Source organism: Chryseobacterium mulctrae, from assembly GCF_006175945.1.
Classification (GTDB): domain Bacteria; phylum Bacteroidota; class Bacteroidia; order Flavobacteriales; family Weeksellaceae; genus Chryseobacterium; species Chryseobacterium mulctrae.
The window spans coordinates 2,740,172-2,797,842 of record NZ_VAJL01000001.1 but is presented as its reverse complement, the minus strand read 5'-3'; the positions used below and the strand labels follow the sequence as shown (position 1 = coordinate 2,797,842).

General features: G+C 32.9%; 54 protein-coding genes and 1 tRNA gene (2 of these 55 running past the window's edge). 28 read left to right on the top strand and 27 right to left on the bottom strand.

What is annotated here, in order from left to right; all coding sequences use genetic code 11:
- The 12 genes from FDY99_RS12815 to FDY99_RS12755 form a co-directional block, all read right to left on the bottom strand.
- Positions 1–4,976, bottom strand: the 5' portion of a protein-coding gene (locus FDY99_RS12815; protein ID WP_139421992.1) for a DUF4132 domain-containing protein. Its footprint begins 61 nt before the window's first position; the window shows 4,976 of its 5,037 coding nt (coding positions 1–4,976); it begins with the start codon at positions 4,974–4,976; its stop codon lies beyond the left edge, outside the window.
- A gap of 23 nt (positions 4,977–4,999) precedes the next feature.
- Positions 5,000–5,434: a hypothetical protein gene (locus FDY99_RS12810; RefSeq protein ID WP_139421990.1), complete on the bottom strand. Its 435-nt coding sequence runs from the start codon at positions 5,432–5,434 to the stop codon at positions 5,000–5,002.
- A 245-nt stretch (positions 5,435–5,679) separates the two neighbouring features.
- Positions 5,680–5,755, bottom strand: a tRNA-His gene (locus FDY99_RS12805).
- A gap of 36 nt (positions 5,756–5,791) precedes the next feature.
- Positions 5,792–6,511, bottom strand: coding sequence for a bacillithiol biosynthesis deacetylase BshB1 (bshB1, locus tag FDY99_RS12800; protein ID WP_102979980.1), 720 nt, complete (start codon positions 6,509–6,511; stop codon positions 5,792–5,794).
- A 133-nt stretch (positions 6,512–6,644) separates the two neighbouring features.
- Positions 6,645–8,294, bottom strand: a complete 1,650-nt coding sequence (locus FDY99_RS12795) for a tetratricopeptide repeat protein (protein WP_139421988.1) — start codon at positions 8,292–8,294, stop codon at positions 6,645–6,647.
- A 102-nt stretch (positions 8,295–8,396) separates the two neighbouring features.
- On the bottom strand, positions 8,397–9,323 hold the full coding sequence (locus tag FDY99_RS12790) for a PstS family phosphate ABC transporter substrate-binding protein (RefSeq protein WP_394344541.1): 927 nt from the start codon (positions 9,321–9,323) through the stop codon (positions 8,397–8,399).
- 203 nt (positions 9,324–9,526) lie between these two features.
- Complete coding sequence (locus FDY99_RS12780) at positions 9,527–10,369, bottom strand: energy transducer TonB (protein ID WP_139421986.1); 843 nt, start codon at positions 10,367–10,369, stop codon at positions 9,527–9,529.
- A gap of 41 nt (positions 10,370–10,410) precedes the next feature.
- A complete protein-coding gene (locus tag FDY99_RS12775) occupies positions 10,411–10,953 on the bottom strand; it encodes an ExbD/TolR family protein (RefSeq protein ID WP_139421984.1) in 543 nt (180 codons plus the stop codon).
- 13 nt (positions 10,954–10,966) lie between these two features.
- Positions 10,967–11,575 carry an ExbD/TolR family protein gene (locus FDY99_RS12770; RefSeq protein ID WP_139421982.1) on the bottom strand — a complete coding sequence of 203 codons (609 nt, stop codon included), beginning with the start codon at positions 11,573–11,575 and terminating at the stop codon, positions 10,967–10,969.
- A 61-nt stretch (positions 11,576–11,636) separates the two neighbouring features.
- A complete protein-coding gene (locus tag FDY99_RS12765) occupies positions 11,637–12,500 on the bottom strand; it encodes a MotA/TolQ/ExbB proton channel family protein (protein ID WP_074232066.1) in 864 nt (287 codons plus the stop codon).
- A 238-nt stretch (positions 12,501–12,738) separates the two neighbouring features.
- Complete coding sequence (gene leuS / locus FDY99_RS12760) at positions 12,739–15,552, bottom strand: leucine--tRNA ligase (protein WP_139421980.1); 2,814 nt, start codon at positions 15,550–15,552, stop codon at positions 12,739–12,741.
- Between the two features lie 193 nt (positions 15,553–15,745).
- On the bottom strand, positions 15,746–16,216 hold the full coding sequence (locus tag FDY99_RS12755; protein WP_139421978.1) for a lipocalin family protein: 471 nt from the start codon (positions 16,214–16,216) through the stop codon (positions 15,746–15,748).
- A gap of 198 nt (positions 16,217–16,414) precedes the next feature.
- On the opposite strand from FDY99_RS12755, the gene FDY99_RS12750 reads away from it, so the two are divergent.
- Genes FDY99_RS12750 through FDY99_RS12740 form a run of 3 tightly spaced genes read left to right on the top strand, consistent with a single transcriptional unit; the run spans position 16,415 to position 18,801 of the window.
- A complete protein-coding gene (locus FDY99_RS12750) occupies positions 16,415–17,392 on the top strand; it encodes an acyltransferase family protein (RefSeq protein WP_139421976.1) in 978 nt (325 codons plus the stop codon).
- 24 nt (positions 17,393–17,416) lie between these two features.
- Positions 17,417–18,175: a glycosyltransferase family 2 protein gene (locus FDY99_RS12745; protein WP_139421975.1), complete on the top strand. Its 759-nt coding sequence runs from the start codon at positions 17,417–17,419 to the stop codon at positions 18,173–18,175.
- On the top strand, positions 18,175–18,801 hold the full coding sequence (locus tag FDY99_RS12740; RefSeq protein WP_139421973.1) for a deoxyuridine 5'-triphosphate nucleotidohydrolase: 627 nt from the start codon (positions 18,175–18,177) through the stop codon (positions 18,799–18,801). The genes FDY99_RS12745 and FDY99_RS12740 overlap by 1 nt, the downstream gene beginning before the upstream one ends.
- On the opposite strand, the gene FDY99_RS12735 is transcribed toward FDY99_RS12740, so the two are convergent.
- From FDY99_RS12735 to FDY99_RS12715, 5 genes are all read right to left on the bottom strand, one after another.
- Complete coding sequence (locus FDY99_RS12735) at positions 18,793–20,031, bottom strand: 3-deoxy-D-manno-octulosonic acid transferase (protein WP_139421971.1); 1,239 nt, start codon at positions 20,029–20,031, stop codon at positions 18,793–18,795. The genes FDY99_RS12740 and FDY99_RS12735 overlap by 9 nt on opposite strands.
- Before the next feature lie 3 nt (positions 20,032–20,034).
- Positions 20,035–20,502 carry a DUF1648 domain-containing protein gene (locus FDY99_RS12730; protein WP_139421969.1) on the bottom strand — a complete coding sequence of 156 codons (468 nt, stop codon included), beginning with the start codon at positions 20,500–20,502 and terminating at the stop codon, positions 20,035–20,037.
- Between the two features lie 6 nt (positions 20,503–20,508).
- On the bottom strand, positions 20,509–21,225 hold the full coding sequence (locus FDY99_RS12725) for a C40 family peptidase (RefSeq protein WP_139421967.1): 717 nt from the start codon (positions 21,223–21,225) through the stop codon (positions 20,509–20,511).
- 93 nt (positions 21,226–21,318) lie between these two features.
- Positions 21,319–21,966 (bottom strand): O-methyltransferase, encoded by a 648-nt coding sequence (locus FDY99_RS12720; protein ID WP_139421965.1) that lies wholly within the window; start codon positions 21,964–21,966, stop codon positions 21,319–21,321.
- 370 nt (positions 21,967–22,336) lie between these two features.
- Positions 22,337–23,170, bottom strand: a complete 834-nt coding sequence (locus FDY99_RS12715) for an OmpA family protein (RefSeq protein ID WP_139421963.1) — start codon at positions 23,168–23,170, stop codon at positions 22,337–22,339.
- 86 nt (positions 23,171–23,256) lie between these two features.
- On the opposite strand from FDY99_RS12715, the gene tilS reads away from it, so the two are divergent.
- The 6 genes from tilS (at position 23,257) to FDY99_RS12685 (ending at position 29,733) form a co-directional block, all read left to right on the top strand.
- Positions 23,257–24,582 (top strand): tRNA lysidine(34) synthetase TilS, encoded by a 1,326-nt coding sequence (tilS, locus tag FDY99_RS12710; RefSeq protein ID WP_139421961.1) that lies wholly within the window; start codon positions 23,257–23,259, stop codon positions 24,580–24,582.
- Position 24,583: 1 nt separating this feature from the next.
- Positions 24,584–26,653 carry a protein-disulfide reductase DsbD family protein gene (locus FDY99_RS12705; RefSeq protein ID WP_139421959.1) on the top strand — a complete coding sequence of 690 codons (2,070 nt, stop codon included), beginning with the start codon at positions 24,584–24,586 and terminating at the stop codon, positions 26,651–26,653.
- Between the two features lie 208 nt (positions 26,654–26,861).
- Positions 26,862–27,386 (top strand): ExbD/TolR family protein, encoded by a 525-nt coding sequence (locus FDY99_RS12700; RefSeq protein ID WP_139421957.1) that lies wholly within the window; start codon positions 26,862–26,864, stop codon positions 27,384–27,386.
- Between the two features lie 161 nt (positions 27,387–27,547).
- On the top strand, positions 27,548–28,078 hold the full coding sequence (locus FDY99_RS12695) for a hypothetical protein (protein ID WP_139421955.1): 531 nt from the start codon (positions 27,548–27,550) through the stop codon (positions 28,076–28,078).
- Positions 28,079–28,090: 12 nt separating this feature from the next.
- Positions 28,091–28,873 carry an alpha/beta fold hydrolase gene (locus FDY99_RS12690; protein WP_139421953.1) on the top strand — a complete coding sequence of 261 codons (783 nt, stop codon included), beginning with the start codon at positions 28,091–28,093 and terminating at the stop codon, positions 28,871–28,873.
- Between the two features lie 68 nt (positions 28,874–28,941).
- Complete coding sequence (locus FDY99_RS12685; RefSeq protein ID WP_074232083.1) at positions 28,942–29,733, top strand: patatin-like phospholipase family protein; 792 nt, start codon at positions 28,942–28,944, stop codon at positions 29,731–29,733.
- A gap of 143 nt (positions 29,734–29,876) precedes the next feature.
- On the opposite strand, the gene FDY99_RS12680 is transcribed toward FDY99_RS12685, so the two are convergent.
- Positions 29,877–30,881, bottom strand: a complete 1,005-nt coding sequence (locus FDY99_RS12680) for a DHH family phosphoesterase (protein ID WP_074232084.1) — start codon at positions 30,879–30,881, stop codon at positions 29,877–29,879.
- A 209-nt stretch (positions 30,882–31,090) separates the two neighbouring features.
- On the opposite strand from FDY99_RS12680, the gene rpmH reads away from it, so the two are divergent.
- Together rpmH and FDY99_RS12670 are read left to right on the top strand one after the other, a co-directional pair.
- A complete protein-coding gene (gene rpmH, locus FDY99_RS12675; protein WP_034679005.1) occupies positions 31,091–31,249 on the top strand; it encodes a 50S ribosomal protein L34 in 159 nt (52 codons plus the stop codon).
- Positions 31,250–31,406: 157 nt separating this feature from the next.
- Positions 31,407–32,117, top strand: a complete 711-nt coding sequence (locus tag FDY99_RS12670; protein WP_074232085.1) for a cell division ATP-binding protein FtsE — start codon at positions 31,407–31,409, stop codon at positions 32,115–32,117.
- Between the two features lie 50 nt (positions 32,118–32,167).
- Here FDY99_RS12670 and FDY99_RS12665 read toward each other — a convergent pair whose 3' ends face one another.
- Genes FDY99_RS12665 through FDY99_RS12655 form a run of 3 tightly spaced genes read right to left on the bottom strand, consistent with a single transcriptional unit; the run spans position 32,168 to position 34,912 of the window.
- A complete protein-coding gene (locus FDY99_RS12665) occupies positions 32,168–32,872 on the bottom strand; it encodes a tRNA1(Val) (adenine(37)-N6)-methyltransferase (RefSeq protein ID WP_139421950.1) in 705 nt (234 codons plus the stop codon).
- Positions 32,872–34,326 carry a sensor histidine kinase gene (locus FDY99_RS12660; RefSeq protein WP_139421948.1) on the bottom strand — a complete coding sequence of 485 codons (1,455 nt, stop codon included), beginning with the start codon at positions 34,324–34,326 and terminating at the stop codon, positions 32,872–32,874. Before FDY99_RS12660 ends, FDY99_RS12665 begins: the two co-directional genes overlap by 1 nt.
- Complete coding sequence (locus tag FDY99_RS12655; RefSeq protein WP_139421946.1) at positions 34,316–34,912, bottom strand: riboflavin synthase; 597 nt, start codon at positions 34,910–34,912, stop codon at positions 34,316–34,318. The genes FDY99_RS12660 and FDY99_RS12655 overlap by 11 nt, the downstream gene beginning before the upstream one ends.
- 49 nt (positions 34,913–34,961) lie before the next feature.
- Between FDY99_RS12655 and pdxA the strand changes: the two genes are divergently transcribed.
- From pdxA to FDY99_RS12610, 9 genes are all read left to right on the top strand, one after another.
- The gene (gene pdxA, locus FDY99_RS12650) at positions 34,962–36,053 is read left to right on the top strand and encodes a 4-hydroxythreonine-4-phosphate dehydrogenase PdxA (protein ID WP_074232088.1); all 1,092 of its coding nucleotides are present in this window, start codon (positions 34,962–34,964) and stop codon (positions 36,051–36,053) included.
- A gap of 83 nt (positions 36,054–36,136) precedes the next feature.
- Complete coding sequence (locus FDY99_RS12645) at positions 36,137–36,655, top strand: YceD family protein (RefSeq protein ID WP_139421944.1); 519 nt, start codon at positions 36,137–36,139, stop codon at positions 36,653–36,655.
- 59 nt (positions 36,656–36,714) lie between these two features.
- Entirely contained in the window at positions 36,715–36,918 is a 204-nt protein-coding gene (rpmF, locus tag FDY99_RS12640) for a 50S ribosomal protein L32 (RefSeq protein ID WP_066674711.1), read from the top strand.
- 127 nt (positions 36,919–37,045) lie between these two features.
- On the top strand, positions 37,046–37,528 hold the full coding sequence (accB, locus tag FDY99_RS12635; protein ID WP_102980004.1) for an acetyl-CoA carboxylase biotin carboxyl carrier protein: 483 nt from the start codon (positions 37,046–37,048) through the stop codon (positions 37,526–37,528).
- A 97-nt stretch (positions 37,529–37,625) separates the two neighbouring features.
- Positions 37,626–38,981: an acetyl-CoA carboxylase biotin carboxylase subunit gene (accC, locus tag FDY99_RS12630; RefSeq protein WP_139421942.1), complete on the top strand. Its 1,356-nt coding sequence runs from the start codon at positions 37,626–37,628 to the stop codon at positions 38,979–38,981.
- A 234-nt stretch (positions 38,982–39,215) separates the two neighbouring features.
- On the top strand, positions 39,216–40,466 hold the full coding sequence (rocD, locus tag FDY99_RS12625) for an ornithine--oxo-acid transaminase (protein ID WP_139421941.1): 1,251 nt from the start codon (positions 39,216–39,218) through the stop codon (positions 40,464–40,466).
- A 125-nt stretch (positions 40,467–40,591) separates the two neighbouring features.
- On the top strand, positions 40,592–41,350 hold the full coding sequence (locus tag FDY99_RS12620) for a glycosyltransferase family 2 protein (RefSeq protein ID WP_139421939.1): 759 nt from the start codon (positions 40,592–40,594) through the stop codon (positions 41,348–41,350).
- Between the two features lie 69 nt (positions 41,351–41,419).
- On the top strand, positions 41,420–42,175 hold the full coding sequence (locus FDY99_RS12615; protein WP_139421937.1) for a glycosyltransferase family 2 protein: 756 nt from the start codon (positions 41,420–41,422) through the stop codon (positions 42,173–42,175).
- Between the two features lie 3 nt (positions 42,176–42,178).
- On the top strand, positions 42,179–42,919 hold the full coding sequence (locus FDY99_RS12610; protein WP_139421935.1) for a polysaccharide deacetylase family protein: 741 nt from the start codon (positions 42,179–42,181) through the stop codon (positions 42,917–42,919).
- Here FDY99_RS12610 and FDY99_RS12605 read toward each other — a convergent pair.
- The gene (locus tag FDY99_RS12605; RefSeq protein WP_139421933.1) at positions 42,916–43,995 is read right to left on the bottom strand and encodes a glycosyltransferase family 4 protein; all 1,080 of its coding nucleotides are present in this window, start codon (positions 43,993–43,995) and stop codon (positions 42,916–42,918) included. The two genes, FDY99_RS12610 and FDY99_RS12605, sit on opposite strands and share 4 nt — an antisense overlap.
- Before the next feature lie 62 nt (positions 43,996–44,057).
- On the opposite strand from FDY99_RS12605, the gene FDY99_RS12600 reads away from it, so the two are divergent.
- From FDY99_RS12600 to FDY99_RS12585, 4 genes are read left to right on the top strand one after another with little or no spacing between them, the layout of a single operon-like run.
- Positions 44,058–45,032, top strand: a complete 975-nt coding sequence (locus FDY99_RS12600; protein ID WP_139421931.1) for a glycosyltransferase family protein — start codon at positions 44,058–44,060, stop codon at positions 45,030–45,032.
- Positions 45,033–45,971 (top strand): glycosyltransferase family 2 protein, encoded by a 939-nt coding sequence (locus FDY99_RS12595; RefSeq protein ID WP_139421930.1) that lies wholly within the window; start codon positions 45,033–45,035, stop codon positions 45,969–45,971.
- Positions 45,968–46,939 (top strand): hypothetical protein, encoded by a 972-nt coding sequence (locus FDY99_RS12590; RefSeq protein WP_139421928.1) that lies wholly within the window; start codon positions 45,968–45,970, stop codon positions 46,937–46,939. The genes FDY99_RS12595 and FDY99_RS12590 overlap by 4 nt, the downstream gene beginning before the upstream one ends.
- Positions 46,940–46,942: 3 nt before the next feature.
- Positions 46,943–47,779 carry a glycosyltransferase family 2 protein gene (locus FDY99_RS12585; protein ID WP_139421925.1) on the top strand — a complete coding sequence of 279 codons (837 nt, stop codon included), beginning with the start codon at positions 46,943–46,945 and terminating at the stop codon, positions 47,777–47,779.
- Here FDY99_RS12585 and FDY99_RS12580 read toward each other — a convergent pair.
- A complete protein-coding gene (locus tag FDY99_RS12580) occupies positions 47,776–49,812 on the bottom strand; it encodes a glycosyltransferase (protein WP_139421923.1) in 2,037 nt (678 codons plus the stop codon). The two genes, FDY99_RS12585 and FDY99_RS12580, sit on opposite strands and share 4 nt — an antisense overlap.
- Positions 49,813–49,909: 97 nt before the next feature.
- Between FDY99_RS12580 and FDY99_RS12575 the strand changes: the two genes are divergently transcribed.
- Positions 49,910–51,061 carry a glycosyltransferase gene (locus FDY99_RS12575; RefSeq protein ID WP_139421921.1) on the top strand — a complete coding sequence of 384 codons (1,152 nt, stop codon included), beginning with the start codon at positions 49,910–49,912 and terminating at the stop codon, positions 51,059–51,061.
- A gap of 21 nt (positions 51,062–51,082) precedes the next feature.
- Here the strand turns inward: FDY99_RS12575 and FDY99_RS12570 are convergent, their stop codons facing one another.
- Genes FDY99_RS12570 through FDY99_RS12560 form a run of 3 tightly spaced genes read right to left on the bottom strand, consistent with a single transcriptional unit; the run spans position 51,083 to position 53,492 of the window.
- Positions 51,083–52,297, bottom strand: coding sequence for a glycosyltransferase family 4 protein (locus FDY99_RS12570; protein WP_139421918.1), 1,215 nt, complete (start codon positions 52,295–52,297; stop codon positions 51,083–51,085).
- A 24-nt stretch (positions 52,298–52,321) separates the two neighbouring features.
- Positions 52,322–53,143 (bottom strand): DUF6492 family protein, encoded by an 822-nt coding sequence (locus FDY99_RS12565; protein WP_139421916.1) that lies wholly within the window; start codon positions 53,141–53,143, stop codon positions 52,322–52,324.
- Positions 53,144–53,147: 4 nt separating this feature from the next.
- Positions 53,148–53,492: a phosphomannose isomerase type II C-terminal cupin domain gene (locus tag FDY99_RS12560; RefSeq protein WP_074232105.1), complete on the bottom strand. Its 345-nt coding sequence runs from the start codon at positions 53,490–53,492 to the stop codon at positions 53,148–53,150.
- Positions 53,493–53,612: 120 nt separating this feature from the next.
- Between FDY99_RS12560 and gltX the strand changes: the two genes are divergently transcribed.
- Positions 53,613–55,340 carry a glutamate--tRNA ligase gene (gltX, locus tag FDY99_RS12555; protein WP_139421914.1) on the top strand — a complete coding sequence of 576 codons (1,728 nt, stop codon included), beginning with the start codon at positions 53,613–53,615 and terminating at the stop codon, positions 55,338–55,340.
- Positions 55,341–55,387: 47 nt separating this feature from the next.
- A complete protein-coding gene (locus FDY99_RS12550; protein ID WP_074232107.1) occupies positions 55,388–56,344 on the top strand; it encodes an acetyl-CoA carboxylase carboxyltransferase subunit alpha in 957 nt (318 codons plus the stop codon).
- A 58-nt stretch (positions 56,345–56,402) separates the two neighbouring features.
- Here the strand turns inward: FDY99_RS12550 and FDY99_RS12545 are convergent, their stop codons facing one another.
- On the bottom strand, positions 56,403–57,110 hold the full coding sequence (locus FDY99_RS12545) for a DUF6759 domain-containing protein (RefSeq protein ID WP_139421912.1): 708 nt from the start codon (positions 57,108–57,110) through the stop codon (positions 56,403–56,405).
- A gap of 143 nt (positions 57,111–57,253) precedes the next feature.
- Between FDY99_RS12545 and tsf the strand changes: the two genes are divergently transcribed.
- Positions 57,254–57,671, top strand: the 5' portion of a protein-coding gene (gene tsf, locus FDY99_RS12540; protein WP_139421910.1) for a translation elongation factor Ts. 407 nt of this gene lie beyond the right edge of the window; only the first 418 of its 825 coding nucleotides appear in the window; the start codon lies at positions 57,254–57,256; its stop codon lies off the right edge, out of view.

Sequence of the window (57,671 nt, the reverse complement as noted above, 5' to 3'; positions counted from 1 at the left end):
GCCAGTAATAAAACTTTAGACAAAACTTCAGCAGATTTTGGATCATCATCTGCAAAAGGTAAAAACAACCTCCCTCTGTGTTGTGAATGAACCGGAAGAATCGACAAATATTTCCCTGGAACCTGATGTACAACTGCACTTCCCAAATGCACACTGTATTCTGCCATTTGACCTTTTACCAAGACATGAGAACCTTCGATTCTTATATTTTCAAGTTTAAATAACTGTGCCGTTTCTTTCATTAATACCGCTCTCATCTCAATAGAAGAATGGCTTGCTTCAGGATCTACTCCACCAACGTGAGCAACGGAAACCACCAAATCAACATCACGCATTACCTCAGAAAACAATCTCGGATTGATGTCTTCAAAAGGAATATTTTTATAATCTTTTAATGAATGGAATTCTATTGTTTCAAGGGTCGGGCTTTCTATATCTGCAGGAGAAAACCAATCTGCAATCGCATATAATTTAACCTGAAAACCTTCTTTATGATAAACTTTCTGCAAACCTTCTTCATAGTCTACCTTCCATCCTCTTGTTTTTAATAGAGCTAAGGTTTGCTTCGGTTGAATCTGATGACCTGCATATCGTCGTGAAACAGATTTTTCCTGCAACTCATCCGGAGTCGGAGTATATAATTCTCTGAAAATTTGTTTGAACGGCTGAATCAGCTTTTCTTTAAAACAATAATGCTGGAAATCACTCCAAACCGAATGTTGGTGCAAATCTACGCAGTGAGCGATTCTTAATGTATTATTTTCGTTCAGTTCATGAATTTCACCTTGAGCGTCTACCAAATTTCCATCATGGAAAAATCCTATCTTATTATCATTAGAAATAAACACCAGTTTTTCTAAATGCTTCACAATAACCGGATGTTCAAAAAGATTTTTTATTTCAGAATATAAAAACTCATCGCCTCTTATCATCGCTTCTTCAAGTCCTTTTCTGGAGCGCATCCATTGTTCTCGCATGATTTTTCGATAAGTTCCTAATTCTACAATCGCTTTATCTTTTTTAATTTTTGGGGGAATTGATTTTAACTGTTTATCATCCCTGAAAACAACCAACTCGGATTTTCCGTCGTCTTCGATAATTAGACCAACCGTAACGCCATCAATGGTAACCTGAGTTTCTTTTGATAATAAGTTCTGAATCTGCTTGGTTTCCATAGCCCAAGTTAAACGGATCGGGTCAGGATAACCTGCATTTCTCGCCAAATTTTCCAACGCCACACGAATTGCCAATGCTTCACTCGCCTGTTTCATCGAGCCAAATTCTTTACTTTCTTTCTTAAACTGCTGAATATATTCGTATCGGTTTAAAACATCTTTTTCAGAATTTGTTTTACTTAAAGGAACCAAACCGTACACACGAAGATAATCCTGATCACGCTTGTCTTTTACTTTTGCAGTAACTTCTTTTATTTTTAAATCTCCTGTTAATGTATCGGAATATAACCTCGCTCTTCGATGCCCATTTCCATCAGAAATATATTTTGCAGATTCATACAACATTTCCCAGCGGGCTTTTCCTAGTTCTTTATACGCTTTAGTAAACCAATCTTTATCAACGGCTCCATCCTGAAATTCCTGAACATCTACGGAAGAATATTTTGCCACTTCGCTTTCAAGCCCTGAATTTTGAGCCTGATAAGATCCTGTTTTTGTATGTGCATGCATCCACCAGATTGCAGAATCTAAGCCTTTCCAACCTAAATAATTACTAATAAATTTCTGCCATTGCGGAGCATAAACTGCAGCCTGAATCAACCGAAGTTCAGCAATATTCTCCTTTTTCATCATTGTATTAAATGATTCCTGAGTATCACTTTCCAATGGATAACAATTAGACAAAAGATAAGAAAACAGCTTTTGTTTCGTCATACTTTCGTTTCCGTAGCTGTAAATATAATTTGCATACAAATTGGCTTTGCCTAAACCTTTTAAAATTTGCACAAACCGTTCAGCTCCATAAATCGTCTGAAATCCCTGAACAAAATGCGAAACCGAAGTATTCGCATCACCGCGAATAAGTTCTACATCTAAAAATTTATTTTGAATTCCGTCAATTACAGGCTTCAGGAAAGGAAATGTTTCCAGATATTTTTCGCTGTGATGATAAAATTTGGTTGTTGTAAGGTCTCTTATTGCAGATTCTGCTGTAAAAACTCCTTCGTAAAGCTCATCTTTGGTAATAAGTTTTAGTTCATAAGCTTTACAGAATAAATAGAAACCAGGAACGGTGTATTTTACATTACCCTGTAATCCGTTGAACTGCATCCATCGGTACAAGTTCCAGACTTTTGTAAATTGCTCATCTGTCAGTTTTTTTACCGGAATAGACTGTAAAAACACTTTGAAAAAAACTGTATTTTGCCAACCGTCTCCGTCGTATCTGTAATAATATTCGTTGGGTTTGGCTTTATAATCAATAATCTCTTTCGGAAGATTTGCAAATAAAGTAGCACAGGCATCAATCAGAAAATCTATTGATTCTTTAAATTCATACTTGTATTCTAATGATAAGAGAATATTTTTAAGAGGATTGTCCCAGTAATAATCATTTTTAAGGGGATTCGGAATGAAGCCTTGGTGATAAAACACATAATTTTCAAGGAAATCTCTAAACTTTTTGCGATCGCAGTTCTCTGCAAATGTCAATAAAAATAAATCAACCGGCTGCAGTTTAGAATCTTTATACCATTGTTCCCAAACTTCATGCAGCGGGTAATTTACCGCTAATTCTTCGCCAGTAAAACCTTCGGTATTTTTTTTAATCTGACGGAAATTATTTCCCAGCAATTCTTTTACCAGAGAACCGTTCCAGTCTTCATATTCATATTCGTGGTCTTTATGACTTAAAAATAAATCATTAAGTTTTTTTAATTCAGATTTAATATGATTTAAAGATTGTGTGAAGCCATATTTATCATTCTTTGTTGCTTTTGCATAGAAAGAATCTGATTCTACTTTTGGCAACTCATACTTTGAGATAACGGAAGGATTATAAAAACCAAATCCGTTTTTTTCTGAGAGGATTTCTTTATCTTCAGAAGGATTAAGCTGATCCAATAAGTTTTTTTCTCTATCAGAAATTTTTGTTTTTTCAGAATACTGTAAAGCCCATTGATTAATTTTATCAGACAATCTTCTGTTTTTCTGGAGCTGAAGCATAATATCCAATGAAGCTGTTCTTTGTTCGATGTCGCCTTTCGCAGTTAATTCTTCGACCAATGGAGTGACCACTGCATCTTCCTGCTTCATCATCAATTCTATTAACTTTTTACGAAGCGTTCCGCCTTTTCTTTTAAACAGATCAAAGAAAATCATGACTTCATCTTTATTTAAAGAATCTTGCTGCAAAACATTAATTCCTGAGGCAATCATAGATTCTCCCCTGTCTTTGATAATTTTAAAAGCAAATTCTTTCTGAAAAGGGGTAACTTCTTTCTTTTTCTTTTCAAAATTATAAGAATAAGAGTAGCAGTAGAAATCACCGAGAATATTTCTTGTGAGCTGCTCTCTTAAACTCAGATCAAACTGATCAAAATAAGAAAGCACCAAGTCTAGTTTTTCACGATCTTCTCCTACCAGATAAAACATTGAAGCATATAAATCACTCTTTTTGAAAGTAGCATTCTGCCAAGAGAAAACTTTTCCTTCAAACTTTTTTTCTTTAACTTCTATTTTTTGAGTTAGCTCGTGAAGTTTTTCAAAAAAGTTAGGATAATCGGTATTACTGACATAAAATTTAGAATTAGCATTTGCGCTTAAAAGTGAAACCATAGGAACTCCGGCAAATGCTAAAACCTGTAAATCACCTTCCAGGACGGCTTTATAATACAATGGCATCTGAATGTAAGGATCTTCAGTTTCTACAGCGAATTTTATCGCCAAACATTTCTTTTCTACACTACCTTTATCAAACAAATCATGCAGATAAGGAACCGTTTTTTCTACATCCAAAACTCCCTGAACCCAAAGTGCCATATACACTTCATTATTATTTTTACTCTTAACAGCTTCAGAAATCTGTTCCGGATTACTGAAATAAGTATGAGCCAGAGAAACAATATTTTTAACGACAGACTCTTTTTCAGCTTCCCAACCTAAACCCGTCCAAGTATCTATTGCACGCACAACCGATGAAAAACGTGTCAGTTTATGCTCCACAATTACATTCGTCATATATTGTAAAGCTCCAATGCTTGTTTCGTCTAAAGCTTCCAAAACAGTTTGCCTTAAACCTTCCTGTCGTTGTGCCGCAAGCAAAAGCTTCTCTACCAATTCCCAGCAATGTTTCTGCTCGCTGTTAAGCAAAGCTTTTATAATGTTTTGCGAAACTTTTCCTTCCGTATGTTTATTGAAAATAATATCCTCAATCAGCTGATAGATCTCTTTGTTTCCGTTATCAATCGCAGCCGACCAGATATAAAACTGGCTTGAATTATTGGATAAAGCATGATCGTAAATAATCTGTTCTTCCAAAGACAGGTTGTAATATTCAAAATTACTGCTGTAAGAACAGGTGCTTGGAAACTGCAGTAAATTTTTAATTAAATTGATTTGGTTGAGCAATACAAATTTTTCATTATTGGGGGCACGAAATGAGCGACGATCGTATCCTGATTGATACATTTTGTAAGGCATTTTATTCCATGCGTATTTTACCAATTCTGCGTTTTCTCCAAAAAAATAAACCAATAGCTTGTAGAATTCTTGGTCTTCCCAAATATCTGGTTTTAAATATTTTTTGATTTCTTCTGTTTTCTTCGAGCCTAAAGTCAGTTCTTGATAATGATTTTCTTTACCCAAAAACAACAAACCTAATGCAGCAACGTCTTTCTTTAATTTAGGTTTAGAAAACAGTTGAGACAATATGCTCTTCTCTGCCTGTTCTTGTAAATCTTGTCTTAGATTTTTGTAGTAGTTGACAATTTTTTTCGATTTTAATTTTTCTGTGATTTCCATTAATAGATTGTGTTTGTAATTTATTACCAATAGCTTCCCGCAAGAAAAGTAAGCCTAATAAAAGTGAGCGTATGCTGTAAACTTAGGTTGATATTCTGGGTAAGATTATCCAATTGTTCATCATTATAAAAGACAGCAAACATCCCATCTTCAAAAGCCTGAATTACATTTTCCTGCGCTTTTTCTAAATCTGCTTTTTTCTGATTGTAAATACTTCCGAAACCTACTTTTCCTGTGTCGGTAAGAACGTTCAGGTAATTTTCTGTGGGAATTTTTTCATAGTCTTCGTCTTCCCACTCAAAAGATTTTACATTAAATGCCTCTACTTGTTGCCGGACAACTAGTTTTAATAAATTTTCTAATGATATATCTCCACCCTCAAAAGCAATTTGAAGCGACTCTGCAGCAAGAATAGGATGTTTCCGTCCCAATTGCTTTACTGTAACATTTATTTTCATATTAAAATTTGATCTGAAATAAATATAACAAATTTTTCACTTTCCGTAAAATGATATTTCACATCTATTCGGAATATTTTCTTTAAAAGAATTTAAATTGAAATCGACAAAAATGTTATCGATTCGAGGATAATGATCAATTGAATATTATTCATATTGAGGAAAATGAATTGTTAAGATATAGAAATCTAAATGAGCAAAGTTGTAAAAACAAAAAAAGTACACTGTAAAAGTGTACTTTATTAGGGTGAATGAGGGGTCTCGAACCCCCGACCTCCGGAACCACAATCCGGCGCTCTAACCAACTGAGCTACAATCACCGTTTTTGGTGGTGCAAATATAGGAAAGAATTTTTAATTACCAAACAATTCCATCAAAATTTTTCAAAGCAATTAACTTCTCAGACGTAAATCCCTCAGCATAAGTAACTCCAGAAAGTCTTCCCAAATCCTGAGCACGGTACGTTAAGCTTTCATAAAAATCTTTTGATGTAATCGGAGTTTCTGGTTCTTTAGAAGTTGGATCATAAAACTGAGTTTTAAATGCCATACAAGCTTCCAGTTTTTTATCGAGATGTTCTGAGATATCAATCACAAATTCCGGCTGAATATGTTTCCACTGAATATAATGGAAAATTTGCTTAGGTCTCCACACTTCCTGAATTTCACCGTTTAAAACAGTTTCAATTTTTCTTAATCCGGCCAAAAAGCACGCATCCGACACTAATTTCGCTGCTTTTGCGTGATCTGGATGTCTATCATCAATTGCATTGGCTAAAACGATTTCTGGCCTATATTTACGAATCATTTTTACAATCTCCATTTGATATTCTTCAGAATTGACAAGAAAACCATCTTTTAATCCTAAATTTTCTCTTGCAGCTACTCCCAAAATTTTGGCAGCTTCAGTTGCTTCTTCTTTTCGTGTCTGATCGGTTCCTCTTGTTCCAAGCTCTCCTTTTGTTAAATCAACAATAACGCAGGTTTTTCCTTCCGAAATTAATTTAGCTATTGTTCCGCCACATCCTAATTCCACATCATCCGGATGAGCTCCAAAAGCAAGTATATCTGTTTTCATATTTTTGATAATAATTTAAATGATGCTATCGCTTTCAAAGTTTCGACTTCATCAATTCAAAGATAAGGTTTAAACAAAAACTTCCCAAACATTACGAATGGGAAGTTTTTATATGAATAATTTAAATTTTAAATTACTTATTGATTTCTGCATTTAGTTTTACAGCATCCTGATAAGTAGGATCTAGCTGTACAGATTTTGCAACATAATCTTTTGCTTTAGCAAGATCTTTATCTTTTTCAAGATATGCTACCGCAAAATATGCGTAAGCAAGAGTTTGCTTGTTAGCTTCTACTTCTGCAGGTTTTACAGTCGAAATAAACTTCTCGTAAGAAATTTTTGCTGCATCATTATTTCCTGCTTGCTGATAAGCATAACCCTGACTATAATATGCGGGTGCCCAATCTGGAAGCAATGTGCTCATTTTCTGCCATGTTACCACAGCTCCGTTCCAGTTTTTAGCATCCTGATAAGCATTTGCTAATTTGTATAATGCATCAGAGTCTTGTGGGTTTGCAGCAACTAATTTTTTGAAAGATTCAATTTCAGGAGAAGTTGGTCCAGCATTTACAGCAGCCTGAGAAGCTCCTCCACCATTGATTTTAGCCAATTCCATATCCCATTTCAACGTTTCATCTTTAGCAGCTTTAGCTAAACCGATTTTTTGCTGTGCTTCTGCCTGTAAAGCTGATTTTTTAGCAGCATCCGTTTCAGTTTTAGCCAAACCAGCAGCGATTAACCCCATCAAACCTTGATCTGCAGGCTGAACTCTTGATTTTTCAGCTTTAGATACGAAAGAATCCATATTTTGTTTTGCTTCAGCATATTGACCATCTGCATAGTTTACATAAGCTCTCAACTTGAATTTAATAGGATCGTCAATTTTATCAAAGATTTTATCTAAAATTGCTTTTGAATTCGCATAATCTTCATTAGTGAAATACAATTTTGCAATTTCTAATTGAGTATAAGGATCCTCATCTGCATATTTTGTATAATTAATCAAATCCTGAGTAGCTTTTGCATTCTCCTGATATTTGATGTTGTAAGCCGCTAAAGCTTTGTAAGCAGGCGCATATGTAGGATCTGTTGAAATTGCTTTCTCAATACTGGTTTTTGCTTGTTGCCACTGTTGAGCCGCCATCCATAAAGTTCCAATTCTTGTATACACTGAAGCTTTATTTTTTGCTAATGGCAACGCGTTGTCATAGGCAGTCATTGCATCTCCAGGAATTTTTTTCAGTCTGTATGCATCTCCTAAAGTATAGTAATAATACGCAGGAACTTCTTTTCTAGAAGCTCTTTCAATAGCTTTATTCAAAAATTGAACTGCTAAATCTGGAGAGTTATTTTTTTCAAATAAAGTCAATGCTTCTGCAGCTCTAAACAATACCGCAGCATCTTTTTCTCTAGAATCTGAAACTATTTTCTGGATATCAGCAATAGCTGATTTATCACCTTTACCAAGTTTAACCGTAGCTAAACCAATTTGATTTAAATAGCTTTTTTTATCTGCAGCTAAACCTTTATTAAAGTTCTCTGTAGCCTGAGCGAAATCTGGTTCACCCTGTCTTAAAAAAGTATTTCCTAGGTAGAAATAATTTTCTGCTGTAGGTTCTTTTGCAATCATAGACGTGAAATTGGTTTTCGCAGCAGCAAACTTATCGCTATCCATGCTGTTAATACCATCCTGCAATGTCTGTGCAAAGGCAAAATTGGTAAAAAATACCACTGATGCTCCTAAAGCAATCTTCTTTACATTCATAATCATTATATCTTTCATTATTATTTTTAAATTTGTATTCTTAAAAACCGAATTACAAATACACAATTTTCAGACCAATATAATAAAATCGGTTTGAAACGAGGTATTTTTTAATATTTTTTAACGCATCTGTACTTGTCTCGGATAAATATTATAGGGCTGTAAACCTTCCTTCTGAACGATTTTTTGCCCCAAATGAGTACAAGAATATCTTATAAACCCATTTGCAATATTAAACCCACCCTCATTCGTAAGAAAATATAATACTCTTGTGAAGGGATATTTCATCTCGCGAAGACCGCTAAAATCTGGAGAATAAGATTGACCTGCACTTACAACAGGAAGAATTTTTATCATTCCTCTTAATTTTTCAGCTTCTTTATCATAAGGTCTGCTGATTGTATTTAAGCCGATTACACCTATTTTATTCGGATATTTATTTAATTCTTCGATAACATTTACACTCCCTGGAATAATTGAAAATTTCAAATCTTTAGGAAGTTTCTTCAATTTTTGAGCTACAAAGTTTAGGTTACTTGAATTTGTTCCGTCAAATACAAAATTCTTATCATCCGACTGTAAACCAGAAGTAATTTCTTCCATTGTAATACTTGACTTTTCAGAATTTTTCGGTACAAAAAATACGACAGCATCTGCAGCAAAGTTTGCAGGCTCGATTTTCATATCAACTTTATCTTCGTAGGCTTTAATCTCTTCAGGAGATAATGCCTTAGACATCACCGCAATTCTTGCTTTATTATTCAGCAAATCAAGAAACCCCAGATCTTCTTTTTGTGTAACCACTTTTATTTTAGTATCTGGATAGCTAATCATATAGCCTTCTGCCAAAGCTTCTGTAACACTTTTAAAAGATTCATCCGTTAAAATTGTCATTTCGCCTTTGTTATACGAAACAGTGCTTTCTTCTTTTTTTGAACAGTTTATCAACAAACCTGTGAAGAAAATCATTGAAAAAATAGCACTAAACTTCATCTTCGTCTGTATTTCTGAATTTTGATACTGCTCTCCAAATCCTGAAGATTCCATAAAGTATTAATACCGCTCCCAGAGAGTATGCGTATATAGGCTCGAGAAATTTGTAAACCATCATTACGATACCTAAGACTACGTAACAAATTCCTGCGACCAAGGATAACCAATTGAACATCATACAACAAAAATATTAAAAAAAATAAAAAGAGAAGCATAAGCTTCTCTTTTTTAATTATTATTTAAAATAAACTAATAACTTATTCTGGCGGTTGCATTGCTAATGGAAGTCTGTATCTGTAACGTACAGTTTGACCATTAATTTTTGCAGGAGCCCATTTGTTTTTAATAGATTTTACGGTTCTTACTGCTTCAGAATTAAAATCTGAATTTTTACCATTTACTTTGATATCAGTAATACTTCCGTCTCTCTCAACTACAAATGTCACCTCTCCTTTTACCACTCCGTCTGCGCCTTCAATTGCTGAAGAGTCAAAGTTTTCAGAAACTTTTTTTCTGAAGGCATTAATTCCTCCAGGGAATTCTGCAGTTTGCTCAACCTCGCTATAAATCTGGCTTTCACTCACTTGAGGCTTAACTTCAGCTGTTGAAGATTTAGTACCTGTAGATGGTGGCGGTGGTGGTGGTGTATAAGCAGGAGCTTTTACCCCTTCTTGATTAACCAAACCAGTAGTAGTTTCTAATTGCTTAGAAATTGGTGGTGGTGGTGTCTCAATTTTAGGAGCTTTCACCGGTTCCGGAACTACGTTTTGGATAATTTCAATTTTCTCCTCTTCCACTTTTGGTGGTGGTGGTGGTGGTTCTTCTTCTTTAGGTTGCTCTATGATAGGATCTTCTTCGATAATTTCAACCAAATCAGATTTTACCTCTAAAGCATCCTTTTCATTCATACTTTTAATAGTCATATAAATGAAAGGAGATAAAGCAGTCACCAAGAATAATCCTGTACCGATGATGAAAGACTTTGTCAGTAATCTAGGATACTGATGTCTAAGATCGTAAGCACCATATTCTTTATTTCTATTTTCAAATACAATCTCGTCTAAAGTAAGATTTTGACCGTAAATATTTTCATCTGCCATTGTATTGCAAATTTAAGTGTTATATACTTTGTTGTAACAAATTAGTTACCAACCTTCTTATCGTAAACAGCTTTTTCGTAAGGCTTAAGATCGGTAACCCCATATCTTTCGCTTTTTGTAATCGCCATTTCGTCAAGAATATCTACAAAGTTCTTATATACTGCATCATCAGTTGGCTTAATAATCACTGTAAACAGATCTTTCTTTTTAGCCCTTGCTTTTGCTTGCTTAATAATCTCTCTAATCCCTTCTCTATCTAAGCTAGTTTCAGTCATAGTTTGGTCATTAAGACCTGCTTGGTCTTGCTGATGCCAAAATACTCTGTTGTCTTTTCCTAATAATAAAGTAATTGAATTTGAAAGGTCAATTTCCGTTGGAGGTGGCTTTGGTGCATTAGGATCCGGTTTTGCCGGAAGCCCCAAATCCATCACATTTGGTTTACTAAATGTTGATGTAAACATAAAGAACATCAATAGTAAGAAATTAAGGTCAACCATTGGCGTCATATCGACGGCAGGGTTGTTTTTCTTGGATCGAACTTTACCACCTTTGGCGCTCTTATCCTGTACTTGTACTTGTGCCATTTCTTCTTCTTAATTATTCGTTAGGTTTACCTTCTTGAGACGTAATCAACCAAAAGTTTAGAAATTTAATATCTCTTAACCCCTCAAATAAAGCTTTAACTTTAGGATACTTTGTTGTAACGTCACCTTTAATAGCAAGTTTGTATTCAGGATTTACGCTTAAACTTTGTTGTACCCAGTCTGTTAACTGCTTATTTGTACTATCCATAGGAACCCCAGTAGGGCTCTTATAACTTTTCTGCTCATCTTCAGGCAAATCCAAATAGCTTCTCAATTGGTTCATAGGAACACCAATAGACTGTACTTTTTGGAATGAAGCTTTTTGTTTATCATCAAAAGTAACATTGTACTTTTCACCCATTTTCTTTAAAAGCTGTAATCTTTCTGTTGCATTTTCTACAGGCTGGAAATAAAATTTTCCATCCGGAGTAGCATTAATAGTCATTAAACTTGCATCAGGAAGTAACTTCTCTGAGATTGAAGATGGCGGTTTGATCTGCTCCACATCAGGCTTTTTGAACTGAGTGGTCATAATAAAGAACGTAAGTAGTAGGAACGTAACGTCGCACATTGCGGTCATATCCGTAACTACACCATGTCTTTTTGGTTTTATTCTCGCCATTATTTATTATCTAATTATTAAAACTTCTTTTTTTGTGTAAAAACACAGGTTCACTTATTTCTTAGTGAAATTCTGCAAAAGACTGCTGAATGCTCATAGCGATCTCATCGATCTTATAAGTCAATCCGTCAATTTTAGAAGTAAAGAAGTTGTAAAGGATAATCGCTACTGCAGAAGTACCAATACCTAATGCCGTGTTGATCAATGCTTCAGAGATACCGATTGATAATGCAGCTGCATCCGGAGTACCACCTCCAGCTCCTAAAGCGAAGAATGCTCTAATCATCCCGATTACTGTTCCCAATAGTGCTACTAATGTTGCAACAGTACCTAAAGTAGAAAGAATCATCATGTTTTTCTCTAACATTGGCATCTCAAGAGTTGTAGCCTCTTCGATTGCTTTGTTAAGAGCAACCATTTTCTGCTCTTTATTAAGAGTAGTATCGTGAGCTAAAGCTTTGTAAGTAGTAAGACCTTCTTTCACAACGTTCCCTACAGAACCTTGCTGTCTGTCGCACTCTTCTAAAGCTTCGTCAACTTTATTGCTATTTAATAAACTTCTTACTTTTACTACGAAGTTATCTACATTACCTGCACCTGAAGCTTTGTTTAAAACAAAATATCTTTCAAATGAGAAAACAATTACAGTAATCATGAATGTTACCAACAATGGTACAATAATACCTCCCATGTAGATCATACCTAAAAATCCTTCAGGATGCATCTCTTTACCTTCAACATCAGAAAACGCTACTGATGCACCTGCCAATCTTGGATCAGCTTTAAAGTTACCCGGGCTACCCAATACGAATAACCAAATACAAATTCCTATAACCAATAGAATAGGAATAATTACAGCTGGATTAAGACCTCCTGCTTTTCTAGCAACTACTTGCTCATCATTTTTTGAAACATTCATTTCCATATTTAACTAAATTATATTGTTTTAAAATTTTAAAGTTGTAAAATAAAGGCAAAATTAATTAAAATCCAATAGTATCAAATAACATTTTGCCTTTTTTTCATAATGATAATTTGATAAGATTCCGATATCGTAATTATATTTAAATATTTTATTAATATTTATTAATTTTATAAAATACGTTAGAAAATCAAAAATTTAAAACCTCTAATTTTTTGATTTTAGCAATGTTAAATTTCTTTTAAATTACGATATTAACGATTTTTTTTGGTACAACGATGATTTTTTTAGGGGTTTTACCTTCCAAAAGTATTCCCATTTTCTCATTTTGAAGCACTAAATCTTCAACCTCTTTAGCAGATAATGTTGCAGGAAGAGCAATTTTAAATTTCATCTTACCATTTACACTTACAGGATACTCAATTTCGTCTTCAATCAAATAATTTTCATCCAAAATCGGAAACCTTTCAAACTCAATAGATTCTTTATTTCCTAATAAACTCCACAATTCTTCACAAATATGTGGTGCATACGGAGAGATGATAACGGCTAAAGGTTCTAAAATATTGCGTTTGTTACATTTTAATTTCTGCAATTCGTTGACAGCAATCATAAATGAAGATACAGACGTGTTGAAAGAGAAGTTTTCGATATCGTAAACCACCTTCTTTATTAAGGTATGCAAAACTTTATATTCTGCTTTCGTAGGCTCTTCGTCTGATACTTCAAAAACCTCACCATTAAAATATAAGTTCCAGAATTTTTTCAAAAAACCATAAACTCCGCTTAAACCTTGAGTGTTCCACGGCTTAGATTGTTCTAACGGTCCTAAGAACATTTCATACAATCTTAAACCATCTGCTCCGTATTCATTACAGATATCATCAGGATTTACAACATTATATTTTGACTTAGACATTTTTTCTACTTCACGACCTGTGATGTATTTTCCGTCTTCTAAAATAAATTCTGCATCTGCATAATCTGGTCTCCAGGCTTTGAAGGCTTCAGTTTCCAATTCATCAGTTGTTCCTTTTAATAAAGATACATCAACATGGATTTCCTGAGTTTTATAATCTTTTACTAAGTTTTTAGATACATATTGATTAGTACCATCAATTCTATACACAAAAGCACTCATCCCCAAAATCATCCCCTGATTGATCAACTTTTGGAAAGGCTCATCATTCTTAATATATCCTCTGTCTTTTAAGAACATATTCCAGAAACGAGAATACAATAAGTGACCGGTTGCGTGTTCGCTACCTCCAATATATAAATCTACCTGCCCCCAATAATCTGAAAGTTCTTTATTTGTGAAAACCTCATCATTTTTAGGATCCATATATCTCAAGAAATACCAAGAGCTTCCTGCCCAGCCCGGCATTGTGGATAACTCTAATGGGAAAACAGTTTGATCATCAATTGAATTAGTATCAACAATTTTCCGATTCGCTTCATCCCAGGCAAAAGTTTTAGAATTTCCTAGTGGCGGATCTCCATCTTCTGTTGGTAAATATTTTTCAACTTCAGGAAGCTCCAAAGGCAATACAGAAGTTGGCAACGTGTAAGGCATTCCATCCTTATAATATATAGGAACCGGTTCTCCCCAATATCTTTGTCTTGAGAAAATCGCATCACGCTGTCTGTAATTCGTCGTTCCGTGGCCAATTCCTTTCTTTTCAATCGCATCAATCATTAATGCTTTTGCTTCATCGTAATTTAATCCGTTTAAGAAATCAGAATTTACGCAAACGCTGGTTTTAGAATCAAAAGACTTTTCCTGAACGTCTCCTTCTGTTTCTACAACTTTTTTAATTTCAAGATTAAATTTCTTCGCAAATCTATGGTCGCGTTCGTCGTGCGCAGGAACAGCCATTACAGCTCCCGTTCCGTACCCCATCAATACATAATCTGAAATATAGATCGGCATTTTTTCTCCACTGAACGGATTGATTGCATAACTTCCCGTGAAAGCACCCGAAACGTTTTTCACGTCAGACATTCTGTCTCTCTCGGTTTTCTTAGAAGTTTCTTCAATATAAGTATCTATTTCAGCTTTTTGTTCGGCTGTAGTAATTGTTTCCACTAAAGGATTTTCTGGAGCCAATACCATAAAAGTCGCACCGAAAATAGTGTCGGGTCTTGTTGTGAAAACCTCAACGATTTCGTCGTGACCATCAACACTAAATTGAACCTGTGCTCCCTGAGATTTTCCAATCCAGTATTCTTGAGCATCTTTCAAAGGTTGTGGCCAGTCTAAAGTTTTTAGACCTTGTAATAATCTTTCAGAATAAGCAGAAATTCTCATGCTCCACTGCATCATTTTCTTTTGGAAAACAGGGAAGCCTCCTCTTTCAGATTTGCCGTCTTTTATTTCGTCATTTGCCAAAACAGTTCCTAAAGCGGGACACCAGTTTACCGTCGTTTCTGCTCTGTAAGCTAAACGATAGTTTAATAAAATATCTTCTTTATCAATTTCAGAAGCATTTTTCCATTCTTCTGAAGTGAAATTTAATTCGTCGTTTTGATTGGCATTTAAACCTTCCGTTCCTTTTTCTTCAAAATGCTTGATCAAAGTATCGATAGATTCTGCCTTGTCTGTATCTTTATTATACCAAGAATGGAACAATTCAATAAAAATCCATTGCGTCCATTTATAATAAGAAGCGTCGGAGGTTCTCACTTCCCTACTCCAGTCAAAAGAGAAACCAATTTTTCTTAATTGCTCTTCGTATCTTGTAATGTTTTGCTCAGTTGTAATTGCAGGATGCGTTCCCGTTTGTATTGCATACTGTTCAGCAGGAAGCCCAAAACTATCGTAACCAACCGGGTGGAGAACATTAAAACCCTGATGTCTTTTATATCTCGCATAAATATCCGACGCAATATATCCAAGCGGATGACCTACATGAAGCCCCGCTCCTGATGGATATGGAAACATATCAAGAACATAAAATTTCGGTTTGTCTGTATTATTGGAAGTCTTGTACGTTTGATTGTCTTCCCAGTATTTCTGCCACTTTTTTTCTATCTGCTGATGATCGTAAAACACTTTTTATTATAGATGTTAGATGTTAGACTTTAGATATTAGAATTAATTTCACTATCAATTCTCAATCTAGTTTCACAAAAATAATGATTATAAAATAAATGTAAATTTAATTTTGAATTAATTACAATGTAATCCTTACAAACAAAAAAAATCTCACCTAAAGATGAGATTATATAGTAATATGAAATACTGATTATTGCGGAATTCTTTTGAAAGTATACGTTGTAGACTTGTAAATTGTTGGGTCTGTAGTATCTTCAATTTTCAGATTTAAAGTTTCAGCATTAAGCAAAGTCACTTTACCTTTATCTGAAACTACAGTTCCCTGATATTTGATTTCGAAGTTTTTCTCAGAAGAATTGTACACATAAGTGAAGTTACGCTCAGAAATTGTGCTACAGGTCGGAGTTACCGTACCTGCCATATCTCTATTGGTTCTTTTACCAGAAGAATTTTCATTAAAAACCCATCTAGATTCTTTCTGACAGTCTGAATAAGCTATTTGGTCAGAAAACCCAACTCCATCAGCTGGAACCTGTGTTCTCACTTCTTGGGTAGGAGACCATGTTCCAACAAGAGGAAATATCTGTTCTGGCGCGTCGTCGTCGTTACATCCTGTAAAAGCTAATAATGATAATCCTGCAAATAATGCTAATTTCTTCATAGATCAAATTTTTCAAGCGTTAAAATTATGATTTATTTACATTATTAAACATATTTTTTGAAGAAATATTATAAAAAATTATTATCTCGTATATTTTTATATTCACAAATGCTTTAAATAACGTTGATTTAACAAATATTCAAGATGCACATAGATCGTATTCTGTAAAAAGAACTATTTTTGCACAAAACACGACAAATGCAAGACATCACGAAAAATAATTTTGACTTTCTCCGCGTTCTAATGGCTTTTATTGTTTTCTTAGGACATTTAGGAGCACTAAGTGCTTCTGCGGAACTTAAATTCCTTCAATACAGTCCTGTCGAAATTGCAGTTTTCGGTTTTTTTGTTGTAAGTGGGTTTTTGATTGCAAGAAGTTATGAAAGATCTTCAAGCCTGAAAAGTTATTTAAAGAAAAGAATAAAAAGGATTGTTCCTGCTTATTTATTGGTGATTTTCTTGTGTGCTATATTATTGAGTTTAGTAAGCACTTACCCTCTATCAGATTATTTTGCCAACACACAGGTCTATAAATACCTTTTCTGGAATTCCTTATTTTTAAATTTCAAAGCACCTTGGCTTCCTGGAGTTTTCGGAAATCAGGCGGTGAATGGCGCACTCTGGACACTTAAAATTGAGATGTGCTATTATTTTTGTGTCCCATTATTGTTTTTCTTTTTCGGAAAGAACAATAAATACAGAAATATCAGTTTAATTATTATCTATTTCTTGTCTTTGATTTACCTTAATTATTTTGAATCACTAGGTAAAATTTCAATGGCAAAGCAACTTCCTGGAACATTATCTTATTTTATTCCGGGAATGTTAATCTACTTTAATTTTGAAAAATTTATTAAACATAAAAATTCACTTTTCATTATTGCCATTTGTACTGTTTGGATTGATTTATTCATCAATATACAATTATTATCTCCAATGATGATTGGCATTATTGTACTTTATATAGCATATTCATTTAAATTTTTGAATAACTTTGGAAAATATGGCGATTTCACTTATGGAATATACATCTTCCACTTTCCAATCATTAGAACGTTTACGACATTAGGTTTTTTTGAAGCTTACAATCCTTTTCTGATGGCTGTAATATGTATGTTGATTGTAATCGCAGTCGGTATAAGTTCATGGCACTTTTATGAAAAAAGATTTTTATAATTTTAATACTAGTTTATAGCACAAATGAAAGACTTAGTTTCCATCATTACACCATGTTACAATTCCGCCGAATTCATCGAGGAAACCATACAATCCGTGCTTAGCCAAACCTATGAAAACTGGGAGTGGCTTATTTCTGATGACCAATCTAAAGACAATACTATTGAAATTATTAAAAAATATAATGACCCAAGGATCAAGCTACATATTCTAGAACAGAACGGAGGCGCAGGAAACGCACGGAACAAAAGTCTTGAGAGAGCTCAAGGAAGATATATTTCATTCTTAGACTCCGATGACCTTTGGTATCCTGAATATATTGAAGAAATGACAGACTTCATGCACAAAAACAATGCAGAATTGGCATACTGCAACTATTCAAGATGCGACGAACACACAATGAAGCCGATTTTGAAAGATTTTGAAGCCGATAAAATAGTAACGTTTTCTAATTTGCTTAAAACCTGTAGACTTGCTCCTGTTTCTACCATTTACGACAGCAAAAGAGTCGGGAAATTTTACTTCCCGGTGAAAAGCAAACGAGAAGATCATGTAATGTGGCTTAATTTATTGAAAGAAATCCCGAAAGGTTATCCTCTAAAAAAAACATTGGCAAAATACAGGATGCGTGAAAACAGCATCTCAAGAAAGAAACAGAATATCATCAAAGACCAGTATCTCGTTTATAAAGATTTTATGAAGTTTTCTACTTTAAAATCTCTTTATTACACCGCAAACTGGGCATTAAACGGATTTATGAAATATTCGAAAATATTTAATTAATGGAGTATTCTAAAGAATTTAAAGCAGCATTAAGTCAACTTTCATCTGTAGAAAAAGACCGACTTATTTTCAGACTACTGAGAAAGGATGAAATCTTATCTAAAAAATTATATTTTGAATTAATCGATGAAGAAACCGTTGATCAGAAACGCGATGCAATGGAAGAACTGATTAAGGAAAAAGTAGAATATGCTTCCAAATACATCAGCAATCAAAAATATTTCATTGTACTTATCCGAAAAATAAGTGCTCAAATTACCGAACACGTAAAAGTAACAACCGATAAATTCGGTGACATTAGTTTAAACCTTTTATTGATCAATGAAATACTTGAAAGCAACGAAAAACTGAGCCGACAGAGATTCAATGATGTCTACAAACTTTATCTATATATCATCAATAAAATTGTAAAATCACTAGCTTTAACTAAAAAAATAGATGAAGATTATTGGATGGAAATTAATGAGTATCTTTCAATTGCACACGAGAAAATCACCGCTAATATTTATCTTGAGAAACTGTTTATCAATAATGGAATAGATTTTAATTGGCTCAATATCGAAAGAATTCCGGATCATTTTGATTTGATCATTAAAGATATTAAGAACCAGGGATTTTTAAAGTGATAATATCTTTTGAAGAATAAGCTCTGAAGAATCTGGTTGTTTAGTCACAAATTGCTCGGCATTTTCAGACATCTCCAAACGCATTTTATCATTTTTAAATAAATCTAAAACAAACTGTGCCGCTGAATTTTCGTTCTCAAAAGATTTACCTCCTTTAGCTAAAATTAATTGATCAGCTTCAGGGTTTTTCTTGTAATGGTTTCCAAAAATTACAGGAACACCGAAAGTTGCCGCTTCCAGAATATTGTGAAGTCCAGCTTCGTGAAAACCTCCACCTACAATTGCAACATCTGCATAAGAATATAATTTGGAAAGCAATCCGATGCTATCGATGATGAGCGTTTGAGAGTTTGAAGGTTGGAGCGTTTGGGTATTTTGCAATTCGCTGTACAAAATTGCAGAGGGAAAAATTTCTTTTAAATTATCAACTCTTTTTAAATTGTGTGGAGCAATAATTATTTTTAAATTCTCATTTTTTTCAGAAATCATTTTTGCAATTTTCTCTTCTGCATGCCATGAACTTCCAAAAACAATTGTCTTTTTACCGTTGATAAATTCTTCAACGAAATCAACATGATTATTACGAAGCCTCAATTGCTTTACCCTGTCAAATCGGGTATCTCCAGTTACCGAAGAATTTAGTAGACCGATATGTTTAGCCAAAACATACGAATGCTGTGTCTGATGAAAAAACCAATTTATATTTTGCTTCAGCTGTTTTACAAACCACTTCCCATAAGTTGTGAAGAAAGACTGCCTTTCATAAAACAACGCCGAGATCACAAATGTTTTTACATTTTTATGTTTAAGTTCTGCCAAAAGATTATACCAATAATCATATTTTACCGTAAAAAAAAGTTCACAATCAAACTGAGAAATAAATTCTTTTACCGTACTTTTTCTATCGAAAGGAAGATAACAAATCGAATCTGCAATATGTTTTTTCTTAACTACATTTTCGTAACCCGATGGTGAAAAGAAAGTAATCAGAATTTTATGATCCGGAAAGTTTTTTTTGAGTTTTTCTAAAACAGGAAGTCCCTGTTCGTATTCTCCAAGACTTGCAGCATGCATCCACAAAACTTTATCTGATGAAGAAAATGCTGATTTTACAATATCTAAAGAGTGCTTTCTTCCTTCAACGCTTTTTTTAGTTTTATCATTAAACAACGACAAAACTTTCATTCCGAAAATGAGAAGATTTACAAATATGGAATACAAAATAGCCATAGATTATTGATAAATATAAGCCGAGATTATAGCGGCCATTACGCTGATAAAAATAAAAGGAATAAATAATAAAATGTAAACTCTTGCTTTCGAGTCTGAATTTAAACTGTATCGAACTGTATAATCCTGAATATTTAAAAACATCAATAAAATAAGAAACAAAAGCCATTTCAACAGAAAAATCATGATGAAAAACTGCATTTTCTGATTTACCTCTGTAATCTCAAACGGAAAATTTCCGGTTTCGGGATATTTTGTTATAAAAAAGAAAACCACATAAAATATGACCGATAAAACAGGGAGAAAAAAAGCAAATCTTTTCCCTCCAAAATGATCGGGTTTTCCTTCAAGATCAAAATGAGTCGGAATTTTCTCAGGAAGTTTTTTAAATATTCTTAAAATATAAATCCATAAAAGCAGAATCAATACTAAATTCAGAATATCAAAAACAGTAAGAATCACAGTTTCCATAAAAGTTTAAAGAATGCTTTTAATGACTCTCAGTTTGTGAGTATGTTTATTCATTTCTTTATTAAAAATCCCGCTAGAATCGAGCGTATCTATTCTTACTTTTCCGGAAGCATGGATAATTTTTTGATTGTCGAGCATAATCCCTACATGAATAATTTTGCCTTCAGAATTTTCGAAAAAAGCTAAATCTCCCGGCTGACTTTCTTCTACAAAACTCAAAGTCTCTCCTATTTCTGCTTGTTGATAAGTATCTCTAGGCATTTTCACATTATGAATTTTATAAACCAACTGTACAAAACCGGAACAGTCAACCGCAAAAAAACTTTTTCCACCCCACAAATAAGGAATGTTAAGAAATTCTTTTGCAGTCAAAGCAACACTTTCACGTACATCATGACTTCTTCTGGATGCAACAGCCGGAAACTCTACTTCAGAACCCATTGACAACAATGTTTTTCCCTCAAGAGTCATTACCGAAGAAAAATCTTCTGTAATGAGTGTTACTTTTCTGTTAGCAAGATATTCTTCGGTGACAGGTTTGATTTGTTTGGTATCCATCCAGCCTTCATAGCCGTCGTAGTGCATTTTTATTTTCGTCCAGTTTTTATTTACTTCCAAAATATCTGCACTTTCACCATACAAAATTTCGGTAACGATTTCTGCTCTATCCGAATTTTCGGAACGAACAGGCGCAACAGTCACGATACAAATTCCTTTATCCATCAATTTTTGATTTAAAGATTGAATGATTCAAATATTAAAAAATCAGATGATGTAAAATCTTTAAATTATTTTTAATTTTTAAATCTTTAAATTCTACTTTCTTCTTAGAAAGTTTACTCCATCACGCAAAGGTAGAATAAGATTTTCAAAATCATCATCTTTTGCCGCCAAATCATTAAGTTCTTTAATGATCTGGGTAGATTTCTGCTTCGGGTTTTCTTCTAAAACTTTCCCATACCAAAGTACATTATCAAACAGAACCACAGAGCCTGATTTTGTCTTTGGTTTAATTAATCTGAAATATTCAGCATAATTCTCTTTATCGGCATCAATAAAAATCAGATCAAAAACCTCATCGGTATTCCGTAGAAATTCTTTTGCATCCTGAATTTTAAAATCAATTTGGTTTGAAAATTTACTTTCAGAGAAATATTTTCTTGGGAGATAAGCCAAATCTTCATTTACATCAAGCGTCGTTATTTTTCCTTCTGGAGACAAACCTTCTGTAAGGCAAAGTGTGGCATATCCTGTAAAAGTTCCTATTTCTAAAACGTTTTTAGGATTCAGCATTTTAGAAATAATCGTTAGAAGCCTTCCCTGCTGATAACCGGAAATCATATGTGGCTGAGTGGTTTTCTGAAAAGTTTCTCTTCTTAATTTTTTAAGAATTTCAGGCTCAGACGAAGCATGATTTTCCAGATACCGATCCATTTCCGGATTTTTTTCTTCAAAAAAACTCATTATTTTTTTATTTGTTCAAATTTAATTAAAATAATTCTGGGTCTTAAATCAAAATATAATCTCCAAAAAAATATCCGTAAAAATACGGATTGTTTTCCTGATGATAGGCTGATAACTTTGTGGTACTGCAAAATAAGAGAAAGAGGTAAGAATACTCGAATGAAGATGATGAAAACAAATTTGTTACCCGTGAATGGCGAAAAGAATTACACGATTACCCAATCGTCATCCACAAAAATTAGTTCCCGTAAAAGAAGACGCAGTTTTTTCTTAGATCAGATTATAAAGCTTCTTAAAAAAGAAGATGTAGTTTGAAAACAAAAAATTCCGATAATCGCTTATCGGAATTCTTTATTTAAGTTTTGTCTTATTATTTCTTAGGAGTGATATCCATCAATTTCATAAACTCATCCAGCTTAGGCATGATGATAATCTCTGTTCTTCTGTTTTCAGATCTTCCAGAAATACTCATGTTGGTAGCTTTAGGATTGTATTCAGAACGACCACCTGCTGTAATTCTTGCAGGATCTACCCCAAACTGAGTCTGCAATATTTTAGCAATCGCTGTACCTCTCAATGCAGAAAGATCCCAGTTGTCTCTCGGTAAATTTGCAGAGCTTAATGGCGCATTATCTGTGTTACCTTCAATCAATACAGAATACTTATCATAATCGTTGATTACTTTTGCTACTTTACCCAAAACTTCCTGAGCTGCAGGTAAAACGTTGTAATCTCCTGTTTTGTATAATAATTTATCTGACAATGAAATCATTACAACACCTTTAAGAACTTTTACCTGAACATCCTGATCAGTTACATTATCCAAAGATCTTTTCAACTTGTTTGATAACGCTAAATTTAAACTGTCGTTTTTAGCATTTGCAGAAATCAACTGTTTGATATAAGAATTTGACGCATTGATCTCACCAACCAATTTATCAATATTTGCCGAGCTCTTTCCTGTGTTTGAAAGACAAGCATCCAAAGATGATTTCAAAGCATCGTGCTGACTTTTTAATAAGTTATTTTCCGCCGTCAATGTTGAATTCTGACCTTTCAGATCCTGAATTTCACGTTGTCTCTCACCAATATTTTCAATACACTGTTTGTAGTTGCCACTTAGAGCATCATACTGCTTCTTACTAACGCAAGATGTCATTCCCAACACCACTACTGAAGCTACTAAAATTTTAAAAATCTTCATAAATAAACTTTTTAAACGATTTCAAAGGTAACAAAATTCATTTTAATAATTAGGATTATCTTTGTACAAAAGAAATTCTGAGCATTATGCTTACACAATCCGCATTTGAAGAACAGCTTCAAAATCTCATTCAATTATCAGATAACCCAACCTATCTTTTAGCGGTAAGCGGAGGTGCAGATTCTATGGTTTTAGCGTATCTTTTTAATGAATTACAAGGTTCGGGATACGAGTTTCAGGTTGCGCATATTAATTACAAACTTCGTGGTGAAGATTCTGATTCCGACCAGAAAGTAGTCGAAGATTTTTGCTACAAGAATAATATTAAATTTCATTTATATGAAGTTTCGGAAAAAGATGAGCAGCCAGAAAATTCTATTCAGCTTTGGGCGCGCGAACTTCGTTACCGATTCTTCCGAGAAATTCAGGAGAAAGAAAATCTGGATTTTTTGGTAACCGCTCATCATTTAAATGATCAGTTAGAAACCTTTATTATCAATCTTTCAAAAGCTTCCGGAATTAATGGTTTAAGCGGAATCCCTGCAAATGAAAAAAATATTCTGAGACCATTATTAAATTTTTCAAAAGAAGAAATTTACCAATTTGCTGAAGAAAACAATATTAATTTCCGCGAAGATCTTTCCAATAAAAAAAGTGATTATCTGAGAAATAAAATCAGGAATGAATTGGTTCCTAAACTTTCTGAAACCAATGAACGGTTTTTGGAGAACTTTAGAAAAAGTGTTTCATATTTAAATCAAACTAAAAATTTTGTTAGTCATCAAATTGATGAAATTGAGAAAAGACTATTAATAAAAGCTGAAGGAAACATTGTCTTAAACAAAGAAAAACTGAATCAGGAAACTGAGTTTACCCAGTTTGAGATTTTAAGAAAATATGGATTTAATCAACCTGAAGAAATTGAAAAAATCTTCAAAGCTAAAACTGGAAGTGGATTTTATTCAAAAGAATTTAAATTAATTATCAATAGAAACGAATTGATTTTCATACAATTAAATTTGAATCCTGAAATTTATAAAGAAATTCTTTTAACTAATATCACTGAATTGAATCAAAATCAATTAAGCATCGATATTTCAGAATTTAGTGAGAGTATTAACGGAATCATTACGAACTTTAACTGGGAATTTGATGCCGAAAAAATCATTCATCCGCTAAAACTTCGCAAAAAAAAAGAGGGAGATTGGTTTTGTCCTATTGGTTTCTCAGGAAAAAAGAAAGTTTCGAAATTTTTTAAGGACGAAAAATTGTCTATTTTAGCGAAGCAAAAAATCTGGCTTCTGACTGATGGAGATGACGCCATTTTAGGCATTATTCCGTTCAGACAAGATCGGCGACACGCAAAAGATGAGAAAACGAGGAAGGTTCTCATAATTTTTAATGAAAAGTAAAATGAAATTTAAAAACTGGTTTTTACTAATTCTCCTGTTTTTGGCAACAGGAATTAATGCACAAATAAAAAACCCCGTAAAATTCAAATTCACCGTCAACGAATTAGGTAACAACCAATACGAAGCCGTTTTGAATGCTACACTGGAAAGCGGATGGCATATTTACTCAAGAGATATTCCTGAAGACACAGGAATCCCTACAGAATATGTGGTTTCGGGAAAAAACATTGAACTGATTGGAAAATTTCAGGAAGTCGGAAAAAAGCATGAAGAATTTTCTGAAGCTTTTGGAGGAACGATTATTTACTATTCCAATTCTGCAGGTTTTAAGCAAAAATTTAAACTGAAAGACCCAACAAAAGCTGGAGATGTAGTTGCAGAAATTACTTATCAAACGTGTGACGACAGAGTTTGTCTTGCTCCGAATACTTTAGAATTCAACAAAAAAATTACTCCAACCGGAGTGACCGAAGAAGCTGTAGCTGATGACAAAACTGAGGCAACTAAAGATTCTGCTAAAGTTGTTGAAACGCTTACCGGAAATCCTGTAAAAGGAGATTCTACAATTGTTGAGACCGCAAAATTAGATCCTAAACAATTAAAAGTAGCTTCTATTGATATCTCAAAACCATTAACAGATTGTGGAACAGGTTCTTCAAAAATTGATGAAAATTACTGGACGTATCTTCTATTAGGTTTCATTGGAGGATTAATCGCTTTGTTGACACCATGCGTTTTCCCGATGATTCCATTAACGGTTTCTTTCTTTACAAAAGGGAATAAAAACCCGGCAAAAGGGAAAAGAGATGCTTTGGTTTATGGATTTTTCATCCTTTTAATCTTTGTTTTATTAAGCCTTCCTTTCCATTTAATTGATGGAATTGCAGGAAATATTTTCAACGAAATTTCTACCAACGTTTGGCTGAATATCGTTTTCTTCATCATCTTTATTTTCTTCGCAGGAAGTTTTTTCGGATACTACGATATTACTTTACCAAGCTCTATTGCCAACAAATCTTCAAAAGCAGAAGAAGCAGGCGGAATGATTGGTATTTTCTTCATGGCTTTAACTTTAGTCATTGTTTCTTTCTCTTGTACAGGTCCTATTTTGGGAAGTTTATTGGGAAGTGCCATTACAGGTTCGGCAAACGTTCCGATGTTATTAACATTTGCTTTGGCTGGTTTCGGATTGGCTTGGGCGATTGTTTTCGGATTATTGGCGTTATTCCCGCAAGCTTTACAAAGTCTTCCAAAATCGGGAGGCTGGATGAATACCGTGAAAGTAGTTTTAGGTTTTGTGGAATTGGCTTTAGCTTTAAAATTCTTATCAAAAGCAGACTTAGTTTCTAAGACATTCTTAATTAAAAGAGAGCTTTTCATTGCAATCTGGATTGTAATTGCCATCGGATTGGTTATTTATTTATTTGGATTGATAAGATTCCCTCACGATGATAAGAAACCGAAAATTTCTATTACAAGAAAGATCATTGGAGTTTTAGGAATTGGTTTTGTTGTTTATTTAATTCAGGGTTTAATTCCTGCAGAAAGACCAAAACTAGCACTATTAAGCGGAATTTTGCCTCCTTTGAATGTAAGTTATTTCCATGACGAAAAAGACGGAATTCTGGGAATGCATCCTGAACATGATTTCTTTAATGCTATTGAACTCGCCAAAAAAGAAAACAAACCTATTCTAATTGACTTCACTGGTTACGGTTGTGAAAACTGTAGAAAAATGGAGGAATTCGTTTGGAGTGAGCCGGATATTTTACCAATTCTTCAGAACGACGTTGTACTTGCTTCTCTTTATGTAGACGACAAAGAAGAGCTCCCTGAAGATCAAAAAACCAAAATCGATTTGGGAGATGGACAGGTGAAAAAAGTAAAAACAATTGGTGACAGATGGAGTTTGTTCCAGACCGCTAATTTTAATAATAATTCGCAGCCTCATTACGTTCTTTTAACTCCGGATGGAAAAGTGATCAATACTCCGGTTTCTGGTTATATGGAAAAAGAGAAATTTAAAAAATTCCTGGAATGTGGGGTTAATTATTTCAAGAATAACAAATAAGATAATCAATTATAAATCTAAGCCTTATCAATTCATTTTGATAAGGCTTTTTTAATGAATACATCAATAAATTATTAAAATGAATATTAATTTTCATAATTTAACACCAAAATAAAAATTTAGGTATAAACTTTGCATCGAATCAATTTAAAGTGAAATAAAATTTCATTGATTCTAAAAATTCGTTCAACATTTAAAAAACTGAATTATGGCTGAAGTTATTACAAAAGAAAAATCAGGAGGCAAACAAAACAAAAAACCTATCAAAATCGATATGACTCCGATGGTCGATTTAAATTTTTTATTATTGATGTTTTTCATGTTTACATCAAGTTTTACAAAACCTAATGTAATGGATTTGGGTTTGCCGGCAAAAGATCCAAATCCTGTTCCTATTAACGACAAAGTAATTGATCAACGTAATCAAATTACTTTTATTATTGGAGAAAACAACAGAATTTTTTATCATCAAAGCAATGAAAAAGACCTTACAGAAGCAGGTTTAAAAGAAACAGACTATAACGGTTTGAATGTTTCAAAAATAATTTCTAATGCTTATGAAAAAGCTCCGAAAAAAGAAATTTTCACCATTATTGTAAAACCAACCGATGATGCGAATTACAAAAATTTTGTAGATATGATGGATAATATTTCGATCTCTAAAAAAGAACGATACGGAATAAGCGACATCAAACCTTGGGAAAAGAAAGTTTACGAAAACGTAGTAAAATAATACTTTAAGCAATGTTTTAAAGTAACTTATTTCTATTTATTCGCCACGAATGCACAAATCTTATTCAGTAAAACATTTGTGTATTCGTGGCGAATAAATTTTAAAACTTAGAGCATTTTATAATGCTCTTTTTTTATAAATTTGAGCGTAAATTTCAAACCATGATGAAAAACATTTTAATTTTAGTTGGAATCGGAATCTTAAGCTTTTCATGTTCAAAAAAAGAAACTACAGAAGTCAACAGTAAAGTTGACAGCACAAAAATCGTAGATTCCATCAATGCTGCAAGAACAAAACTGAACGACAGCATTAAAGCCAAAAATAGCGAAAACCGTTTTAAAGATTTCAGCGGAAGTCACAAATTCTTTTATCAGAATGACAGCTCACCTAAATACTCAGGATCTGTCAATTTTACAAAAATTGAAGGCGAAAGAGATAATTATGATGTTTCAGGAAGTATTAAATCAGGAAATAATTCAATTAATATTAAAGGTTTTATACAGGTAGTTTCGGCAAAACACATGAATTTCACCGGAGAAATCACTCAAAAAATTCCGGAAAATGACAACGGAAAACCTTACACAAGAAAAGGCACCAAAACTTTCGCATCTAAAGATGGCGGAAAGACGTACAGACTTCAGGATATGGTAAATCGTTCGGGATTTGTAGATTATATCGACATTCAATACTAAAATTTTAAGATTATGCTCAATTTTGAAAAAAAAGGACAAGGGAAAGAGACGTTGGTTCTGCTTCATGGTTTTATGGAAAACATTTCAATCTGGAGCGACTTTGAAAAAAATCTTTCCAAAGATTTTACTTTACTGAAAATAGATCTTCCGGGACATGGAAAATCGGATATCTTAGCTGAAGTTCACACCATGGAAATGATGGCAGAAGAAGTGAAAAAAGTTTTAGATCATCAAAATTTAAAAAATATCCATTTGCTTGGTCACTCGATGGGTGGTTACGTTTCTTTAGCATTTGCCGAGCAATTTTCTGATTATTTAAAGAGCCTTACTCTATTTTTCTCTACTTATTTTCCGGATGATGTGGAGAAAAAAGAACAGCGTAAGAAAAGCTACAGAATAATAAAAGATGCTTTTGCGCATTATGCAAGAGCCGGAATCCCTAATTTATTTACCCCTAATGAAAGAGATGTTCTGGAAGGAAAAATAGAAACAGCTCTGGAAGTTGCACTATCTACCAATAATCTCGGAGCTTTAGCCTGCGTAAAAGGGATGGTGGAAAGAACAGACAAAAAACATGTTTTAGAAAACCTAGAATGTCGAGTTTTAGTTCTCGCCGGAAAACATGACAATGCTGTAAAAACTGAAAATACGATCAATAATCTTCCCGATCGTACCAATATCAAATCTTATGTTCTTGATTGCGGACACAACGGTCATTGGGAAAAACCTTCTATTTGTGCCGAAATAATCAACACTGAACTTCTTCATCATTTACCAAAAAAATTGGTTCTTTAGAAAACATTTATCAATATTAGATACCATTTATATATAAAATCATATCTTAGTAAGGTTTAAATTTTTCAATGAATTTATTTTCTTTCAAAAAAAAGAAACCCATTATAGGACTTACACTTTCCGGAGGCGGAATGCGCGGAATCGCCCATATTGCTGTTTTAAAAGCGCTGGAAGAATACAATCTTAAACCAGACATTATTTCAGGAACAAGCGCAGGATCTATTGTTGGCGCATTTTATTCGTTCGGGAAAACACCTGATGAAATGATGGAGATTGTAAAGCAGACCACCTTTTTTTCACGTTCTTATCTGAAGCTTTCCAGAAACGGGATTTTCAGCTCAAAATTTATTCTTAAACTTTTTAATGATCATTTTCCTGAAGATGATTTTAAGATTTTAAAAATTCCTGTATATGTTACTGCAACAGAAATGACTCACGGTATTGTAGATTTTTTCTCTGAAGGAGAACTTTTCGGGCCTCTTCTAGCCTCTTCAAGCGTACCTTTTGTTTTGCCTCCTGTAAAAATTGGTGAAAAAATTTATGTTGACGGCGGAGTTTTAGACAACCTTCCGATAGAACCGATTGTTGACAAATGCGATTTCCTGATTGGCTCTCACGTAAACTCTATCAGTTATGACGGATTGGAAAACATGAGTTTAATGAAAGAATTTGACCGTATTTTACATTTAGCCATTGCAAAATCTGTTTATTCTAAAGCAAGTCATTGCGACATATTTTTAGACCCTCCAAAAATGACCAAATTCAGCCTTTTCAATAAAAAGTTTCTGGATGTTATGTTTCAGGAAGTTTATGAATATACCTGTAATGATCTCGAAGAAAGAGGTTATAAGAAGTTATAAGTTTTGAATTATTAGTTATGAGTTTTTGCAACTAACTAACTAACTAACTAACTAACTAACTAACTAACTAACTAACTAACTAACTAACTAACTAACTAACTAACTAACTAACTAACTAACTAACTAACTAACTAACTAACTAACTACAAATTCTCCTCCGCAATTCTACTTTTAAATGTTTCAATCGTATCTGGTAAAGATTCCATCGATTTTCCTCCTGCTGCATTAATGTGACCTCCACCGCTGAAATATTTTCTAGAAAACTGATTTACATCAACATCATCTTTACTTCTGAAAGAAATTTTAATGAAATCTTCGTAAAGATCTTCCATGAAAAACGCAGCCATTTTTACTCCGACAATACTCAGTCCGTAATTTACAAAACCTTCTGTATCTCCTTTCTGGAAACCATATTCCTGAAGTTCTTTTCTCGTCAGATATAAAACCGCAACTTTCCCATCATTTACCACTTCTATTCTACCTAAAATCAAGGCTAATAAATGCAAACGTGAAACGGTATTCGTATCCCAAGTATTAGAAGTAATCACAGACGGATCTGCACCTTTTTCAATCAGATTAGCAACAATTCTGTGCGTTGTTGCACTTGTAGAACGGAAACGGAAACCACCTGTATCAGTCATAATTCCGGTGTAAAGGCATTCTGCAATATCTTGATTAACCAATTTTTCATCGTCCATCGCTTCAATGAAATGATAAACCATCTGACAAGTCGCAGGAATAACGGTATCCGAATATACAAAATCAAAATCTTCAGGTTGTTGATGATGATCGATAAGAATTTTTTTCGCTTTCGCTCTCATCAACCAATCACCCAAAATTCCGATTCTCGCAGGAGAATTGAAATCTAAACAGAAAATGACATCTGCTTCATTAATAATATCAAAAGCAACTTTTCTTTTGTATTCACCAATAATATTTTTCTTCGCTTCAGGCATCCATTTCAGGAATTTCGGGAAATCGTTGGGAACAACAACCTCAGCTTCCAAACCTTTTGCTTTTAAGTAATGTTTTAAACCTAAACTAGAGCCAATAGCGTCTCCATCCGGATTGTAATGGGTAAGAATAACAATTTTATTTTCCGGTACAAGAAGCTTGTTGATTTCTAAAAGTTCTGAAGGTGTAAACATTTTCTTTAAATTTGAGTTTCCAAAGATAAAGGTTTTAAACGGAATGAATAGTAAATATAGAATAGTACAGAGCTAGTTTTTTAATAAATCTCTTTATAAAACAATTAAAAATATTTCAAAAAAAGAAAGGTAATATTTGTATCTATTAAAAAAATTAATATCTTTGCAACCTGAAAATTAATAGATAATTACGACTTAAACATATAGTAATGAGTAAAAGAACATTCCAACCATCAGAAAGAAAGAAAAGAAACAAACACGGTTTCAGAGAAAGAATGTCTACGCCAAACGGAAGAAGAGTTTTGGCAGCGAGAAGAGCTAAAGGCAGAAAAAGCCTTACAGTAAGTTCTGCAAGAGCTAAGAGATAATATTCTTTAGTCAAAATATACAGATCATGCTTGAAAAGTACTTTTTCAGGCATTTTTTGTTGTTAAAATATATTAATTTTTAGGTTTATAGAATATCTTTTTTTATTTTTAAAATCTGAAAAAAGTGCTTTCTGAAAAGCCTATAAAATTTGAATTTATGCCACATACAAATATCACCGGAGACAGTATTGTAAGTTTGCAACACGCAAAGATTGCTCAAAAAAGTTTCACGGTACTTTCTGACGTTAACCTTAATATAAAGAAAGGAAGATTCTGTTATCTTATCGGAAAAACAGGTTCCGGAAAAAGTTCTCTTTTGAAGACTCTTTACGGACATATTCCTTTGGTTGCGGGAAAAGCTGAAGTGGTAGGTTTTGATCTGGCTAAATTAAAAGCATCCGATATTCCTAATCTTAGAAGAAAGCTAGGAATTGTTTTCCAGGATTTTCAATTGCTTTCCGACAGAACGGTTGAAAAAAACTTAAAGTTCGTTTTAGAAGCTACAGGATGGAGCGACAAAACAAAAATTGACGACCGCATCAACGAAGTACTTTCAAGTGTAAACATGAAAGGCAAAAAGCATAAAATGCCACACGAACTTTCAGGTGGAGAACAACAGCGTATTGCCATTGCAAGAGCACTTTTAAACCATCCAGATTTAATTTTAGCAGATGAGCCAACAGGAAATTTAGACCCTGAAACCTCTAACGAAATTATGACGCTTCTGAAAAAAGTTGCTGAAGACAATCATGCAGCTGTAGTAATGGCGACACACGATTATCATATGATTCAGAATTTCCCTGGAGAAGCAATCAGATGTGAAGACGGAAAAGTTTCTGTACTGGATACGTCTGAATTGTTTGAATAAATTAAAAGATTCAGAAATTGAGAGATTCAGAAAATACTAACTTCTAAAATCTAATTTCTAACTTCTTTAAAGACATGAAACTTCTTGGTGAGTTCAAGATATTGGTCCGAGTATTGTCTCGGACTTTTTTCTATAATAAATTCAGACTCTTCCACTTCCTTTTCATTTAAAGAAAACTCAAGGACTAATCTTTTTACTTTTGAATTTTCGATTCCTTTAATATTGACTTGTCGAATCAGAAATAATTGATTTTCATGAGCAATTCTAACAAAATCATGACCCGCTTCAGACGGAATAATCACAGATAAAATACCATTTTCAGAAAGTAATTCTGAGGATTTTGAAATCAGTTGCAAGAAATTTAACTCAACTGTTTGCCGCGCCAATTTATCTTTTTCCGAATCAGATTCTTCAAAATAAGGTGGGTTTGAAACAATTAAATCGAATTTTTCTTCAGACTGAAACGCTTTGAAATCTTGGAGAATATATTTTAATCTTAAATGAAATGGTGAATTTTCAAAATTGCTTTTAGTCAGATTTACTGCTTCTTCATTAATATCAATTCCTAAAAAATCTGCCTGAGAATTTCTTTGCGCCAACATTAACGAAATCAAGCCTGTTCCCGTCCCTACTTCCAGTACTTTAGAAACATTATCCACATTCGCTAAAGAACCCAGCAAAACACCGTCTGTTCCTACACGGAAGACGTTTTTTGACTGCTGAATTTCGAACTGTTTAAATTTAAAAGATTTCACTATAAATTGGTCGGTAAAGTGATGGTAAATGTAGACCCTTTTCCAGCTACAGATTTTACGGAAATTTCACCTTTGTAGTCCTCAACCATTTTTCTGACCATCGATAAACCAAGTCCCATCCCACTGTTTTTAGAGGTAAAATTGGGTTCAAATATTTTTTCGAACATATCCTCGGGAATTCCGATACCGTTATCCTCAACAGAAATAATGACCCTTCTCTGATGCTGCTCAATATCTACATTCACCAAAAGATTTCGATCATCACTTTGCGCCTGTTTGGCATTGGTAACCAAATTGGTAATAATTCTGGAAAGGAAAACACGATCCATCGTAATCATAATATTGCTCTTATTCGTATGAACGAATATCTGATCATCATTGAAAACTCTTAAAATATCTTCTATTTCACTATTCAAATTAATAACTTCATTATTCTTTTCGGGAAGTTTGGCAAATTCAGAAAAAGCAGAAGCCACGGTTGCAATAACATCGATCTGATCAACCATTGTTTTGCTCATCTGCTTTACTCTTTCTGTAACATTCGGATCTTGCGGATCAAATTTCCTTTCAAAATTCTGAATGGTCAATTTCATTGGAGTCAGTGGATTTTTCACTTCATGCGCCACCTGTTTTGCCATTTCACGCCACGCTTCCTCAGAAGCTTTAAAACGAAGTCTTTCTTTCTGATCCTGAATCTGAAGAATCATCCTGTTATACGCTCTCGCCAAAGCATTCAGTTCATCATTTTTATAATATTTGATAGGGCGCATTTCATTCTCAAAAAGAGTGATGCGGGTAATCATATCTGAGAATTTCGTGATATTTTTCGCTAAATTATTTGAAGTAACCCAACTGAGCCAAATGCTGAAAACAATAATAATTAAATCTATCATAAGTATGTAAATCACATACTTATGTAATACTTCCATGTAAGCAGACTCATTATGATACAACGGAATATAGATAATCCCGATTGGCTCCCACATATTATTTTTCAGAACGAGATACGATGAAGTATATACCGCATCTTTATCAGCATCATACCCTCGAATATCATATCGGGTTTCTTTCGATAAGATCTTATTGACAATATCTACCGGAACTTTTTTGCGGTCAACAAGATTCAAATCTTTATTTGACAGCAAATAATTACCTTTCAGATCATAAACAATAATATCGTGCTGATTAATATCTGCAATTTCAAATATCTTATTTCCTAAAACCTTTTTAAGATCCTGAGTTTGCACAGAAGTACGGCTCAAAGCATAATCGAAATACGCCATTACCGCATTGGTTTTTTCCTGCATATCAATTTTGCTTTGTTGCAGAGCATTATTCCGCAACACAAAATAAGGAACCAACGAAGATGCAGCAACACTTAAAAGACATATTAATAAGAATCCGAAAAATACACGGTTTCTTAAGCTATATCCTTTATATTTATTAAATGCCATTCTGCCTGCTAATTAGTTTTGAGATGTACTTACCAATAATATCAAACTCCAGGTTTACTTTATCGGCTACCTGAAGTGTATTCATATTGGTAAATTCCCAAGTGTATGGGATGATAGCTACAGAAAACTGAAAGTCTTCACTTTTAGCTACCGTCAAACTAATTCCGTTAACCGTGATTGAGCCTTGAGGAACTGTAACAAAATTACCTTCTGAATTATATTTTACAGTAACAAAATAGCTGCCATCTTTGTTTTCGATGCTCACAATTTCTCCGGTTTTGTCTACATGACCTTGTACGATATGTCCATCAAGCCTTCCGTCCATCTTCATACAGCGCTCCAAATTAACAACGCTTCCTACTTTCCATTTCCCTAAATTTGTTTTTTCTAAAGTTTCATTAATTGCAGTAACCACATATCGATCATCTTTTATCTCTACAACCGTCAAACAACAGCCGTTATGGGCAAGACTTTGATCGATCTTTAGTTCGTTCGTAAAAGGACAACTTAGTGTAAAGTCTATATTCGTTCCGTTTTCCTGTATTTTCTCAATAACCCCTACTGCTTCAATAATTCCTGTGAACATATTATTTTTTGCTAAATTTGTAAAATTATAATCTTCAAAGATAATCAAAATGAGCCCAAAAAACCATAAAGTACGAGTAGGAATTTCAATTGGAGATTTCAACGGCATCGGCCCCGAAATCATCATGAAGTCTCTGACGGACAAAACTATTACAGATTTTTTCACTCCAATTATTTTTGGATCGGGCAAACTTTTCACTTATCAGAAAAATCTTTTTAAGCTTAATTTAAATTTCAATTACATCACCGAAGCTTCACAAGCCCAAAATGGGAAGCTGAATATGGTGAACCTTGTGAAAGAAAATTCTAATGTAGAGCTTGGAAAACCTACAGAAGAATCTACCAAAATGGCAATAGATTCGTTGGAAGCAGCAACTGAAGCTTTAATGAAAGGCGAAATTGATGTTTTGGTAACCGCACCTATCAACAAAGATGAGATGGTAAAAATGGGTTTCAAACATGCAGGTCACACCGGTTATTTTGAAGAAAAATTTAATAAAAAAGGCTTAATGTTTTTGGTATCGGAAGATTTGAAAGTAGCTGTTTCTACTCATCATATTCCTATCTCTCAGGTTGCTGAAAATATTTCTAAAGAAAAAATAAAAAAGCAGATCCGCGCTTTAAATCAAACTTTAATTGAAGATTTTGCGATCAGAAGACCAAAAATTGCGGTTTTAGGGTTAAATCCGCATTCAGGTGATGGCGGAGTAATCGGAAATGAAGAAATAGAAATCATTTCTCCGGCAATCAAAGAACTTTCAGACAACGGAATCCTTACTTTCGGACCTTTCCCTGCAGACAGTTTTTTTCAGCCTGCAAAATATAAAAATTACGATGCTGTTTTAGCAATGTATCACGATCAGGGATTAGCACCTTTTAAAACTTTAGCGTATGAAGAAGGAGTAAATTATACTGCTGCACTTCCTTTTATCAGAACGTCACCCGATCACGGCGTAGCCTATGATATTGCAGGAAAAAACGTTGCCGATGCGCAAAGTTTTATGGAAGCTATTTTCACGGCAATTAAAATTTTCAATAACCGAAATGATTATAAAGATTTGATGAGCAATCGCCTACAGCCAAGAAGGATGCCATCGGATAACGGAATTGATGAAGATCTACCAATAGAAAGCGAAATGTAAAATCTGTAAACGAATTAAAATTAATTTGTTATGAATTTTATTTGTAATATTAAAAAAAATGCATATTTTTGCACACTCATTTTATGGACAAGTTAAGAAACTACGACGTAAGCTTTTCCGGGCTAAAAACCGGTAAGCACGAGTTCAAGTTTGAGATAGATAAAGAGTTCTTTCAATTATTTGACACTGATCAGGAATTTACAAATCCTAAAATTGCAGTTGATGTTTTACTTGATAAACACACTACTTTTTTAGAATTTGAAATAAAAGTAGATGGTACAGTAGAATTGGTTTGTGATATCACCAACGAAGATTTTACTTACCCTATCGAAAACCAAATTGGTATTTTGGTAAAGTTCGGAGAAGAATATGATGACAGCGAAGAAGATGTCATCACCATTCCTGCAAACGATCACGCTTTTAATATTTCGCAATTGATATATGAAAACGTGGCACTTTCAATACCCATGAAAAAATTATCACCCAACGTAAGTGATGAAGATTTGGAAATCCTTGAAAAATTCAGTCCAAAAGAAATAGAGAAAGAAGAAGAAAGCGATCCTAGATGGGACGCATTAAAAAATTTAAAGAATAAAAATTAAATAGTTTAATGATGAGATGATGAATCTCATCACTCATCAATTAAAAAAGTTATTACAAAATGGCACATCCAAAGAGAAGACAATCGTCTACAAGAAGAGATAAGAGGAGAACTCATTATAAAGCTGTAGTTCCTCAATTAGCAAAAGATGCAACATCAGGAGAAATGCATTTATACCACAGAGCTCACTGGCATGAAGGAAAACTTTACTACAGAGGTAAAGTAGTAATGGAAAAAGAAGTAGCTACTACTGAAGAAAACTAAGAGTCGCTTTTCATCGAAAAACACTCGTTTTAATACAGAAACCGCCCAATTTTTATAAAATTTGGCGGTTTTTTGTTGTTTTTTGTGTTTTTTTGGTATCTTTGACAGCAAATCAAATATCAAATTTATGGACATTAAAGACATACAAAATCTTATCAAGTTTGTATCTAAAGCTGAAGTTTCAGAAGTAAAATATAAAACTAAAGATTTCGAAATTACTATTAAAACTCCACTAGGTGGTAATGAAGTAAGCTATGTTGCTCAACCTGCAATGTATCAGCAAGCTCCACAACAAGTGGCTCCAGGTCATGCTCCTGCTCCAGTTTCTGCAACTCCAGAAAAAACAGAAGCAGCTTCTGACGATAGTAAATATGTAACTATTAAATCTCCAATGATCGGAACTTTCTACAGAAAACCATCTCCAGATAAAGATGTTTTTGTAAATGTAGGTGACGAAGTTTCTAACGGAAAAGTAGTTTGTGTAATCGAAGCAATGAAGTTATTCAACCAAATCGAGTCTGAAGTAAGCGGTAAAATCGTTAAGATTTTAGTTGATGATGCTACTCCTGTTGAATACGACCAACCATTATTCTTAGTAGATCCATCTTAATTAGAAGTTAGATGTTAGACATTAGATGTTAGATTAAATTCTACATTAAAATAACATTATCTAATTTTCAAATTATCTAATTTTCAAATTGAAGAAGATGTTCAAAAAAATATTAATCGCCAATCGTGGCGAAATTGCAATGCGTATTTTACGTACTTGTAAAGAAATGGGAATCAAAACCGTTGCGGTATATTCTACTGCCGATAAAGACAGTCTTCACGTAAGATTTGCTGACGAGGCTGTTTGTATTGGTCCTGCAATGAGTAAAGACTCATATCTTAAAATCCCTAATATTATTGCTGCTGCAGAGATTACCAATGCAGACGCAATTCACCCAGGGTATGGTTTCTTATCTGAAAATGCTAATTTCTCAAGAATCTGTCAGAAAAACGGTATCAAATTTATTGGTGCATCTCCTGAACAGATCGAAAGAATGGGAGACAAAGCCAATGCTAAAGCTACCATGAAAGCGGCAAACGTACCTTGCGTACCCGGTTCTGAAGGTTTAATTGAATCTTACGAGCACGCAGTAAAAACAGCAGAAGAAACAGGCTATCCTGTAATGATCAAAGCTACCGCAGGTGGTGGAGGAAAAGGAATGAGAGCTGTTTGGAAAGCTGAAGACCTTAAAGAACACTGGGAATCTGCAATTCAGGAAGCTGTTGCTGCCTTCGGAAACGGAGGAATGTACATGGAAAAACTGATTGAAGAACCAAGACATATCGAGATTCAGGTTGCAGGTGACCAATTTGGTAAAGCTTGCCACCTTTCTGAAAGAGACTGTTCTGTACAAAGAAGAAACCAGAAATTAACTGAAGAAACTCCTTCTCCATTCATGACTGACGAACTTCGTGAGAAAATGGGTGATGCAGCAGTAAAAGCAGCAGAATTTATCGGTTATGAAGGTGTAGGTACCATCGAATTCCTTGTTGACAAGCACAGAAATTTCTATTTCATGGAAATGAATACAAGAATTCAGGTTGAGCACCCAATTACTGAACAGGTTATTGATTACGACTTAATCAGAGAACAAATTCTTTTGGCAGCAGGAACTCCTATTTCAGGAATCAACCATTATCCGAAATTACATTCTATTGAATGTAGAATCAATGCAGAAGATCCTTATGCTGATTTCAGACCTTCACCGGGAAAAATCACAGGATTAAATATCCCTGGAGGACACGGAATCAGAGTTGACACTCACGTTTACTCAGGGTATACCATTCCTTCAAACTACGATTCAATGATCGCAAAATTGATTACTACGGCTCAAACCCGTGAAGAAGCAATTGCAAAAATGAAACGTGCTTTGGAAGAATTCTATGTTGAAGGAGTAAAAACCACAATTCCTTTCCACAGACAGTTGATGGAAGATGAAGATTATCTTTCAGGAAACTATACAACAAAATTCATGGAGAGTTTTGTAATGGATAAAAAATATGATAATCACTAAGATTATTTTAAAATACATATTGAAAACCGCTTCACTTGAGGCGGTTTTTTTATTTAAAATTAAATTCATTTCAAAAGATATAAAAACTGGAAGTCATAATTTGTTTGAGCAATATTTTCTAAAGGATTATTTCATACCATCAAAACACACTTGAATATATCTAATATTCAGCATCATTATTCTGTTGAACCATCTGGTTTATTATACTTAAATTTGTAAAAAGCAAAAAAAGATATGTCAATAGCAGAACAAACAAAAAACTCACAATATTTTATTGAACTCGAAGAAAAACATGGTGCCCACAATTATCATCCGCTTCCTGTGGTTTTAGATAAAGGTGAAGGTGTTTTTGTTTGGGATGTTGAAGGTAAAAAATATTACGATTTCCTTTCGGCTTATTCAGCAGTGAACCAAGGGCATTCTCATCCAAAAATCGTCGATGCCTTGGTAAATCAGGCTAAAAAATTAGCTTTAACTTCCAGAGCTTTTTACAATTCAAATTTGGGAGAATACGAGAAGAAAATTACTACTCTTTTCGGATTTGATAAGGTTTTACCGATGAACTCCGGAGCTGAAGCTGTAGAAACGGCAGTAAAATTAGCTAGAAAATGGAGCTATGAAGTAAAAGGAATTTCAGAAAATGCAGCTAAAATTGTAGTTTGTGAAAACAATTTCCACGGAAGAACGACAACAATCGTTTCTTTCTCAAACGATCCTGATGCCAATAAAAACTACGGTCCTTTCACACCGGGATTTGTAAAAATTCCTTACAACGATCTTGCAGCTTTAGAAGAAGTTTTAAAAAATGACGCTCAAAATATTGCAGCATTTTTGGTTGAACCAATTCAGGGAGAAGCTGGAGTTTATGTTCCGGATGAAAATTTCCTTAAGAATGCATTAGAATTATGTAAAAAACACAATGTCCTTTTCATTGCAGACGAAGTACAGACAGGAATTGCTAGAACTGGTAAATTGATTGCTTGTCACCATGAAGATGTACAACCCGATATTTTAATTTTAGGAAAAGCACTTTCAGGTGGAATGTATCCTGTTTCTGCCGTTTTGGCGAATGATGAGATTATGAATGTTATCAAGCCAGGTCAACATGGTTCTACTTTTGGAGGAAACCCAATTGCCTGTGCTGTTGCAATTGCAGCTTTAGATGTCGTAGAAGAAGAAAAACTTTCTGAAAGAGCTGAAGAATTAGGAAAACTATTCAGAAGCGAAATCGAAAAACTAATTGAAAAATCAGACTTAATTACCAAAGTAAGAGGAAAAGGTTTATTGAATGCAATCTTAATCAATGATACTCCTGAAAGTTCTACCGCATGGAATCTTTGTTTACAATTAAAAGAAAACGGACTTTTAGCAAAACCAACCCACGGAAACATCATCAGATTAGCACCACCTTTGGTTATTACTGAAGAGCAATTATTAGATTGTGTGAAGATTATTGAGAAAACAATCTTAGATTTCAAAAAATAAAATCAAATATTTTCAAAAAAATAACACTCTAAATCAGAGTGTTATTTTTTTATTCAATAAATCGAACAAACGATTGTTTAACTTTTGTGTTTATTTTTAATCTAACCTTTCATAATGTGAATGGTATGGAAGATCCAAAAATAAGTGCTTTATTAATTGTCTTTAATGAAGAGAAAAATATTGAAGAAGCTTTAAACTCGGTAGAATTTGCCGATGAAATTATTGTCTTAGATTCTTTCAGCACAGATAAAACAGTTGACATTATAAAAAGTAAATACCCAAAAGTGAAGCTCTATCAAAATAAATTTGAAGATTTTACCAAACAGCGCAATCTCTGCATTTCTTATGCAAAAAACGACTGGATTCTATTTTTAGATGCTGATGAGCGAATTACTCCGAAATTGAAAAATGAAATTTTAAAAGAAATTAAAAAACCCGTTACTCAAAATGCCTACTTTTTTAAACGAAAATTCTTTTTTATGGGTGAAAAAGTAAACTATTCAGGTACTCAGAATGATAAAAACATCCGTCTTTTTAAAAAGGAAGTGGCTCATTACGACGAAAACAAAAGAGTTCATGAAGGCTTGAGTAATGTCAACAATCCGGGAACTTTACAAAACTATCTTCTTCATTTTTCTTTTGATTCTTATGACGCATATTACAAAAAAGTCATTCACTATTCAAAACTGAAAGCAAAAGATTTGCATGAAAAAAAAATTCCATATCAAATGATAAAGCAATTATCGAAAAGCGCCTTTAGTTTCTTTAAAATGTATTTTCTAAAGCTCGGAATCTTAGATGGCAAAAAAGGGCTAATCCTCTCCTATTTAAGCGCTTTAAGTTCTTTTAAAACCTATGAGTATTTAAAAGAAGAATATGCATAACAATTATTTTTTATAGGATTTAAAATTCTGAAAATAAACTGTATTTTTGCATCAGTAAGTCATCCATCTATGAAGCTTTCTGTAGCGATAATTACTTTTAACGAGGAAAGAATAATCGAAAAAAATCTAAATTCAGTTCACGATTTAGCCGACGAAATTATTATTGTCGACAGTTTTTCTAAAGACTGTACAGAAGAAATTTGCTCAAAATTCCCGAAAGTAAAATTTATTCAGCAAAAATTTTTAGGTTTTGGAAAACAGAAGAATTTTGCGATTGAACAATGCCAATCAGAATGGATTTTATTTTTAGATTCTGATGAAATTCCTGACGAAGAGCTGAAGAAATCAATCAGAAAAACAATCTCGGAAGCACAACCCGAATTTAATGTTTATGATGTTGAATTCAACAATATTTTTTTAGGAGAAACGCTGAAATATGGAGGTTGGGGAAATATAAAAAGAGAAAGATTGTTCAGAAAAGGTCACGGTAAATATTCTGAAGACATTGTACACGAATCATTTATCACAACTGAAAATAAAGGAAAACTGAAAGGAAAGATCAATCATTATACTTATAAAGACATTTATCATCACATTGAAAAGTCTAATAAATATACCTCGATGATGGCCGAAAAGATGTATAAAAATGGTAAAAAATCAAACATTTTTAAAATTCTTTTTAAACCTATGTTTCAGTTCTTCAAATCATATTTTTTACGTTTAGGATTTCTTGACGGTTTGGTTGGTTACTATGCTGCAGCAACAGCAGCTTTTTACACCTTCCTTAAATATAAAAAACTTCACGAAATTCATAAATTCAGATAGAATATGGTTCAGTTTCTTAAAAGAGTTTTAGGGCTTTCAAAGAAAGAAAGCATTAGAATTTTGATGTATCATCAGGTTTTACCGCAATCTATCGCATATAAAAATGATTTGATTGTTACGGTTGAAAATCTAGAAGAACAACTGATTTATATTAAAAATAATTTCAAAACTGTATTTTTCAAAGATTTAGAAGCGTCAAAATCTATTGAGAATAAAATTATTTTAACCTTCGATGATGGGTATTACAATAACTTACAATATCTGATTCCACTCCTCGAAAAACATCAATTGAAATCAACCATTTTCATTCCTACAGAGTTTATTCAGAACAATCTTAATGGAGATGAAAAAGTCTACATGAATTTTGATGAAATAAAATCTTTGAATCCTGATTTAGTGGAAATTGCTTTGCACAGCCATTATCACAGAAATTTCTCACAAATGACATTATCAGAAGCGGAAGCAGATCTCCTAAAAAACATTGAAATTTTAGAACAGAACGAAATCAACTTCACAAAAGTTTTGGCTTATCCTTACGGCAAATTTCCAAAAGAAAAAGAACGTAAAAAAGAATTTTTCAAAATGCTCGACAAAATCGGAATTGAATCTGCAATGAGAATCGGAAATAATGTAGCATCTTATCCTTTTAAAAAGAAATTTGAAGTCAACCGTATCGACATCAAGTATGGTGATTCTTTAAAAACCTTTAAATGGAAGCTTAAATTTGGGAAAACAAAACTTTAATCTAACAGTCTTTTGTATAATCCTTCATAAGATTCAGCCATGCTTTTATAACTGAATTTTGAAGCTCTTTCTTTCAATTTCGTTATATAGTTTTCCTTATCAACATTAAATTTTTCAATACCTTCATCATAAATTCTCTTCATAGAATCAGACGAAAAATCATTAAAGTAAAACGCTAAATCTCCTCCAATTTCCGGAAGGCTGGTTAAATTACTTAGAAAAACAGGTTTTCCAAAGAACATAGCTTCTACCGGAGGAATACCAAAACCTTCTGCCAATGACGGATGACAATAGGATTCGCAATGTTGAAGCAGAAAATATTTTTCATTATTCTCTACATTTTCAAGAATATGAACCTTCTTTTCTAAACCTAATTTTTTAACTTTTTCAAGGAATTTTTCTTTGTATTCAGATTTTGCTGAAGAAGTGATTAAAACCAATTCTCTTTCATTTCCAGTGATAAGATTGAGCAAAACTTCCTGATTCTTCTTTGGGAAAAGCACCCCAATATTGAGAATAAACTTTCTGTCTATAAACTCATATTTTTTTTCAGAACTAAAGATTTCGTTTTCAGGAAAAGTCAATCCATTATATATCACGTCAACTTTTATGTCGTTTTTTAGGGAAAACAAATGTTTATTTTTAAGGAAATCATCCTTTACAAATTCTGAAATACAGACGATAGCATCTGCATTTCCTATATTTTTCTGAACAAGTTTCTTAGATTTCTCAATTTTTCTTGCAGAGCTTTTATCATGAAGAAAATTTAAATCATGCAGCGTAACAACTTTTTTTTGATTAGATTTTTTAGAATGAAAATAATCTGATAACTGATGTGTTACATGAATTAATGAAAAAGGCGAAGTATTTATTTTAATTTTTTTCTGCCAAAATTTCCAGTTAATGATCTTAAAATCAGACTGGGTTGCAGGAATATTTTTCTCTGGTCCGTAAAGAGTGTAATTGAAATGGCACAATTTTTCGTCTAATCCTCGGATTAATGAAATGCAAACATTTGCAATTCCTGATCTTGGATATTTAAGTCGCTCAACATCGATAAGAATATTCTTTTTCATGAAAAATATGGGCTTTTTCCCAAAAATAGAAATTTAAACTTTAAAATCTTTACTTTTGTTTTATGAAAATTTGTTTAATCAGTTTTGATTTTTGGCATTATGATGAACATATCGTAAATAAACTGAAAGAAAAAGGTGTAGAAGCGTACCACATCAACATCGGGGCTTTTACGCACAAAAACTTTGGGGCAAGGGTGAAAAATGCGATGAGCAAAGTTTTTATCGGAAAAAATCTGAAACACGAAAAAAGACAGAATTTTATCATTGACTCTCTGAAAGAAATAGGAAAACAGGATCAAATTTTAGTCATTAATCCTGAAAGCATAGAGGAGCGTGTACATAAAGTGATCAGAAAGTACGCTGACCGAAATATTGCCTATTTATACGACAGTATGTCGAGAAATCCGGCTCAACATATTTTACATTTTTTTGACACTGTTTTTTCATTTGATGATGAAGATGTAAAAGAACATGGATTTAAAAAAATAACCAATTACAATTATCTTAAATATTGTCCATTTGAGGAACAAAACCCCAATCTTGATCTTTTTTACATCACTTCGTACGACACGCAACGATTGCAGAAACTTAATATTTTAATCAACAAGATTGAAGATTTAAACATCAATTTTAAAACAATTGTGGCCGGAAAAAAAGGTTGGAAAAACAAGATTACTCAGATTGTTGATTCAAAAAACATCAATATCATTAAGTTCAGAACCAAAAATATACCTCAACAATCATTACCAAAACTATACAAAAACACAAAAGTAATCCTTGATCTTCAGCGAGATAATCAAATGGGACTAAGTTTCCGTATTTTTGAGGCAATGGCTTTGGAAAAAAAATTTATTACTGATAATCGCACCATTAAAAATTACGATTTTTATAATCCTGAAAATATTTTGATTCTTAATGACGATTTCAGTAATATTGAAAAGTCTTTTTTTGAAACCGATTATCAAAAACTTCCGGACGACATTTATTACAAATACACCCTGGATAATTGGGTGAATACAGTTTTTAATTTGAGCTAAATGACAAAAACTTCTGTTGCACTTTGTACGTATAACGGCGAAAAATTTATCCGTGAACAAATTGATTCTATTCTTAACCAATCTTTGAAAGTAGATGAAATTGTAGTGTGCGACGATGGATCAACGGATCAAACCCAAAATATCTTAGCTGAATACGAAAATAAGTTTCCAAATATTTTCAAAATCTACATTAATCAAAAAAATTTACGAAGCGTAAAAAACTTTGAAAAAGCCATTTCACTTTGTAGCGGCGAAATTATATTTTTAAGCGATCAGGATGATGTTTGGGAAAACAATAAAGTGAAAATTATCTGCGATTTTTTTGAAAATAACCAAAGTATTGATATTGTATGCTCAAACGGATTTATTATCGATGAAAACAGTTCGCAACAAAATCTTTATACTGTTTGGGATGTCCCAAACTTTTTAAGCGAAAACAAAAAAGAAATCGACTATTTTAAAATTTTTGCAACCATTGGGAATTTTGCAACAGGCGCTTCAATGGCTATCAAAAAATCGTTTATTAATCAGGCTTTGCCCTTTCCAATTGTTGAAGGTTTACATCACGACGAATGGATTGCATTGGTTTCTTCTGAACAGAAAAAGTTTGCTTTTCTAAATGATAAACTCCTCTCCTATCGTATTCATAGCGCACAACAAGTCGGAGGAATTTCTTATTCTAAAGATGAAGCTTCTAAAGAAAAACTGATAAGCCGTTTTGATTATGCTAAAAAGCCTAAGATCTTCAGAGATTTTAAAATAAAACTGAGAACGCTTAATGATAAAGAAAGAAAGTTTTCTGCTTATCTCGAAAAAGATTCTAATGAACATGTAAAGAATTTTTTGAAAGAAGTTCAGCATGAAAAATCAGCTTTATACCAAAAACTAAAATCTGAGCATTTTACTTTTTTCTTATTCTTTAAATATTTTTACCGATGAACAGAATCCTCATCATCATGCATAACTATGCAGGACTTTCAGACCTCATCAAAAAAAATCTTGAGTCTCTGAATTATGACAATGTAGATTTTTTACTGTATTCTGATGAGAAATTCAGATATAAAAACTGGCGTGAGCAACTTAATAATGTTTACAGAAAAACAGTTTTAGGGGATAAAAAGTATAAAGAAATTCTAAGGAAAGCTTTCATAGAAAATACATTGCTGGAAAAGGCTAAAAGATTACCCGAATACGAAACGATTTTGGTGATGACTACCGATTTTTTTTCGGAAGAATTTTTAAATATCATTAGAACAAAAACTAAAAAATTAATCGGTAATCATTGGGACGGTCTCAACAGAACGCCGAATGTTTATTCGAAGCTTAAATTCTTTGATAAGTTTTTCGTATTTGATAAAAACGATGTTGATGAAAAGAAAAACATCTTCTTTCTGACTAATTTCTTTTTTAATTTTGAAGAAAATAAGGATCAACCAACTATTAAAAATGATGTTTTCTATATTGGAACGTATGTAGAAGAGCGATTTGAAACATTAAAAAAAATTTCAGGAATTTTAAGCCTGAAAAAAATCACACAAAAAATACTGCTTTTCAGTTGGGAAAAAAGAGAACCTGAAGGAGAAATCAATTTCACCAATCAGTTTTTGACTTATGATGAAAATATGAGTTGGGTTAAAAGCTCAAACGCTCTTTTAGACTTAAAACTGAAAGAACATAACGGATTGTCTTTCCGGTTTTTTGAAGCGTTGAAATACGAAAAAAAATTAATTACTGATAATCCGGATGTGAAAAATTACGATTTTTACAGACAAGAAAATATCTTCATCATCGGTGAAGATGCTGAAGAGAATCTAAATAGTTTTATTGAAAATCCTTATCAGGAAATTCCTGCAGAAATCAAAAATAAATATAGCTTTGAAAGCTGGTTTAAAACACTTATTTCTTAAGACATGAGCGAGAAAATTTCTATCATTATTCCTTACTACAAAGGTGAAGACTATATTCATGAAACCTTAAAAAGTGTTTATGATCAAACTTATTTGGATTTTGAAGTGATTATTGTGAATGATGGTTCTGAACGTGCCGTTTTAGATTTAATTGAAACAAACGAAGCTTTTAAAAATTTAAAAATCATTCATCAGGAAAACCAAGGACAATCTTCTGCCAGAAATAACGGTGTGAAATCTGCGACTGGAAAATACATTCTCTTTCTGGATTGCGATGATCTTATCGACAAAACATTTTTAGAAAAAACACATCAGATTCTTTCAAAAAATAAAGAAGTAAGAATCTGCTATACAAAAGGTAAATTCTTCGAAAAAACAGACAAAGAATGGGTTTTGCAGCCGTTCAATACCTTTGATTTTTTAATTGAAAACTGCATTCCGATTACCGCTCTTATTTATAAAGAAGATTTTGAAAAAGTGGGTGGTTTTGATACTCAATTAAACTACTACGAAGATTGGGATTTCTGGATTTCTTTAGTTGAAATCGGCATAAAAGTTCATAAAATTGATGAGTTTTTATTTTTCTACAGAATCAGAAATACAACAGATTCGCTGACCAATACAAGCATCGACAACAGCTCGAGACTATCTGATAATTTCTTTGAAATCTATAAAAAACATTATACTTTTTACAAACAAAACGGATTAGATTTTCATAACATTATGAGCTTAATCCGTGAGAATAAAAAGTATAAAGCCAAATATTACAATGAATGGTACCGAAAATTGATGTATCAGTTTTTTAAGCCTAAAAAGTATCAGAAAATTTATAAAAACTAATTCACGAAGCCTAAATACTGAAGCATCTTTTTAATATTCTGCTCCTGAGTTTCTATAGAGAATTTAGAAAGTGGCAAAAGACTGTTTTGATGTAAAGTCTGCCAAAGATTTTCATTATCGTATAATTCAAGAATTTTATCTGCGAAATTTTGAGGATTTTCATCTGAAATCAAAGCTGTTTTTTGATCTTCCAAACTCATTCCTTCCGCTCCTATTCCTGTGGTAATTACAGGTAATTTGAATTCTAAAGCCTGTCCGATTTTTCCTTTAACTCCGGCTCCGTAACGAAGTGGTGCTACAAAAACTCTTGAATTTTCAAACCAAAAATCTACAGTTTCCTGATAACCCAAAATCTGGAATCGATCAGAATGGTATTTTTCTTTTAAATCTGCAGGGAAATCAGGTCCCAAAATAAAGATTTTAATCTGATTATTTTTTGCCCAAACTAATGGTAAAATCTGGTCATGCAAAAATTTCACAGCATCGATGTTCGGTAAATGATTGTAACCGCCGATGAAAAGCAAACCTTCTCTTTCAGAAAAAATTAATGGAACATTCTCTACAGGTTTGTGAATATTACTTACCGTGAAAATTTTATCTTTTTTGACACCGTTTTCAGAAACTGTATTTTTTTCTTCTTCGCTGATAGAAATCACCGCATCTGAAATATTCATTCCGGCATATTCTTTTTCTTTGAAGAAATTTATTTCCTTTTCTCTTTCTTTTGTAACGACATCGATATAATTATTTTCACGCTCTAATCTCAGATAATGAAGGTCAACCATATCATAAATAATTTTTTGACCGTTTATCCTACCATTGATTAAATTGTACCAATGATTAAAACCTAAAGGTCTGAAAATCCAAATCACATCAACGTACGACAAAGCGTCTACAACCTGATGTTCTACATTTATAATTTTATTTTGAGCATTTACATAATCTCTGCAAATTTCAACACCTGCATTTTGAAAATAAGGGATATAATCTGAATCTTTAGCTTCATCAAAATGTTTAACCGCTAAAACAATGTGATGTCCGTTTTTCTGAAGAATCTTTATAATTTCCATAAACCTTCTTGAACCCGAATCCTGATCTGGTTTTGGCATATTTTCTTCCAGAAAAAGAAAATTTGGAATTTTGTAATGGGAACTGTAATTGGTTTTCTCGCTTTTTATATTCTTTTTATCTGTAAAATAAAAATTCCAATGGTTTGCAAAATCTACTTTATCATTGCTATTTGTTGTTTTAAAAGAATTACTAAAACAGGTAACTTCTGAAAGTGGTTGATAATAAGTATTTAAATTTTCTTCTTTTTTTAGCTTTAAACAAAAATCAGCTACTGCAAAATATGGTGAAGAAAAGTTTTCATTCAGTAAATTTAAATCTTCTTTTTGGTTGATTTTACTGAACAATAAACTTCCAGTGCAAAAATCTACTTTTCTTAAAAAATTAAATTGAGGAGCATCAATTGCATTAGACTTACCTAATTCAACGATTTCAGAATTTTCAAAAACTAAATTTCCGGCTTCAATTATGCTATTTTCAGCAGAAATCATTTTAGAACCTACCGCTCCTACATTTTCTTTGATATTAAAAACTTCTATTAAACTTGACAAATAATTTTCCTGAACTAAAACATGCGAATCTAAAAGATAGATGAATTTTCCTTTTGCCTTTTCAATTGAATGATTTATTGCTTGAATTAAACTATTGCTATCTTCATTATTAATGAGGGCTATTCCTTTTATTTTTTCTAAATATTCCTGATTTGCTGTATCTTCATTAATAACAATAACTTCTTTGGAAATATTCTGGTTGTATTTTTCAATCACATAAAGACAATTAAGAACCATTTTCAAATCATTGATCCCGTGAATAATAATTGAAACTTCAGGATTGGTCTGTGCGGAAAAATTAAATGAATGACTTTTAAAAAAATCAAGGTTCTGAAGATCGACAGATATCTTTCTTCTATTTTTGATAAATTGATAATCCTTGATTTTATTTTTAAAAAACCTTTTAATTCCCATTTTAAATTTATTATTTTGTCTAAGTTTTTTGCGAAAACGAATTTAAGCATTTATTTCCTCAACTTTCAAAAGACTCTCATCCTAAACAAAATCATTAATGAATTTTTCTAATAAAAACTTATTATTTTTCTTTCCTGAAAGTCCTTTCTCCAAAAGAGCAGGAAATGTTTTGCGTACTTACACCAATCTTAAACAACTGAAATCATTAGGTGTAAATATTGACCTTGTTGGTGTAGAAGATTATTACAATAGCTTCGGAGATACTGCTGAAGGAATTGATCCTGAAATCATTAATGAAGTTTTTGTTCTAAAAACCAAACCACCCAAGAAAAAACTGACTTTTGAGTATTGGAAATATAAAATTCAGAAAAAATTTAATAAAGAAAATTCTAATCAATATCTTACTCAATATTTAAAAGATAATTTCACTGCTATTCTTGATAAGAAAAAGTACGATTACATCTTTATCAATTATGAATTCTGGACAGACCTCATCCGCAATCAGGATTTAAAAGGAGCCAAAACCATCGTTGATACTCACGACTGGATTACTCTGAATGAGTTTTACAACAATAAAAACTTAGATTTAGGCAAAAGATTTGGTGAAGAAATTAATAATCTTTCGTTTTACGATAAAGTGGTTACCATTTCGCAGGATGAATATTTTATTTTCAAAAGTTTTCTAGGAGATAAAGTAATTAATATTCCGCCAAGTTTTCCGGAAAATTTCGAAGACACAAACACCGAAAAAAAATATGATCTTATATTTGTAGGCAGCGACAATCCTTTCAATGTATTATCGATTAACTGGTTTGTTGAAAAAGTTTTGCCTATTCTTCCTAAAGAAATAAAAATTTGTATTATTGGAAGAATCTGTAAGCATGTTCCGGATCATGAAAGTATTGAAAAAGTATTTTTTGCAGATGATCTAAAGACGTATTATCATGCAAGTAAAATTGCAATCTGCCCAATGCTGAAAGGAACCGGCATAAAAATCAAAGTTGTAGAAGCAATGTCTTATGGAATACCTGTTGTAGGAACCGAAAAAGCTGTTGATGGTTTTTCAGACAAAAAAAATAACGGCTGTATGGTAAGTGATGACGAAAAAGTATTTGCAGATATTATCAAAAACCTTTTAAACAATTCATCAGACTACGAGAAACAAAAACAGGAAGCCATTCATTTTTTCAGGGATAATTTTTCAGAAAAAAAATCGGTTGAGCTTTGGGAAAAAACTTTAAATATCTAAAACGATTACATTAAAGGAAATTTAATCCTGAATAATTTTTTCATAAATTTTAATAAGATCTTCTGCACTTTTTTCCCACGAAAAAAGTCTTGACCTTTCCAAACCTTTTCGAGAATATTCTTGTCTTAAAGATTCATTTTGATATAAACTAAGCATAACTTCCTGCAATGCATTATTGTCTTGAGGATCAAGAGTAATTCCCGCATCTCCCACAACTTCCGGTAATGAGGAAGTATTTGACGTAACCGTAGGAACACCACATTGCATAGCTTCTAAAGGAGGTAAACCAAAGCCTTCGTATAAAGACATATAATAAAAAGAATGAGCATGACTGTACAAACTTGCCAATTCTTCATCAGGAACTCTTCCTGTGATGATTATTTTATGTTTTAATTCTTCAGCATTATTGTATTGCTCGAAAATCTTGTCGTAATCCCAACCTTTTGCTCCTACAAGAACTAAACTTACATCATCAATTTTATTTTCTTTAATAAACTGAAGAAAATTTCGAATTACAAAATCTACATTTTTGCGGGGTTCGAATGTACCTACACTCAGAAAATATTTCTCTGGTAAATTATATTTCTCTTTAATGACATTGAACTTTTCGACATCATTACAAACATAGAAAAGTGATTTTGAAGCCGCTAATAAATTAACAAAAACTTGATCCGGATTCAAATGAGGAGCAAATTCCAGCAAGTCTTTTTTAGTATTTTCAGAAACACAAACTACATAATCGTCTTTTCCAATACTTGCAATAATTTCCTTTATAAAACCAGAAGTAAAATGGAGATCGGGAAACAAAATAGGAATCAAATCATGAATTGTAATAACATTTTTTAAATTGGGAAACTTTCTGATTTCTTTATTAATAGGATAATAAAAAGAATGAAAAATCTGAGCTTCTTTAAAGGTTTCAAAATAAGTATTGGCAAAATTGGAAACTCCAAACTTTTTGTATAGTTTTCGAAATAACTTTTCTTTTCTAAGAGGTAAAAATTTTCTTTTATCTCTATGATTCGCCGCTTTTATTTTTATGGAGTTCTCATTAAAAAAATTGTCTAATTCTCTTGTACTCGTTTCATAATTAAACAAACTCAGATGAGCATAGAAAGTCTCTACTGAATTATTTTCGCTGAGAGCCTTGAACATCTCATAAGTAACACGAAAAATTCCGGTACGGTTATCTTTATAGAAATCTGCAATTACATCGGCGTCTAAGATTACTTTCATCGGGATCAAAATTTGATTTTTTAATTATAAACTAATTTTTTTCTGATACCATTTCAAGTCACGATTCCAGTTCGATTGCAAAACAACACCCAAATAATTCTCTTTAATTGACTCTCTTGTATGACCTTCTTTTATAAAATCCTGAAACTGCTTCTTATAATGAAAAACTTTAAAAAGGGGTTCTTTAGGGAAAAGAGGGATAACATTGCTCTTCAAAAGCCATTCACCGTACCATGTAAATTCACTCGGAAACTCGTGAATAAGATCCGGATAATTGATATTGTTTGCGTCTAAGTAGTTTTTTTGAAAATCTTTCCAAACTTTGTTTGACCAGATTGTTGGTGAAGGACCATAATCGTAGCAAATCCCTTTACGTCCGAATTTAGCCATTATTTTTCTGCTTATATCTTCAAAATATTGTTTCGGATCATCTTTAAAATGCTTACGATTATTACTCAACCAAGAGAACATCTCTTTCTGTTGATGAATGATCGTATAAGGAACATCATCCTGAATAAAATCAGATATGTAAAAATCTTTGATAAAATAAGAATCTGAATCTAAACACACATAGTTTTCTGTGATGTTTAGTCTATGTAACTGAGATTTTACAATTTGTTGATATTGCCAAGGATCTTTATTTTCCATGGCAATAATATCACTGTCTTTTATAACATCAAAAAGATCGGTTTGTAGATTTTGTTTAAAAAAACTAATATCTTCGTCATTTACAGAAATCAGAAGTTTTATTTCATCTTTATTATGTTGATTAATTGACTTAATCAGCTTACTACAAGACTCAAAATCAGCTCTGTAAGTTTTTACGAATAATATTAATTTTTCCATTTAATTATTGTCTGTCATATTCATCACTCAGCCTCACAATATCATCCTCACCAAAGTAAGTTCCTGTTTGTACTTCAATGAAGACAACTGGTTTTTCTGAAAGATTCATGATTCTGTGTTTGGCTCCTAAAGGAATGAAAATACTTTCGCCGTAAGACAATTTTATTTCTTTATCATCCAAAATTATGGTAGCATCACCTTCAATGATCGTCCATTGCTCTTGTCTTTTATGATGATATTGGTATGATAGTTTTTGCCCCGGATTTACCTCAATTCTTTTCAGTTTATAATTAGGTTCGTCTGCCAAAACATAATATTTACCCCAAGGTCTTTCGCCAATTTCTAACATATTTTTTGAATTCAAAATTTATACAAATGTAAATATTAAGATTAAAAATCCCAACATAGAAAACATTAAACATCATTAAAACATTTAATTTTAAGTAAATTTGCAAAAATTTTATTTAAAATGGAGAAAGTAAGAGTCCGTTTTGCACCAAGTCCTACAGGACCTTTGCATTTGGGAGGCGTAAGAACCGCATTGTATGATTATCTTTTTGCTAAAAATCAGGGCGGCGAATTTGTTTTGAGAATAGAAGACACCGATACTGCAAGATATGTAGAAGGAGCCGAAGAATACATTGAGGAAGCCTTGGAATGGTGCGGAATCATCCCCGATGAAAGCCCTAAAAAAGGCGGAAAATTTGCTCCATATAGACAATCTGAAAGAAGAGATATTTACGATAAATACACAGAGCAAATCCTAAAAACAGATTATGCTTACATCGCTTTCGACACTGCGGAAGAATTAGACGCAATCCGTGCTGAATACGAAGCTAAAGGCGATGTTTTCTCTTATGACAATAAAACCAGAAACCGTTTAAGAAACAGTCTTGCACTTTCTGAAGAGGAAGTTCAAAAGTTGTTGGAGGCAAAAACACCTTACGTTGTAAGATTTAAAATGCCTGTTGACAGAACTTTAGGTTTGGTAGACATCATCAGAGGGAATTCTGCGGTAAATACAGATACTTTAGACGATAAAGTTTTGGTAAAAAACGACGGAATGCCAACTTACCACTTCGCCAACATTATCGACGACCATGAGATGGAAATTTCTCACGTTATTCGTGGTGAAGAATGGTTACCTTCTTTAGGTTTACACACTTTATTATATGAAGCAATGGGTTGGGAAGCTCCTCAGTTTGCCCACCTTTCTTTAATTTTAAAACCTGATGTTTCAACTTTAATCAATAAAGAAAACATTGATAGCATTACAAAATCTTTCACAGAAGAATTTGTAGCCAAAAACAATCAATTCTCTTTTGATGAATCGGCTACAATTATTAAATCTCTTTTCTCAGAAGTGAAAAGTCCAAGATTTAAATCTATGTTGAATGAAAATGATAAGGATAATGAAATCACGGCTTCTGTAAAACAGTTTTTAAAGAAAGGACTTTCTGGAAAATTAAGCAAAAGAGACGGTGATAAATTCGGATTCCCAGTATTTCCATTAAACTTTACAGATCCTAAAACAGGAAATGTTTCAAAAGGTTATAGAGAAAGTGGTTATCTTCCTGAGGCATTTATTAATATGATTTCGCTTTTAGGCTGGTCTCCTGCTGACGATAAAGAAAATCTAACTTTGGAAGAAATGATTAAAGAATTTGATTTAAATAAAGTTCATAAAGCCGGAGCTAGATTTAGTAAAGAGAAATCTGAATCTCTGAATCATCATTATATCCAATTGAAATCTAATGAAGAATTATTAGATATTCTTAAAAATTCAGACTTAAGCTTAAATATAGATGATGAAAAATTATTAAAGATTATTCATCTAATGAAAGAAAGAGCGACTTTCCCGAAAGACATTTATGAAAATGGAAAGTTTCTCTTTGAAGCGCCAACTTCTTACGATGAGAAAGCTTCAAAAAAAGCTTGGAATGACGAAACTTCAAATCTTTTGACTGAATTTGCTGAAAATTTAAATTCAATCAATGATTTCGTTTCAGAAAACATCAAACAGAACTTACACGACTTTGCTGAAAACAAAGGTTTGGGAATGGGGAAAGTAATGATGCCTCTTCGTTTAGCTTTGGTAGGAGAATTGAAAGGGCCAGACGTTCCGGATATTTTGGAACTCATTGGAAAAGAAGAAAGTATCGCCAGAATAGGCAATGCTGTAAATAATTTTAAATAGGTTTTCATAATTTTTCATACATTTGAAAGATTTAATTTACTTCAAGAATGGAATATTTAAGTTTCGAACTTCCTATAAAAGAGCTGATGGATCAATATCAAACATGTTCTTTGGTAGGAGAAGAAAGTGGTGTTGATGTAAAATTAGCATGCAGCCAGATCGAAGACAAGATCAGAGATACAAAAAAAGAGATCTACGGAAATCTTACCCCTTGGCAAAGAGTACAGTTATCGCGTCATCCGGATCGCCCATATACTTTAGATTACATTAAAGGTATGGTAGATAAAGGAAGCTTCCTTGAGCTTCACGGTGACAGAAACTTCGCAGATGATCCTGCATTGATTGGTGGTTTGGCTACATTGGATGGTCAAAGAATCATGATTTTAGGAACTCAAAAAGGGAGAACAACCAAAGAAAGACAATACAGAAGATTCGGAATGCCAAATCCTGAAGGATACAGAAAAGCTTTAAGACTAATGAAGCTTGCTGAAAAATTCAAAATTCCTGTAGTTACTTTGGTAGATACACCGGGAGCTTATCCAGGTTTGGAAGCTGAAGAAAGAGGACAAGGTGAAGCAATTGCAAGAAACATTTTCGAAATGACAATGCTTAAAACTCCTATTTTCACTTACATTATCGGTGAAGGAGCAAGTGGTGGTGCATTAGGAATTGGCGTTGGTAACAAAGTGTACATGTTAGAAAACACTTGGTACACCGTAATTGCACCAGAAAGTTGTTCTTCAATTCTTTGGAGAAACTGGGATCACAAAGAAGATGCTGCAAACGCACTAAATCTTACTCCGAAAGATGCATTGAGAGAAAAATTCATCGACGGAATTATAGAAGAGCCACTTGGTGGAGCTCATTATGACCCGGAAGTTGCTTATTTAAATTTAAAAGCTTCTATTTTACAGAATATAAAAGCTTTCTCTAAATTTACAGGTAAGGAACTTGAAACTCACAGACAAGACAAGTTTATTGCGATGGGGCAATTTAAAGGATAACAAAAAGCGGTTAAGAAAATTCTTAACCGCTTTTTGTTTACATTTTTTCTATTATTTTTTATTCAGCAACATTTAACTGAATTTCAATATCTCTTGTTACTTTTTTGAGTGAAGAATATTTGGCATCACAAACCGATGTAGTTAAAACATATTCTCCTTTTTCAACCATTACAAAATTTTGTCCGTTTGGTGGCACATCCAGATTATAATATTTTTTCCCGTTTATTTTTACAATTAATCTGCATTTCGATTTGTTTTTAATATTAATATAAGCTTCATTATCGTTAGGATCATTATTGAAGAGATGAGTCAAATAAGAAGCTGTTTTTTTTGCTTCAGCACTAGGTTCAGATTTTTTACTTGAACTTCCTACTGCAGCATAATTAACCGTTCTTTCTGGTGTAGCAGCCGTTTTTGCATTGGTATTTGAAGCTAAAGTTTTACCTTTATTAAGTTCGTTATTACTTACAATTTTTTCAATTTTATTTTTACTTAAAGGTTTTATGGTCGGTTTCGCCTCGATGGAATTATCTGCCATAATAATATCAATAAGTTTTCTTTTTAACTTGTCGTTTTTTTCGTGTCCCGGATTTTGTTTAATAAAACCCGCGATAATTCTTGCTTCTGCAGTAGACTCAGCTTCTTCAAGCGTATAAATAATAACTGTTTCTTTTTCATCAACAACTTTAGCTTTGGCTTTTTTCTTCTTTTGAGCAAAGCCTACACTGAAAATGGAAAGGAATATGATTAGAAATAGTTTTTTCATGTAAAATCTTTAAAAATTTATTAAATAAATACTATAACGTTAAAAGTCATTTTTTAGTTTATCATTAAAATCATTATCTTTGCCCTGCTCAAAAATAAACTATTAAAGTTAATTATAATTTTAAATAAAAAATAATAAATATTATGTCTTATTCACCAGCTGCTGCAGACGTAGCAAAATTAAGAAACCAAACAGGTGCAGGTATGATGGACTGCAAGAAAGCTCTAGTTGAAGCAGAAGGAGACTTCGAAAAAGCAGTAGATATCCTTAGAAAAAAAGGACAAAAAGTTGCTGCTAACAGAGCTGACAGAGATTCTTCTGAAGGTGCAGTAATCGCAAGAGTAAACGAAGATAATACTTTAGGTGTTATTATTTCTTTAAACTGCGAAACTGACTTCGTTGCTAAAAACGAAGCGTTCATCGAGCTAGCTTACGAATTAGCTGAAATGGCTATTTTCGCTGCTACTAAAGAAGAATTATTGGCTACAGATTTCCACGGAATGACTGTTGCTGATAAATTGATCGAGCAAACTGGAGTTATCGGTGAGAAAATCGAGATTG

Bases quoted from the DNA above. Each gene is read 5' to 3' on its own strand.
- FDY99_RS12810 (WP_139421990.1), bottom strand. From the start codon at position 5,434: ATGAAAATAAATGTTACAGTAAAGCAATTGGGACGGAAACATCCTATT.
- bshB1 (WP_102979980.1), bottom strand. From the start codon at position 6,511: ATGAAAACAGATATACTTGCTTTTGGAGCTCATCCGGATGATGTGGAA.
- FDY99_RS12795 (WP_139421988.1), bottom strand. From the start codon at position 8,294: ATGAAAGATATAATGATTATGAATGTAAAGAAGATTGCTTTAGGAGCA.
- FDY99_RS12790 (WP_394344541.1), bottom strand. From the start codon at position 9,323: ATGGAATCTTCAGGATTTGGAGAGCAGTATCAAAATTCAGAAATACAG.
- FDY99_RS12780 (WP_139421986.1), bottom strand. From the start codon at position 10,369: ATGGCAGATGAAAATATTTACGGTCAAAATCTTACTTTAGACGAGATT.
- FDY99_RS12775 (WP_139421984.1), bottom strand. From the start codon at position 10,953: ATGGCACAAGTACAAGTACAGGATAAGAGCGCCAAAGGTGGTAAAGTT.
- FDY99_RS12770 (WP_139421982.1), bottom strand. From the start codon at position 11,575: ATGGCGAGAATAAAACCAAAAAGACATGGTGTAGTTACGGATATGACC.
- FDY99_RS12765 (WP_074232066.1), bottom strand. From the start codon at position 12,500: ATGGAAATGAATGTTTCAAAAAATGATGAGCAAGTAGTTGCTAGAAAA.
- FDY99_RS12755 (WP_139421978.1), bottom strand. From the start codon at position 16,216: ATGAAGAAATTAGCATTATTTGCAGGATTATCATTATTAGCTTTTACA.
- FDY99_RS12750 (WP_139421976.1), top strand. From the start codon at position 16,415: ATGCAAGACATCACGAAAAATAATTTTGACTTTCTCCGCGTTCTAATG.
- FDY99_RS12745 (WP_139421975.1), top strand. From the start codon at position 17,417: ATGAAAGACTTAGTTTCCATCATTACACCATGTTACAATTCCGCCGAA.
- FDY99_RS12740 (WP_139421973.1), top strand. From the start codon at position 18,175: ATGGAGTATTCTAAAGAATTTAAAGCAGCATTAAGTCAACTTTCATCT.
- FDY99_RS12735 (WP_139421971.1), bottom strand. From the start codon at position 20,031: ATGGCTATTTTGTATTCCATATTTGTAAATCTTCTCATTTTCGGAATG.
- FDY99_RS12730 (WP_139421969.1), bottom strand. From the start codon at position 20,502: ATGGAAACTGTGATTCTTACTGTTTTTGATATTCTGAATTTAGTATTG.
- FDY99_RS12725 (WP_139421967.1), bottom strand. From the start codon at position 21,225: ATGGATAAAGGAATTTGTATCGTGACTGTTGCGCCTGTTCGTTCCGAA.
- FDY99_RS12720 (WP_139421965.1), bottom strand. From the start codon at position 21,966: ATGAGTTTTTTTGAAGAAAAAAATCCGGAAATGGATCGGTATCTGGAA.
- FDY99_RS12715 (WP_139421963.1), bottom strand. From the start codon at position 23,170: ATGAAGATTTTTAAAATTTTAGTAGCTTCAGTAGTGGTGTTGGGAATG.
- tilS (WP_139421961.1), top strand. From the start codon at position 23,257: ATGCTTACACAATCCGCATTTGAAGAACAGCTTCAAAATCTCATTCAA.
- FDY99_RS12705 (WP_139421959.1), top strand. From the start codon at position 24,584: ATGAAATTTAAAAACTGGTTTTTACTAATTCTCCTGTTTTTGGCAACA.
- FDY99_RS12700 (WP_139421957.1), top strand. From the start codon at position 26,862: ATGGCTGAAGTTATTACAAAAGAAAAATCAGGAGGCAAACAAAACAAA.
- FDY99_RS12695 (WP_139421955.1), top strand. From the start codon at position 27,548: ATGATGAAAAACATTTTAATTTTAGTTGGAATCGGAATCTTAAGCTTT.
- FDY99_RS12690 (WP_139421953.1), top strand. From the start codon at position 28,091: ATGCTCAATTTTGAAAAAAAAGGACAAGGGAAAGAGACGTTGGTTCTG.
- FDY99_RS12685 (WP_074232083.1), top strand. From the start codon at position 28,942: ATGAATTTATTTTCTTTCAAAAAAAAGAAACCCATTATAGGACTTACA.
- FDY99_RS12680 (WP_074232084.1), bottom strand. From the start codon at position 30,881: ATGTTTACACCTTCAGAACTTTTAGAAATCAACAAGCTTCTTGTACCG.
- rpmH (WP_034679005.1), top strand. From the start codon at position 31,091: ATGAGTAAAAGAACATTCCAACCATCAGAAAGAAAGAAAAGAAACAAA.
- FDY99_RS12670 (WP_074232085.1), top strand. From the start codon at position 31,407: ATGCCACATACAAATATCACCGGAGACAGTATTGTAAGTTTGCAACAC.
- FDY99_RS12660 (WP_139421948.1), bottom strand. From the start codon at position 34,326: ATGGCATTTAATAAATATAAAGGATATAGCTTAAGAAACCGTGTATTT.
- FDY99_RS12655 (WP_139421946.1), bottom strand. From the start codon at position 34,912: ATGTTCACAGGAATTATTGAAGCAGTAGGGGTTATTGAGAAAATACAG.
- pdxA (WP_074232088.1), top strand. From the start codon at position 34,962: ATGAGCCCAAAAAACCATAAAGTACGAGTAGGAATTTCAATTGGAGAT.
- FDY99_RS12645 (WP_139421944.1), top strand. From the start codon at position 36,137: ATGGACAAGTTAAGAAACTACGACGTAAGCTTTTCCGGGCTAAAAACC.
- rpmF (WP_066674711.1), top strand. From the start codon at position 36,715: ATGGCACATCCAAAGAGAAGACAATCGTCTACAAGAAGAGATAAGAGG.
- accB (WP_102980004.1), top strand. From the start codon at position 37,046: ATGGACATTAAAGACATACAAAATCTTATCAAGTTTGTATCTAAAGCT.
- accC (WP_139421942.1), top strand. From the start codon at position 37,626: ATGTTCAAAAAAATATTAATCGCCAATCGTGGCGAAATTGCAATGCGT.
- rocD (WP_139421941.1), top strand. From the start codon at position 39,216: ATGTCAATAGCAGAACAAACAAAAAACTCACAATATTTTATTGAACTC.
- FDY99_RS12620 (WP_139421939.1), top strand. From the start codon at position 40,592: ATGGAAGATCCAAAAATAAGTGCTTTATTAATTGTCTTTAATGAAGAG.
- FDY99_RS12615 (WP_139421937.1), top strand. From the start codon at position 41,420: ATGAAGCTTTCTGTAGCGATAATTACTTTTAACGAGGAAAGAATAATC.
- FDY99_RS12610 (WP_139421935.1), top strand. From the start codon at position 42,179: ATGGTTCAGTTTCTTAAAAGAGTTTTAGGGCTTTCAAAGAAAGAAAGC.
- FDY99_RS12605 (WP_139421933.1), bottom strand. From the start codon at position 43,995: ATGAAAAAGAATATTCTTATCGATGTTGAGCGACTTAAATATCCAAGA.
- FDY99_RS12600 (WP_139421931.1), top strand. From the start codon at position 44,058: ATGAAAATTTGTTTAATCAGTTTTGATTTTTGGCATTATGATGAACAT.
- FDY99_RS12595 (WP_139421930.1), top strand. From the start codon at position 45,033: ATGACAAAAACTTCTGTTGCACTTTGTACGTATAACGGCGAAAAATTT.
- FDY99_RS12590 (WP_139421928.1), top strand. From the start codon at position 45,968: ATGAACAGAATCCTCATCATCATGCATAACTATGCAGGACTTTCAGAC.
- FDY99_RS12585 (WP_139421925.1), top strand. From the start codon at position 46,943: ATGAGCGAGAAAATTTCTATCATTATTCCTTACTACAAAGGTGAAGAC.
- FDY99_RS12580 (WP_139421923.1), bottom strand. From the start codon at position 49,812: ATGGGAATTAAAAGGTTTTTTAAAAATAAAATCAAGGATTATCAATTT.
- FDY99_RS12575 (WP_139421921.1), top strand. From the start codon at position 49,910: ATGAATTTTTCTAATAAAAACTTATTATTTTTCTTTCCTGAAAGTCCT.
- FDY99_RS12570 (WP_139421918.1), bottom strand. From the start codon at position 52,297: ATGAAAGTAATCTTAGACGCCGATGTAATTGCAGATTTCTATAAAGAT.
- FDY99_RS12565 (WP_139421916.1), bottom strand. From the start codon at position 53,143: ATGGAAAAATTAATATTATTCGTAAAAACTTACAGAGCTGATTTTGAG.
- FDY99_RS12560 (WP_074232105.1), bottom strand. From the start codon at position 53,492: ATGTTAGAAATTGGCGAAAGACCTTGGGGTAAATATTATGTTTTGGCA.
- gltX (WP_139421914.1), top strand. From the start codon at position 53,613: ATGGAGAAAGTAAGAGTCCGTTTTGCACCAAGTCCTACAGGACCTTTG.
- FDY99_RS12550 (WP_074232107.1), top strand. From the start codon at position 55,388: ATGGAATATTTAAGTTTCGAACTTCCTATAAAAGAGCTGATGGATCAA.
- FDY99_RS12545 (WP_139421912.1), bottom strand. From the start codon at position 57,110: ATGAAAAAACTATTTCTAATCATATTCCTTTCCATTTTCAGTGTAGGC.